The 57,423-nt window shown below is 69.5% G+C and carries 52 protein-coding genes and 1 pseudogene (1 of these 53 only partly in view); 33 read left to right on the top strand and 20 right to left on the bottom strand.

The genetic code is table 11. The features are described from left to right. The 9 genes in view from ABT004_RS17900 to ABT004_RS17860 are tightly spaced (at most 43 nt apart) and all read right to left on the bottom strand, a layout consistent with a single transcriptional unit that may run on beyond the window. Positions 1–12: the beginning of a PDR/VanB family oxidoreductase gene (locus tag ABT004_RS17900; protein WP_351337520.1), read on the bottom strand. Its footprint begins 930 nt before the window's first position; only the first 12 of its 942 coding nucleotides appear in the window; it begins with the start codon at positions 10–12; its stop codon lies off the left edge, out of view. 10 nt (positions 13–22) lie between these two features. Continuing rightward, complete coding sequence (locus tag ABT004_RS17895; protein ID WP_351337517.1) at positions 23–1,651, bottom strand: thiamine pyrophosphate-binding protein; 1,629 nt, start codon at positions 1,649–1,651, stop codon at positions 23–25. A gap of 9 nt (positions 1,652–1,660) precedes the next feature. Next, entirely contained in the window at positions 1,661–2,437 is a 777-nt protein-coding gene (locus ABT004_RS17890) for an SDR family oxidoreductase (protein ID WP_351337514.1), read from the bottom strand. A gap of 43 nt (positions 2,438–2,480) precedes the next feature. Further along, positions 2,481–3,236, bottom strand: coding sequence for an SDR family oxidoreductase (locus ABT004_RS17885; protein WP_351337511.1), 756 nt, complete (start codon positions 3,234–3,236; stop codon positions 2,481–2,483). Further along, positions 3,229–3,750: a cupin domain-containing protein gene (locus tag ABT004_RS17880; protein WP_351337508.1), complete on the bottom strand. Its 522-nt coding sequence runs from the start codon at positions 3,748–3,750 to the stop codon at positions 3,229–3,231. Before ABT004_RS17880 ends, ABT004_RS17885 begins: the two co-directional genes overlap by 8 nt. 27 nt (positions 3,751–3,777) lie before the next feature. Continuing rightward, on the bottom strand, positions 3,778–4,584 hold the full coding sequence (locus ABT004_RS17875) for an alpha/beta fold hydrolase (protein ID WP_351337505.1): 807 nt from the start codon (positions 4,582–4,584) through the stop codon (positions 3,778–3,780). Continuing rightward, positions 4,581–5,375: an aspartate dehydrogenase domain-containing protein gene (locus tag ABT004_RS17870; RefSeq protein ID WP_351337502.1), complete on the bottom strand. Its 795-nt coding sequence runs from the start codon at positions 5,373–5,375 to the stop codon at positions 4,581–4,583. The genes ABT004_RS17875 and ABT004_RS17870 overlap by 4 nt, the downstream gene beginning before the upstream one ends. Beyond that, positions 5,372–6,304, bottom strand: a complete 933-nt coding sequence (locus ABT004_RS17865) for a VOC family protein (protein WP_351337499.1) — start codon at positions 6,302–6,304, stop codon at positions 5,372–5,374. Before ABT004_RS17865 ends, ABT004_RS17870 begins: the two co-directional genes overlap by 4 nt. Before the next feature lie 23 nt (positions 6,305–6,327). Beyond that, positions 6,328–7,812: an aldehyde dehydrogenase gene (locus tag ABT004_RS17860; protein ID WP_351337498.1), complete on the bottom strand. Its 1,485-nt coding sequence runs from the start codon at positions 7,810–7,812 to the stop codon at positions 6,328–6,330. Between the two features lie 230 nt (positions 7,813–8,042). On the opposite strand from ABT004_RS17860, the gene ABT004_RS17855 reads away from it, so the two are divergent. Continuing rightward, the gene (locus ABT004_RS17855; RefSeq protein WP_351337495.1) at positions 8,043–9,425 is read left to right on the top strand and encodes an MFS transporter; all 1,383 of its coding nucleotides are present in this window, start codon (positions 8,043–8,045) and stop codon (positions 9,423–9,425) included. Positions 9,426–9,496: 71 nt separating this feature from the next. Beyond that, a complete protein-coding gene (locus tag ABT004_RS17850; RefSeq protein ID WP_351337492.1) occupies positions 9,497–10,030 on the top strand; it encodes a MarR family winged helix-turn-helix transcriptional regulator in 534 nt (177 codons plus the stop codon). A 121-nt stretch (positions 10,031–10,151) separates the two neighbouring features. On the opposite strand, the gene ABT004_RS17845 is transcribed toward ABT004_RS17850, so the two are convergent. From ABT004_RS17845 to ABT004_RS17830, 4 genes are all read right to left on the bottom strand, one after another. Then, complete coding sequence (locus tag ABT004_RS17845) at positions 10,152–11,768, bottom strand: glycerol-3-phosphate dehydrogenase/oxidase (protein ID WP_351337489.1); 1,617 nt, start codon at positions 11,766–11,768, stop codon at positions 10,152–10,154. Between the two features lie 9 nt (positions 11,769–11,777). Then, the gene (gene glpK / locus ABT004_RS17840) at positions 11,778–13,325 is read right to left on the bottom strand and encodes a glycerol kinase GlpK (protein WP_351337486.1); all 1,548 of its coding nucleotides are present in this window, start codon (positions 13,323–13,325) and stop codon (positions 11,778–11,780) included. A gap of 46 nt (positions 13,326–13,371) precedes the next feature. Further along, positions 13,372–14,166, bottom strand: a complete 795-nt coding sequence (locus tag ABT004_RS17835; protein ID WP_351337483.1) for an MIP/aquaporin family protein — start codon at positions 14,164–14,166, stop codon at positions 13,372–13,374. Positions 14,167–14,533: 367 nt separating this feature from the next. After that, entirely contained in the window at positions 14,534–15,307 is a 774-nt protein-coding gene (locus tag ABT004_RS17830; protein ID WP_351337481.1) for an IclR family transcriptional regulator, read from the bottom strand. Positions 15,308–15,579: 272 nt separating this feature from the next. Between ABT004_RS17830 and metH the strand changes: the two genes are divergently transcribed. From metH to ABT004_RS17810, 4 genes are all read left to right on the top strand, one after another. Further along, a complete protein-coding gene (gene metH, locus ABT004_RS17825) occupies positions 15,580–19,098 on the top strand; it encodes a methionine synthase (RefSeq protein ID WP_351337479.1) in 3,519 nt (1,172 codons plus the stop codon). Positions 19,099–19,196: 98 nt separating this feature from the next. After that, a complete protein-coding gene (locus ABT004_RS17820; protein WP_351337476.1) occupies positions 19,197–19,892 on the top strand; it encodes an HAD family hydrolase in 696 nt (231 codons plus the stop codon). Between the two features lie 368 nt (positions 19,893–20,260). After that, the gene (locus tag ABT004_RS17815) at positions 20,261–21,868 is read left to right on the top strand and encodes an ABC transporter substrate-binding protein (protein WP_351337474.1); all 1,608 of its coding nucleotides are present in this window, start codon (positions 20,261–20,263) and stop codon (positions 21,866–21,868) included. A gap of 71 nt (positions 21,869–21,939) precedes the next feature. Next, positions 21,940–23,517: an ABC transporter substrate-binding protein gene (locus tag ABT004_RS17810; protein ID WP_351337471.1), complete on the top strand. Its 1,578-nt coding sequence runs from the start codon at positions 21,940–21,942 to the stop codon at positions 23,515–23,517. Positions 23,518–23,580: 63 nt separating this feature from the next. Here the strand turns inward: ABT004_RS17810 and ABT004_RS17805 are convergent, their stop codons facing one another. After that, on the bottom strand, positions 23,581–24,252 hold the full coding sequence (locus ABT004_RS17805) for a response regulator (protein WP_351337468.1): 672 nt from the start codon (positions 24,250–24,252) through the stop codon (positions 23,581–23,583). Between the two features lie 64 nt (positions 24,253–24,316). Continuing rightward, positions 24,317–25,216 (bottom strand): RecB family exonuclease, encoded by a 900-nt coding sequence (locus ABT004_RS17800; RefSeq protein ID WP_351337465.1) that lies wholly within the window; start codon positions 25,214–25,216, stop codon positions 24,317–24,319. 179 nt (positions 25,217–25,395) lie between these two features. Here ABT004_RS17800 and ABT004_RS17795 point away from each other — a divergent pair, with 179 nt between their 5' ends. From ABT004_RS17795 to ABT004_RS17785, 3 genes are all read left to right on the top strand, one after another. Continuing rightward, positions 25,396–27,093: a site-2 protease family protein gene (locus tag ABT004_RS17795; RefSeq protein ID WP_351337462.1), complete on the top strand. Its 1,698-nt coding sequence runs from the start codon at positions 25,396–25,398 to the stop codon at positions 27,091–27,093. A gap of 47 nt (positions 27,094–27,140) precedes the next feature. Next, positions 27,141–28,046 carry a tRNA (adenine-N1)-methyltransferase gene (locus ABT004_RS17790; RefSeq protein ID WP_351337459.1) on the top strand — a complete coding sequence of 302 codons (906 nt, stop codon included), beginning with the start codon at positions 27,141–27,143 and terminating at the stop codon, positions 28,044–28,046. A gap of 233 nt (positions 28,047–28,279) precedes the next feature. After that, complete coding sequence (locus ABT004_RS17785; RefSeq protein ID WP_351337456.1) at positions 28,280–28,855, top strand: hypothetical protein; 576 nt, start codon at positions 28,280–28,282, stop codon at positions 28,853–28,855. Positions 28,856–28,940: 85 nt separating this feature from the next. Here ABT004_RS17785 and ABT004_RS17780 read toward each other — a convergent pair whose 3' ends face one another. After that, positions 28,941–29,255 (bottom strand): ferredoxin, encoded by a 315-nt coding sequence (locus ABT004_RS17780; RefSeq protein ID WP_351337453.1) that lies wholly within the window; start codon positions 29,253–29,255, stop codon positions 28,941–28,943. A 263-nt stretch (positions 29,256–29,518) separates the two neighbouring features. Between ABT004_RS17780 and arc the strand changes: the two genes are divergently transcribed. The 6 genes and pseudogenes from arc (at position 29,519) to prcA (ending at position 35,460) form a co-directional block, all read left to right on the top strand. Next, positions 29,519–31,285 carry a proteasome ATPase gene (gene arc, locus ABT004_RS17775; RefSeq protein ID WP_351337450.1) on the top strand — a complete coding sequence of 589 codons (1,767 nt, stop codon included), beginning with the start codon at positions 29,519–29,521 and terminating at the stop codon, positions 31,283–31,285. 280 nt (positions 31,286–31,565) lie between these two features. Further along, positions 31,566–33,077, top strand: a complete 1,512-nt coding sequence (gene dop, locus ABT004_RS17770; RefSeq protein ID WP_351337447.1) for a depupylase/deamidase Dop — start codon at positions 31,566–31,568, stop codon at positions 33,075–33,077. A gap of 202 nt (positions 33,078–33,279) precedes the next feature. Then, entirely contained in the window at positions 33,280–33,498 is a 219-nt protein-coding gene (locus ABT004_RS17765; RefSeq protein WP_306319237.1) for a ubiquitin-like protein Pup, read from the top strand. Between the two features lie 122 nt (positions 33,499–33,620). Beyond that, positions 33,621–33,818: pseudogene (locus tag ABT004_RS17760) on the top strand (endonuclease VII domain-containing protein); the annotation flags it as partial. Beyond that, on the top strand, positions 33,770–34,615 hold the full coding sequence (prcB, locus tag ABT004_RS17755) for a proteasome subunit beta (RefSeq protein WP_351337443.1): 846 nt from the start codon (positions 33,770–33,772) through the stop codon (positions 34,613–34,615). The pseudogene ABT004_RS17760 and the gene prcB, both read left to right, overlap by 49 nt. A 65-nt stretch (positions 34,616–34,680) precedes the next feature. Next, positions 34,681–35,460, top strand: a complete 780-nt coding sequence (prcA, locus tag ABT004_RS17750) for a proteasome subunit alpha (protein WP_351337440.1) — start codon at positions 34,681–34,683, stop codon at positions 35,458–35,460. Between the two features lie 56 nt (positions 35,461–35,516). Here the strand turns inward: prcA and ABT004_RS17745 are convergent, their stop codons facing one another. Further along, entirely contained in the window at positions 35,517–36,563 is a 1,047-nt protein-coding gene (locus ABT004_RS17745) for a LacI family DNA-binding transcriptional regulator (protein WP_351337437.1), read from the bottom strand. 120 nt (positions 36,564–36,683) lie between these two features. On the opposite strand from ABT004_RS17745, the gene ABT004_RS17740 reads away from it, so the two are divergent. The 17 genes from ABT004_RS17740 to ABT004_RS17660 all read left to right on the top strand — a co-directional run bounded on the left by ABT004_RS17740 (position 36,684) and on the right by ABT004_RS17660 (position 53,981). Then, entirely contained in the window at positions 36,684–37,943 is a 1,260-nt protein-coding gene (locus ABT004_RS17740; RefSeq protein ID WP_351337435.1) for an MFS transporter, read from the top strand. 9 nt (positions 37,944–37,952) lie between these two features. After that, complete coding sequence (gene pafA / locus ABT004_RS17735) at positions 37,953–39,314, top strand: Pup--protein ligase (RefSeq protein ID WP_351337432.1); 1,362 nt, start codon at positions 37,953–37,955, stop codon at positions 39,312–39,314. 144 nt (positions 39,315–39,458) lie between these two features. Continuing rightward, the gene (locus tag ABT004_RS17730) at positions 39,459–40,472 is read left to right on the top strand and encodes an FKBP-type peptidyl-prolyl cis-trans isomerase (protein ID WP_351337429.1); all 1,014 of its coding nucleotides are present in this window, start codon (positions 39,459–39,461) and stop codon (positions 40,470–40,472) included. A gap of 84 nt (positions 40,473–40,556) precedes the next feature. After that, the gene (locus ABT004_RS17725) at positions 40,557–40,931 is read left to right on the top strand and encodes an FKBP-type peptidyl-prolyl cis-trans isomerase (RefSeq protein ID WP_351337426.1); all 375 of its coding nucleotides are present in this window, start codon (positions 40,557–40,559) and stop codon (positions 40,929–40,931) included. 129 nt (positions 40,932–41,060) lie between these two features. Further along, positions 41,061–42,014, top strand: coding sequence for a helix-turn-helix transcriptional regulator (locus tag ABT004_RS17720; protein ID WP_351337423.1), 954 nt, complete (start codon positions 41,061–41,063; stop codon positions 42,012–42,014). Positions 42,015–42,028: 14 nt separating this feature from the next. Further along, positions 42,029–42,985 (top strand): helix-turn-helix transcriptional regulator, encoded by a 957-nt coding sequence (locus ABT004_RS17715; protein ID WP_351337420.1) that lies wholly within the window; start codon positions 42,029–42,031, stop codon positions 42,983–42,985. 19 nt (positions 42,986–43,004) lie between these two features. After that, a complete protein-coding gene (locus ABT004_RS17710; RefSeq protein ID WP_351337538.1) occupies positions 43,005–43,277 on the top strand; it encodes a hypothetical protein in 273 nt (90 codons plus the stop codon). 9 nt (positions 43,278–43,286) lie between these two features. Then, the gene (locus ABT004_RS17705; RefSeq protein ID WP_351337417.1) at positions 43,287–43,484 is read left to right on the top strand and encodes a G protein-coupled receptor family protein; all 198 of its coding nucleotides are present in this window, start codon (positions 43,287–43,289) and stop codon (positions 43,482–43,484) included. A 260-nt stretch (positions 43,485–43,744) separates the two neighbouring features. After that, positions 43,745–44,038: a Sec-independent protein translocase subunit TatA gene (tatA, locus tag ABT004_RS17700; protein WP_351337415.1), complete on the top strand. Its 294-nt coding sequence runs from the start codon at positions 43,745–43,747 to the stop codon at positions 44,036–44,038. A gap of 51 nt (positions 44,039–44,089) precedes the next feature. Beyond that, the gene (tatC, locus tag ABT004_RS17695) at positions 44,090–45,064 is read left to right on the top strand and encodes a twin-arginine translocase subunit TatC (RefSeq protein ID WP_351337412.1); all 975 of its coding nucleotides are present in this window, start codon (positions 44,090–44,092) and stop codon (positions 45,062–45,064) included. Positions 45,065–45,106: 42 nt separating this feature from the next. Further along, positions 45,107–45,997, top strand: coding sequence for a diacylglycerol kinase (locus ABT004_RS17690; protein WP_351337409.1), 891 nt, complete (start codon positions 45,107–45,109; stop codon positions 45,995–45,997). A gap of 76 nt (positions 45,998–46,073) precedes the next feature. Further along, positions 46,074–48,884, top strand: a complete 2,811-nt coding sequence (locus ABT004_RS17685) for a DEAD/DEAH box helicase (RefSeq protein ID WP_451193111.1) — start codon at positions 46,074–46,076, stop codon at positions 48,882–48,884. A 343-nt stretch (positions 48,885–49,227) separates the two neighbouring features. Next, positions 49,228–50,928, top strand: coding sequence for a sensor histidine kinase (locus ABT004_RS17680; RefSeq protein WP_351337403.1), 1,701 nt, complete (start codon positions 49,228–49,230; stop codon positions 50,926–50,928). Continuing rightward, positions 50,925–51,332 (top strand): roadblock/LC7 domain-containing protein, encoded by a 408-nt coding sequence (locus ABT004_RS17675; RefSeq protein WP_266721521.1) that lies wholly within the window; start codon positions 50,925–50,927, stop codon positions 51,330–51,332. The genes ABT004_RS17680 and ABT004_RS17675 overlap by 4 nt, the downstream gene beginning before the upstream one ends. Continuing rightward, positions 51,329–51,736 (top strand): DUF742 domain-containing protein, encoded by a 408-nt coding sequence (locus tag ABT004_RS17670; protein WP_351337400.1) that lies wholly within the window; start codon positions 51,329–51,331, stop codon positions 51,734–51,736. Before ABT004_RS17675 ends, ABT004_RS17670 begins: the two co-directional genes overlap by 4 nt. After that, a complete protein-coding gene (locus ABT004_RS17665; RefSeq protein WP_351337398.1) occupies positions 51,717–52,364 on the top strand; it encodes a GTP-binding protein in 648 nt (215 codons plus the stop codon). Before ABT004_RS17670 ends, ABT004_RS17665 begins: the two co-directional genes overlap by 20 nt. 75 nt (positions 52,365–52,439) lie before the next feature. After that, on the top strand, positions 52,440–53,981 hold the full coding sequence (locus ABT004_RS17660) for a cytochrome P450 family protein (RefSeq protein WP_351337395.1): 1,542 nt from the start codon (positions 52,440–52,442) through the stop codon (positions 53,979–53,981). Between the two features lie 9 nt (positions 53,982–53,990). Here the strand turns inward: ABT004_RS17660 and ABT004_RS17655 are convergent, their stop codons facing one another. From ABT004_RS17655 to ABT004_RS17645, 3 genes are read right to left on the bottom strand one after another with little or no spacing between them, the layout of a single operon-like run. Next, positions 53,991–54,950, bottom strand: coding sequence for a pseudouridine synthase (locus ABT004_RS17655; RefSeq protein ID WP_351337392.1), 960 nt, complete (start codon positions 54,948–54,950; stop codon positions 53,991–53,993). Positions 54,951–54,983: 33 nt separating this feature from the next. Next, entirely contained in the window at positions 54,984–55,817 is an 834-nt protein-coding gene (locus tag ABT004_RS17650; protein ID WP_351337389.1) for a siderophore-interacting protein, read from the bottom strand. Positions 55,818–55,866: 49 nt separating this feature from the next. After that, positions 55,867–56,775 carry a 5'-3' exonuclease gene (locus tag ABT004_RS17645; protein WP_351337537.1) on the bottom strand — a complete coding sequence of 303 codons (909 nt, stop codon included), beginning with the start codon at positions 56,773–56,775 and terminating at the stop codon, positions 55,867–55,869. A gap of 301 nt (positions 56,776–57,076) precedes the next feature. Between ABT004_RS17645 and ABT004_RS17640 the strand changes: the two genes are divergently transcribed. After that, the coding region (locus tag ABT004_RS17640) for an ATP-binding cassette domain-containing protein (protein ID WP_351337386.1) at positions 57,077–57,423 on the top strand (347 nt) is incomplete at its 3' end.

Genomic DNA, 57,423 nt, shown 5'->3' with positions numbered 1-57,423 from the left:
CTCTTCGGTCATGGTGGCCTCCTTACGTGCCGGGGATCTTCACGGGCGGGGTGAACGGGTTCTTCATCGGGCCGAGCGAGGCGAGGTCGACCTCGACGAGCGTCGGACCCTCGGACGCGACGGCCTGCTCGATCACCGGCCGGGCGTGCTCGGCGTCCGAGATCCGCAGGTACGGCAACCCGCAGGCACGGGCGAGGAGTTCGAAGTCCGGCGTGACGAGGTCGACGCCGGACCGGCGCTCGCTGTAGCGGTCCTGCATGTTGCGCAGCACGCCGTAACCGCCGTCGTTGAAGACCAGGACGGTCAGACGGGGGCGCTCCTGCGCGACGGTGAGCAGCTCGCCGAGGTGCACGGCGAGGCCGCCGTCGCCCGCGATGACGACGGTGGGCCGCCCGGGGTCGGCGAGGGCCGCGCCGATGCCCATGCCGAGGCCCTGCCCGATGCCGCCGCCGCGCGGGAACACATTGGAGCGCGGGTCGTACATCTCCAGGAGCCGGTTGCCCCAACTGCTGGACGGGATCGTGACGTCACGGGCGACGACCGCGTCGCGCGGCAGCACGGCGCGCAGCGCGTCGCAGATGGCGGCCTGCGGGCCGATGTTGTCGTGCAGCGTGGCCCGCACCTCGGCGCGTACGTCCGTGATCCGCCGCGTCCACGACGGCTCGGCGGCGCGGGCGTGGGGGAGCAGGGCGGCCAGGGCGTCGGCGGCGTCGGCGTGCAGGGGGTGTGCGGCCGGGTAGACGCGGCCGAGGGCGGCGGCGTCGACGTCGATCTGAATGTGCCGCTCGGCGTCCGGGAGTTGGAGGCCGTAGTCGGCGGTCTCGTTGGAGCGGAAGTGCGTGCCGATGGTCAGCAGTACGTCCGCGTCGGCGAGCAGCGCGCGCCCGGCGGGCGTGGTCGCGAAGTTGCCGATGACCTGCGGGTGGTCCTCGGGGACCGCGCCGCGCCCGGAGTTGGAGGTGAGCAGCCCGGCGCCGGTCGCCTCGACGAGCGCGGTGAGCTCGGCGCCTGCGCGGGTGGCGCCGCCGCCGGCCCAGATGAGGGGACGCTCGGCGGACGCCAACAGCATGGCGGCTTGCGCCAGTTGGTCTGCCAGAACCGGCGAGACGGTCGGCTCCACGGCCACGGGCGCGTCCGTCTGCGCCGCGTACTGCAGGTCGATCGGCCACTCCACGCTCGCGGGGCCGCCCGGCGACGCGAGCGCGGCACGTGCGGCGGACCGCAGCACGTCGCCCGCCTCGCCGGCCGAGCCCACCGTGGCCGCGAACGCCGAGACGGCGTCCAGCATGCCGAGCTGGTTCTTCGTCTCGTGGATGAACCCGCGTCCGCTGCCCAGGAATCCGGTCTCGACCTGGCCCGTGACGTGCAGCACGGACGTGCCGGAGGCGAGCGCCTCGATCAGCGAACCGGCCGCGTTGCCCGCGCCCGTGCCGGTCGAGGTGAGCGCGCAGCCGATGGTGCCGCGGGCCCGGCCGTAGGCGTCGGCGGCGCTGACCGCGCTCGCCTCGTGCCGCACGGGTACGAAGCGCAGCTCGCGGTCGACGGCCTCGACCAGCGGCAGGTTGTGCACGGACACGATGCCGAAGACCGTGTCGACGCCGAGTTCCTTCAGGACGGCGACGAGGAGGTCACCGCCATTGGTGTACTGCATGTGAACTCCTCAGAGAATGCCGCGGCCGACGCCGCCGCAGACGTCGACGGCGGTTCCGGTGATGTACGAGGCGCGCGGCGACAGCAGCGCGACGATCGCGTAGGCGACCTCTTCGGCGCGGCCGAGCCGGCCGAGCGAGACACCGCGGTCGGCGGCCAGCTCCGCCTGCCAGTCCTCGTAACTCAGGCCGGAGTCCGCAGCGGCGTGCCGCCGCGTCCACTGGCCGGTGTCGATGAGGCCGAGGCAGACCGAGTTGACCCGGACGCCGGCCGAAGCGAGCTCCTGGGAAAGGGACTTGGAGAGGTTGAGGATGCCCGCGCGGGCGGCGCTCGTCGTGATCAGCCGCGGCTCGGGCTGCTTGGCAAGCACTGCGTTGACGTTGACGACGGAGGCCGCGTCGGACGCCCGCAGATACTCCCGGGCCGCCTGAAGCGGGTTCAGCACGCCCGCGAACTTCAGCTCCAGCTCGTCGCGCCAGTCGTCCTCGGTCGTGTCGTCGAGGCTCTTCATGCGGGACTGGCCGGCGTTGTTGACCAGCCCGTCGAGACGCCCGTCGAAGGCCTTCGCGGACGCCGCCACGAAGCCGCGTACGGCATCGGCGTCACGCACGTCGCACGTGGCGGTGAAGAGGCGGTCGTGCGTGCCGATGCTCTTGAGGCGGTCGGCATCGCGTCCGCAGGTGGCGACGTTCGCGCCTTCGTCGAGGAGGGCGCGGACCGTGGCCAGGCCGACGCCCGAGCTGCCTCCGGTGACCACATAGGTCCGGTCGGCGAGGCCGAGATCCATAACTCAGTGCTCCAGTAAGGAAGTTGGTTCAGAGGTTCAGTGGTCAGTTCATGGTGAAGCCGCCGTTGACGGCGATCACCTGTCCGGTCAGATAGCGGGATTCCTCGGAGAGGAGGAAGGAGGCCAGACCGGTGAGGTCGTCGGGCTGCTGCGGCCGGGAGATCGCCCGGTTCGCGGCGTACAAGCCGTGCCGTTCCTCCGGCACTCCCTCGGTCGCCTCGCACTCGGTGAGGCCCGGCGCCAGCGCGTTGACGGTGATGCCGCGCTCGCCGAGTTCCCGGGCCATCGCGCGGGTGAGGGCGATGACGGCGCCCTTCGACGTGATGTAGTGCGCGAGCCGCGGGGAGCCGTAAAGGGCCGCGTCCGAGGCGATGTTGACGATGCGTCCGGTCGGGCCAAACAGCGGGTGCAGCGCCTTCGACACCAGCCAGGGGCCGCGCGCGTTCACCGTCATCAGGCGGTCCCAGGCCTCGATGTCGATGTCCTGGAACTCCTTGCCGCCGACGCCGTTGGCGAGGGCCGCGTTGTTGACGAGTCCGTAGAGCCCGCCCAAGTCCCTTACGGCCGAGGCGAGTTCCTCGACGGACGCCGGGTCCGCCACGTCGCAGCGCGCGAAGTGCGCGTCGTGCCCCTCGCCGCGCAGCTCCTCGGCGGCCCGGGCGCCGCGCTCGGGGTCGAGCTCCGCGAGGACGACCCGGAAGCCGTCCTCGGCGGCCCGGCGGGCCATGGCAAGGCCCAGGCCGCGGCCCGCCCCGGTCACGACGACCGTGCGCGCGTCCTTGGGGGACAGCTCAGTCACGGGTGACGCCGTGCATCGGCGAGTACTCGGGGTACGAGGGCACCTGCGGCTTCTGCGTGCCGATGACGACGCAGAACAGGGCGTCGGTGTCGCCCTCGTTCTTCAGCGAGCGGGTCACACCGGCGGGCACCACGATCATGTCGCGGTAGCCGAGGGTGCGGTACTCGACCTCGTCCGGGCCGCGGTGGACGCCGACGCGGACCTCGCCCTCCAGGACGAAGAAGGCCTCCTCCACGTCGTGGTGGGTGTGGGCCGGGCCCTCGGCGCCGGGCGGCAGCAGCATGTTGGAGAACGTGAAGCCGCCGGACGGGAGGATGCGGCTGTCGCCCTCGTGGTTGCCGGTGGCGCCGGAGCCGACGTAGCGGATCTGGCCGCGGCGGTACTGCTTGCCCGCCTTCTCCTGGAAGGAGAGCGTGTCGAAGTCCGCGACGCGGGACTCCTTCGAGGCGATCAGCGAGTCGGTGTACGTGCCGAGGTCGCTGCCGTTGTCGTACTCGGTGGTGGTCAGAGGCATGGTGGGTGTCCTTCGCTAGAGCTGGAACTAGAGGGTGACGATGTGCAGGTGGGACAGGACCCAGGCGTTGAACCGCTCGGGCTGTTCCTGGTTGGCCAGGTGACCGGCGTCCTTGACGATCACGTAGGCGGTTTTGTGCAGGCCCCCGGCGATGGCCTGGGAGGCCTCGGCGCCGGTGACCTTGTCGCGGTCGCCGCAGATCACGAGGGTGGGCGCGGAGACGGCGGACAGTTCGGGGCGCAGGTCGGCGCCGGCCATGGACTCGGCGGCGTACCCGTATCCGGGCAGCCGCACGGAGGCGGCCATGGTGTCGACGACCCGCTCGACGAGTGCGGCGGGCGCGAGGTCGGAGACGAGGCGGGGGCCGCGCTTCTCGGCGAAGGCGCGTGGGCCGGCCTCCGCCAGGTCGGCGACGCGGGCCCGCATGCCTTCGGCCTTGGCGGGGTCGGTGCCGGAGCCCGTACTGGAGTCGGCGACGATCAGTGACTCGACGAGCGAGGGGTGCCGGGTCGCGAGCCGCAGCGCGATGACACCGCCCCACGAGACACCGAGGACGTGTGCCGACGGACCGTACGAGCGGATGAGGTCGGCGGCGGCGTCCGCGAACCCGTCCAGGTCCAACGGGCCTTCCGGGTCGGGGGACTTGCCGTAGCCGGGGGCGTCCCAGGCCACCACGCGCGCGTGCTCGCTCAGTGCGGCGAGCTGCGGCGCGAACGCGGCCGACGAGGAGCCGATGCCGTGCAGACACACCAGCAGGGGGCCTTCGGTGCCGGCCTCCTCCACATGGACGGCAGGGTGGGCGGCTGGGTTGGTGTCCGGGTGGGCGGCCGTCACAGGATCTGCCCCGGCCGTCCGGCGAGCGCGGCCACCGACCGCAGCACCGCGTACGGCACGATCCGGCTGGTCGCGGGGTTGCCCGGGTCGGGCCGGTGCGCGACCTCGAAGCGGTACGAGCCGTGCTCCCCGGACGCCTCGATGACATGCCGGGTGAGCGTGGCCCCCGGATCGGCGACGACCTCGACCCGCACAGCGTCCAGGTCGCCGACAGCGAGGGCGACCGAGGCGGCCACGTTCGTCGACTTGGGGAACTTCACGGGCACGTCGCGCGCCGTGCCCGACATGACGACGACCGGCCCGGTCGCTGAGCGCATGCGGCCCAGCAACTCCGCGTCCATCCACGGCTGTTCGAGGGTGGCGGGCAGCTTCGTGGTCGTCAGCCGGACGTCCTCGATCGGCCCCAGGCCCCGCACGGCCTGGAGCAGATCGAGGCCGCCGACGGCCCCGCCCGTGAAGAACACCCGGCCGGGCCCGGCGGCGAGCAGCCGCTTGCTCAGCTCGTCGTCGGTGAGGGCCCCGGTCGAGGCCACGAGCAGATCGGTGCCGTGGTCGAGGACGTGCTCGCCCCATTCCCGTACGACGCCCTGACCTGCCGCCTCGACGATCAGGTCGCAAGCCTCGATGGCCTCCTCGAAGGTGACCTGCGGCGCGGGCGCCGCCTCACCGAGCGGCCGGTTGTCGACGATGCCGGTCAACTCGGCGCCCTGAACGCCCCCTTGGGCCAGCGCGGTGCCGACGACGCGGCCGATGGCGCCCCAGCCGACGAGCCCGATCTTGAGCGTGCTCATTTCTGTGCTCCTTCAGGAATGACCGGGGACTCCGGCGAACCGGCCATGTGACAGCGGATCTCCTTCGACGGCGCCCCCGCCGTGCCCCACAGGTCGGACAGCTCCGGCACCCGCCGCCACACCTTGGCGATCCACCGGTCCTCGACGATCTGCGCGACCTCGGACGTGTACTCGCAGACGAGCCCGGTCGGATCGGTGAAGTAGGAGAACGTGTTGTTGCCGGGCCCGTGCCGCCCCGGACCCCACTTCGGGACGATCCCGTGATGGCGCAGCCGCCCGAGCCCGCGCATGAAGTGGTCGACCGAACTCATCTCGTACGCCACGTGGTTGAGGGACACCCACTCGGCCTGGTTGAACGCGATGCAGTGGTGGTCGGCGTTGCAGCGCAGGAACGCCATCTGGTGCTCGGACCAGTCGGACACGCGCAGGCCGAGGACGTCGCGGTAGAAGGCGACGGCGGCGTCGATGTCCGGGGTGTTGAGGACCGCGTGCGTGACACCGACCGGCACCGCCGTGTCCTGCCCGCGCGGCGCGACCGCCCAGGTCTCGGCGGACAGTTCGACGAGCCGGCCCTCGTGGTCGTGGAACCGCAGACCGTAGCCCCCGCCCACCTGGTCGAGGAGGCCGGGCCCGGCGAGCGGCACGATGCCGCGGGCTTCGAGCCGCCGCGCCGCCTCGTCGATCTCGGCGGGCGTGGCGACGGCGAACACGAGGCGGCCGAGCCCCGTGCGGTCGGAGCGGGTCAGCTGGAGGGCGTGGTGCTGCTCGCCAGTGCCGCGCAGCCAGCTCGCGCTGTGCTCGGACTCGACGACCTCCAGCCCCCACGCGTCCTCGTAGAAGTCGGTGGCCTCGGCGAAGGAGGGGGTGAGCAGCTCGACGGAGCGCAGCGCGCGCAGCCGGGCGATGGGCGGGTGAGTGGGGTGGGACATACGGAACTCCGTTGCAGGCATGGTCAGTTGGCCCAGGGGAGCGGGGCTGCGGACGTGCCCCAGTACAGGGACTTCTGGCGTTGGTAGGCGCGGATGGCGTCACGCCCCTTCTCGGTGCCGAGGCCGCTGTCCTTCATCCCGCTGAACGGGGTGGCCGCGCTGAACTGCTTGTACGTGTTGATCCACACGGTGCCCGCGTCGATCCGGCGGGCCAGGTTCCAGGCGGCGCGGTGGTCGCGGGTCCAGATCCCGCAGGCCAGGCCGTACACGGAGGCGTTGGCCTGGCGGACCAGGTCGTCCTCGTCGTCGTAGGGGAGGACCACGAGGACCGGGCCGAAGATCTCCTCCTGGCAGGTGCGGGAGTCGTTCGGCAGCCCGGCGAGGACGGTCGGCAGGTAGTACGCGCCGTTCTCGTACGCGGGGCCCTCGGGTGCGGAGCCGCCGCACAGCACCTCGGCGCCCTCGGAGCGGGCGAGGTCGACGTACGCGGCGACCGAGTCCCGGTGCTTCGCGTGGACGAGCGGGCCCACCTGGGTGTCGGGGTCGGTGCCGGGCCCGACCCGCAACTTCCTTACACGGGAGACCAGTTCACCGATGAAGGACTCGTACAGTGACGCGTGCACGAACAGCCGCGAACCCGCGATGCAGGACTGCCCGCTGGACGAGAAGATCCCGAACATCACACCCGCCAGGGCCTGTTCGGCGTCGGCGTCGGCCCGCACGATCGTCGGCGACTTGCCGCCGAGCTCCAGAGAGGCCGGGATCAGCTTCCGTGCCGCGATCTCCGCGATGGAGCGGCCGGTCTCGGTGCCGCCGGTGAATCCGATCCGGCCGACGAGCGGGTGCCGTACGACGGCATCCCCCACCACCCGGCCACTGCCCGGGAGCACCGACAGCAGGGCGGTGGGCAGGCCGAACTCGGTGAGGGCCCGCGTGATGATCCGGCCGAGCCTCAGGGAGACCAGTGGGGTCCAGGCGGCCGGCTTGAGCAGCACCGCGTTCCCCGCGGCCAGGGCGGGCGCGAGCTTCTGTGCGTCGCTGGCGACCGGGGAGTTCCACGGGTTGATCGCCCCGACCACGCCGATCGGCTCGTGCACGCTCATCGTGACGTACGGGCCGCGCGAGGGGGTGATCGCCTCTTCGGCGGTCTCCAGGGTCGCGGCGAGGTAGCGGAAGGTGCCTGCCGCGCTGAGCGCGAGCGCCTTCGTCTCGGTGAGGGTCTTTCCGGTGTCGGCGGTCTGCGTCGCGGCCAGCTCGTCGGCGGCCTCCTCGGTCAGCTCCGCGATCCGGTACAGGAGCCGGGCCCGCTGGTGGGGGAGCAGCTCCCGCCAGGCGGGGTCAGCCGCTGCCGCTGCCGCTGCCCGCGCGGCCTCGTCGACCTCCTCGGCGGAGGCGGTGTGCAGCGTGGCGAGCAGTTGCCCGGTGGCGGGGTCGACCGTGTCGAGCGGGGCACCGGAGCCGCGTCGCCACTGGCCCGCGACGAGGATTTCGGTGGGGTGCTGAGGCACGGCGGGACCTCCAAATGGAGTGGTGCGTAGGTGCGTTGTTGAGTCGAAGCGCTAGAAATCTAAGCGCTTAAGTGTTTCTCCGCAAGGGCGTGCTTGAAGAAGAGTTGCGGAGTGCACGGCTTTCAGATCCCTAAGCGCCTAACCATTGACCGCTAAGTAGTTGCCTTCTAAGGTCGCGGCATCCCCCTTCACGTCCCTGTGTTCGCGTGCTCGCGGAAGGACACCTCCCCATGACGACAGTGGCAGGCAAACCGGGCATGCCCGATAAACAGGGCCTCGGCTCGATCGCGGCCCGACTCGAACGACTTCCGCACTCCCGCTGGCACGTCAAGGTGCGCTGCCTGATCGGCGCCGTGACGTTCTTCGAGGCCTTCGACCAGCTCCTGGCCGCCTCCGCGCTGCCCGTCCTCATCAAGGACTGGCACCTGAGCACGGGGCAGGCCACCTTCGCGGTCACCACGGGATCCGTCGGCATGCTGCTCGGCGCGCTGGTCGCCGGGTGGCTGGGGGACCGGATCGGCCGGGTGCGCACGGTGGCGCTGGGCGTCGCGATCACCGGCCTCGCGAGCCTCGCCGTCGCCACGGCGAACGGGATCGAGCTGTTCTCGGGCTTCCGGTTCGTCCAGGGGCTCGGCATCGGCGGCGTCGTCCCGGTCGCGGCCACGTACATCAACGAGATCTCCCGCTCCGACAAGCGCGGCCGCTTCGTCCTGCTCTACGAGATGATCTTCCCGGCCGGACTCGCGGCCGCCAGCCTCGTCGCGGTGTGGGTGGTGCCGAACCTGGGCTGGCGCGCGATGTTCGTGCTCGGCGCGCTGCCCGTCCTGATCGCCGTGGCGCTGCCCAAGCACGTCGCCGAGTCGCCGCGCTGGCTGCTCTCGCAGGGGCGTACGGAGGAGGCCGAGCGGGCCGTCGCCCGGATCGAGGCGGAGGTCGAGCGAGCGGTGGGCGAGCCGCTGCCGCAGCCCGGCGGCACGCCCGACGCGAAGGTGGAACGCGGGCGCCTGCGGGACCTGTTCACCGGCCGATACCGGCGCCGCACCGCCGTCCTGTCCGCCCTGTGGTTCTCCGGGTACTACGTCAATTACGGCATCGCGACCTGGCTGCCGTCCCTGTACACGAAGAACTTCGGCCTCGACCTGACGACCTCGCTCGCCTACACGATGCTCGGCAACGTCACCGGCCTGCTCGGCACGCTCGTCGTCGCCCTCCTCATCGACCGGATCGGCCGGCGTCCCGCCCTGGTCGCGGGGCTCGGCGGGGCCGCCCTCGCCCTCGGCGTGCTGGCCGTCGCGGGCGTCACCTCGGGCCTCCAGGTCGCCCTGTTCGCCTCCGTCACCACGTTCTTCGTCTACGCGATCAACGCGAGCCTCTACCTCTACTCGCCCGAGCTGTACCCCACCGCCAACCGTGCCACCGGCGCGGCCTTCGGCGGCCTGTGGAACCGGCTCGGCGTCATCCTCGGCCCGATCACGGTCGGCGCGATCATCGGCTCCGGCGGTGGACTCGGCCTGGTCTTCGCACAGTTGGCGGGCATGGCGGCCGTGGGCGCGGTGATCGCCCTGTTCGCGGTGGAGACGAAGGGGAAGACCCTGGAGGAGCTCAACGCGTAATGACTCAGGGGTAGAATTTTCAGGGGCGTACGATTTCGCGTCCGCCCGTGGGAAGCGCGCGAGGGGACGGGATGGCCGAGCGGAAGCCGAAGCGGCGCGACGCCGTGACACAGATCGTGGCGGACTGGGCGCGGGAGCGGCCCGAGCTCGACACAGGACCGCTGGAGGTGCTGGCCCGGCTGCACCGCTCGTTCCTGCGCTACAACACCAAGCTCAACGCGTCGATCGACCGGCACGGCCTGTCCGTCGCCGGGTTCGACGTGCTGACCGCGCTGCGCCGCGCCGGCAAGCCCTACCGGCTCACCGCCGGGCAGCTCGCGGACTCGGGGCTCGTCTCGTCCGCCGGGGTCACCCTGCGCATGGACCGCCTGGAGAAGGACGGCCTCATCGTGCGCGAGCGGGACGCCGAAGACCGCCGCGTCGTCTACTCCCGCCTCACCGACGAGGGCCTCGCCAAGGTCGACGAGGTCTTCACGGACCACCTGGCCAACGAGGAACGCATGCTCGCCGCCATCTCCCCGGCGGAACGCCGCCAACTGGCGCGCCTGCTGGGCAAGTTGGAGCACTCGATCCTGGACTCGGACGACGAGTCAGGCTCCATTTAGGCCCCTGCGGCGATTGAGCAGCGGGGTCCGGGGCAGAGCCCCGAGACCGCAACCCCGCCGCGGCAACAGGCAAATGGGGCGGCACCCCCGTGGGTGCCGCCCCATCCGCCTACGTACAGGCCTACTTCTTGTCGAGCAGATCCTGCACCTTGGACCGCACGTCATCCGTGTCAAGCCCACGAATCGTCAACGTCGTCCGCCGCCGCAACACATCGTCCTGCGTCTCGGCCCACTCGTGATCACGTGCATACACGACCTGCGCCCAGATCTCCGGCGCATCCGGGTGCACCCGCTCCGCCAGCTCCGGGCTCTCGTTGGCAAGCCGCGCGATGTCGAAGGACAGCGAACCGTAGTGCGTCGCCAGGTGCTTGGCCGTGTCGGCCCCCATCCGCGGCCCGGGCGCCGGACTGTCGACCAGCAGCCGGTGCGCCACGGCACGCGGGTTGGCGACACCCGGCAGCGGAAGCTTCTTCGGCAGGTTCTTGATCTGCTCGAAGTCGTCACCGAGCGGGTGCCCCGGCAGCGCCTCCAGCTTCTGCATGACCGTGCGGCCGATGTGCCGGAACGTCGTCCACTTGCCGCCGGCGACGGACAGCATGCCGCCCTTGCCCTCGTTGACGACCGTCTCGCGCTTGGCCTTCGACGTGTCGCCGGGGCCACCCGGCAGCACGCGCAGACCGGCGAAGGAGTACGTCATCAGCTCCCGCTTGAGCTGCTGGTCACGGACCGAGAAGGCGGCCTCGTCCAGGATCTGGTCGATGTCCTTCTCGGTGACCGAGACATCCGCGGGGTCACCCTCGTACTCCTCGTCGGTCGTGCCGAGCAGCAGCATGTCCTCCCAGGGGAGGGCGAAGGTGATGCGGTACTTGTCGATGGGGGTCGCGAGCGCGGCCTTCCAGGGGGCGGTCCGCTTCATCACCAGGTGTGCGCCCTTGGACAGGCGGATGGACGGCGCCGAGTTCGGGTCCTCCATCTTGCGCAGGTGGTCGACCCAGGGGCCCGTCGCGTTCAGCACCAGACGGGCGTTGACCCCGAACTCGTCACCGCTCGTACGGTCCTTGAGCTCGGCGCCGGTGACCCGGCCGTTGGTGAAGCGCAGCCCGGTGACCTCGGAGTGGTTGAGAACGACAGCGCCCGCGTCCACAGCCGCACGCACGGTCATCAACGCCATCCGCGCGTCGTTCATCTGGTCGTCGCCGTACACGGCAACGGCCTTCAGGTTGTCGGTGCGCAGCTCCGGCACATCGCGCTGGGCCTTCTCCGGGGACAGCAGGTGACCCACACCGTCACCGAACGCGGACAGCGCGCTGTACGCGAACACACCCGCGCCCAGCTTGGCCGCGCCGTGCGGGCCGCCCTTGTAGACGGGCAGGTAGAAGGTGAGCGGGTTGGCGAGGTGCGGGGCCACGTTGCGGGACACCGCACGCCGCTCGAAGTGGTTCTCCGCGACGAGCTTCACCGCGCCGGTCTGCAGGTAGCGCAGGCCGCCGTGGAGCAGCTTGGAGGACGCGGAGGACGTGGCGCCGGCGAAGTCGCCGGCGTCGACCAGGGCCACCCGCAGGCCGGACTGCGCCGCATGCCAGGCAGTGGAGATGCCCAGGATGCCGCCGCCGATGACCAGGAGGTCGTACGTCGCCTTGGAAAGCTGCTCGCGGGTCTCGGCGCGGCTCGGGTTGGAACCGGCGACCGGGTGCGTTCCGAGGGCAGGCACGGTCTGCAGGGTGGACTGGGTAGTCATGGTGGGGTGTTACTCCTCGACAGAGCTGTCTTCGAGCCAGCCCATGGACCGCTCCACGGCCTTGAGCCAGCTCTTGTACTCACGGTCGCGGGTGGCCGCGTCCATGCGGGGGGTCCACTCGGCGGCCCGGCGCCAGTTGGCGCGGAGCTCGTCGGTGCTGGACCAGAAGCCGACGGCGAGACCGGCGGCGTAGGCGGCGCCGAGGCAGGTCGTCTCGGCGACCATCGGGCGCACCACGGGCACGTCCAGGAAGTCCGAGAGGGTCTGCATCAGCAGGTTGTTGGAGGTCATGCCGCCGTCGACCTTGAGCGCGGTCAGTTCGACGCCGGAGTCCTTCGTCATGGCGTCGGTGATCTCGCGGGTCTGCCAGGCGGTGGCCTCGAGGACGGCGCGCGCGAGGTGCGCCTTGGTGACGTAGCGGGTCAGACCCGCGATGACACCGCGCGCGTCGGAGCGCCAGTAGGGGGCGAACAGGCCGGAGAAGGCCGGCACGAAGTACGCGCCGCCGTTGTCCTCGACGCTGGAGGCCAGCGTCTCGATCTCGGCGGCCGACTTGATCAGGCCCATCTGGTCGCGCATCCACTGCACCAGGGAGCCCGTGACGGCGATCGAGCCCTCGAGCGCGTAGACCGGCTTCTGGTCGCCGATCTGGTAGCCGACCGTGGTCAGCAGGCCCGAGTACGAGTTGATGGCCTTGTCCGCGGTGTTCATCAGCATGAAGGTGCCGGTGCCGTACGTGGACTTGGCCTCGCCCTCGGCGAAACAGGTCTGGCCGAACAGGGCCGCCTGCTGGTCGCCGAGCGCCGAGGCGACCGGGATGCCGCCGAGCAGGTCGCCCAGCTTGCCTCCGGTGACCTCGCCGTAGACCTCGGCGGAGGAGTGGATCTCCGGCAGCATCGACATCGGGACGCCGATGGACGAGCAGATCCGCTCGTCCCACTGCATCTCGTGCAGGCTCATCAGCATCGTGCGGGAGGCGTTGGTGACGTCGGTGTAGTGCTTGCCGCCGTTGACACCACCCGTCAGGTTCCAGATGACCCAGGTGTCCATCGTGCCGAAGAGGATGTCGCCGCGCTCCGCGCGCTCGCGCAGACCCTCGACGTTGTCGAGCAGCCAGCGGGCCTTGGGACCCGCGAAGTAGCTCGCCAGCGGGAGGCCGGTCTCGCGGCGGAAGCGGTCCTGCCCCACGTTGCGCCCGAGCTCCTTGCACAGGGCGTCGGTGCGGGTGTCCTGCCAGACGATCGCGTTGTGGACGGGCTCGCCGGTGTTCTTGTCCCAGAGCAGCGTCGTCTCGCGCTGGTTGGTGATGCCGATCGCCTTGATGTCGTCGCGCGTGATGCCGGCCTTGGTGATGGCTCCGGCGACGACCTCCTCGACGTTGGTCCAGATCTCGTTCGCGTCATGCTCGACCCAGCCCGGCTTCGGGAAGATCTGCTCGTGCTCCTTCTGGTCGACGGAGACGATCCGGCCGTCCTTGTCGAACACGATGCAGCGGCTGGACGTGGTGCCCTGGTCGATCGCCGCGATGAAGGGGCCGGTGGTGTGTGCGTCGGTCACGGTGTGCTCCTCGTCGTACGTAAGTCGGTGGTCTCGGTGGCGTCGCTCAGAACAGCTTGTAGAGGAAGCCGGCGATGGCTCCGCCGATGAGCGGACCGACCACTGGGACCCAGGCGTACGACCAGTCCGAACCGCCCTTGTTGGGCAGCGGGAGCAGCGAGTGCACGATGCGCGGACCGAGGTCACGGACCGGGTTGATGGCGTAGCCGGTGGGGCCACCGAGGGAGAGACCGATGCTGACCACGACGAGTGCGGTGATGAGGGCGCCGAGGGTGCCCAGGCCGTTGCCGTTGTCGTTCAGGCCCTGCGTGAGGATCGCCAGGACGAGCACCACCGTGGCGATGATCTCGGTCATGAGGTTCTGCGCCAGGTTCCGGATCTCCGGACCGGTGGAGAAGACGCCGAGCACGGGGCCGGCCTCGGGTGCGGCCTTCGGGTCGACGAGACCCTCTTCGCCGTCGGTGCCGTTGTGCGCGGCCAGCACCTCGCGGTCGGTGAGGTGGGCGTGGAACTGCCCGTAGTACGCGAGCCAGACCAGGACGGCGCCGATCATGGCGCCGAAGAGCTCGGAGACCAGGTAGAGCGGTACGTCGCTCCACTTGGTGCCGCCCTCGATGGCGAGGCCGATGGTGACGGCCGGGTTGAGGTGGGCGCCGGAGACGCCGCCCGCCAGATAGGCGCCGGTGAGAACCGCGAAGCCCCAGCCGAACGCGATGGCGACCCAGCCGGCCTCGTAGGCCTTCGAGCGCTTGAAAGTGACGGCGGCGCACACGCCACCGCCCAGCAGAACCAATATGGCGGTACCGATGGTCTCGCCAAGGAAGATGTCGTGGCTGGACACCCGCGACTCCTTTGTCCTTCGTCCAGGGGAAAACCCGAGTAACGAACCTCCCGGGTCCCTTTCCGGTGGTCCGAGCCCTCAGGCGAGGGTCGGGTCCGGTCTGGCCTGTTCACACTCTAACGCGTATTGCCGGTAGGTGTTCGACAATGCCGACCGATGGACGCGAGTCTCGCTCTGTGGTTCCCGGCTCGTCAAGGGATCTTTTATCGAATGCGCGATCGTTATTGATCGCCTGTGGCTATCGGCCCACCGTTGAGGGCGACGGGCCGGTGGGCGTTCAACGATGGTCACTCGGATTGGTGTGGTCTGCACCTTGAGCCACGTCCGCCGTGTGAGTCGCGGCTCGTGGGGTGCGGGCGGAGCGGCTTCAGAAGCGGCTGGCGCCCAGATCGCGGGAGACGGAGCGGGCGCAGTCGCGGACGGCCGCGATCAGCTCGGGGCGCAGCGCCGCCGGGTCGTCCTGCCTGCACACCCGCTCGACGGCGCCGGTGATGCCCACCGCGCCCACCGGCATCCGGTGCCGGTCGTGGATCGGGGCGGCGACCGAGGCCACGCCCTCCCAGGTCTCCTCGACGTCGGCGGCGTACCCGCGCGCTCGGGTGAGGTCGAACACCGCCTCCAGCTCGCCGGAGTCGCACACTGTCCGCGTGGTGAAGCCCTTGCGCTCGGCCTCGAGGGCCTCGCTGTGCGCCACCGGGTCGTACGCGGAGAGCACCTTGCCGAGGGCCGTGGAGTGCAGCGGGTGCATCGCGCCGACCTCCAGGACCTGCCGGCTGTCGTCGGGCCTGAACACGTGGTGCACGATCAGCACGCCCTGCTGGTGCAGTACGCCGAGGTAGACCGCCTCGCCGCTGGAGCGGGCCAGGTCGTCCGTCCACACCAGGGCGCGCGCCCGCAGCTCGTGCACGTCCAGGTAGCTGTTGCCCAGGCGGAGCAGCTCGGCGCCCAACTGGTAGCGCCCCGAGGCGGAGTCCTGCTCCACGAAGCCCTCGGCCTGCAGGGTGCGCAGGATGCCGTGGGCCGTGCCCTTGGCGAGGCCGAGCGCGGCGGCGATGTCCGAGAGGCCGAGCCGCCGCTCGCCGCCCGCGAGCAACCGGAGCATGGCCGCGGCCCGTTCGAGCGACTGGATGTTGCGTGCCATCGCAGTCCCTTCCTCCCTCGGATCTTGACAGCTGGCAGAGGTGGTGTCGTGCACCGTTCGGCAATGCTGAACAGTATCGGTCGTTGCCGACCTCCGGCGAGCGCGGCGTGCGCCAATATTTCCATCGGATGCTTCCGGCCACGACACGCGCACGCCGTTCCGGCTCGTGGACGTACCCACAACGGGACCATCGTCCCCGTTACCCTGACCGGGTGCGCCTCCGGGAGTGGAGCCGCAAAGCCGACAGCCGTCGCACCTCTGGGAGAACTTTCATGGCCTCGTTGCCAACGCCCGCATCCGCCGCCGCTGAGTCCCGTGCTCGTGTGGAAGCCCTCCGGAAGGCCCTCGCCTCACGCGTGGTCGTCTCCGACGGAGCCATGGGCACCATGCTGCAGGCGCAGGACCCCACCCTTGAGGACTTCGAGAACCTTGAGGGATGCAACGAAATCCTCAACGTTTCCCGGCCCGACATCGTCCGCTCGGTCCACGACGAGTACTTCTCCGTCGGCACCGACTGCGTCGGCACCAACACCTTCAACTGCAACTTCGCGGCCCTCGGCGAGTACGACATCGCCCACCGGATCGAGGAGCTGTCCGAGAAGGGTGCCCGCATCGCCCGCGAGGTGGCCGACGAGCACACCGCCCGCAGCGGACGGCAGCGCTGGGTCCTCGGCTCGATGGGCCCCGGCACCAAGCTGCCCACCCTCGGGCACGTCGAGTACGCCACCATCCGCGATGCCTACCAGCGCAACGCCGAGGGCCTCCTCGCCGGCGGCGCCGACGCGCTGCTCGTCGAGACCACCCAGGACCTGCTGCAGACCAAGGCCTCCGTGGTGGCGGCGCGCCGGGCCCGCGAGGTGGCCGGGATCGATGTGCCCATCATCGTGTCCGTCACCGTGGAGACCACCGGCACCATGCTGCTCGGCTCCGAGATCGGCGCGGCCCTCACCGCGCTCGAACCGCTCGGCATCGACATGATCGGCATGAACTGCGCGACCGGCCCCGCCGAGATGAGCGAGCACCTGCGCTACCTCGCCCGGCACGCGCGCGTGCCCCTGTCCTGCATGCCCAACGCCGGTCTGCCCGTCCTGACGAAGGACGGCGCCCACTACCCGCTGACCGCGGCCGAACTGGCCGACGCGCACGAGACGTTCGTCGGCGAGTACGGCCTCTCCCTGATCGGCGGCTGCTGCGGCACGACCCCCGAGCACCTGCGCCAGGTCGTCGAGCGCGTGCACGGCGCCGAGCCGACGTCGCGCACCCCGCAGCCCGAGCCGGGCGCCGCCTCGCTCTACCAGACGGTGCCGTTCCGCCAGGACACCGCGTACATGGCGATCGGTGAGCGCACCAACGCCAACGGTTCGAAGAAGTTCCGCGAGGCCATGCTGGAGGCCCGCTGGGACGACTGCGTGGAGATGGCCCGCGACCAGATCCGCGAGGGCGCGCACATGCTCGACCTGTGCGTCGACTACGTGGGCCGCGACGGCGTCGCCGACATGAAGGAGCTGGCGGGACGCTTCGCCACCGCCTCCACCCTCCCGATCGTCCTCGACTCCACCGAAGTCCCGGTGATCCGGGCCGGGTTGGAGAAGCTCGGCGGCCGTGCGGTCATCAACTCCGTGAACTACGAGGACGGGGACGGCCCCGAGTCCCGCTTCGCGAAGGTCACCAAGCTGGCGCAGGAGCACGGCGCCGCGCTGATCGCGCTGACCATCGACGAGGAGGGCCAGGCCCGCACCCCCGAGCACAAGGTCCAGATCGCCGAGCGGCTGATCGAGGACCTCACCGGGAACTGGGGCATCAGCGAGTCCGACATCCTCATCGACTGCCTGACGTTCACGATCTGCACCGGTCAGGAGGAGTCCCGCAAGGACGGCATCGCCACCATCGACGCGATCCGTGAACTCAAGCGCCGCCACCCCGACGTACAGACGACGCTGGGCCTGTCGAACATCTCCTTCGGCCTCAACCCGGCCGCCCGCATCGTCCTCAACTCGGTCTTCCTGGACGAGTGCACGAAGGCCGGCCTGGACTCGGCGATCGTGCACGCCTCCAAAATCCAGCCGATCGCCCGGTTCGACGAGGAGCAGGTGCAGACCGCCCTCGACCTGGTCTACGACCGGCGCTCCGAGGGCTACGACCCGCTGCAGAAGCTGATGGCGCTGTTCGAGGGCGCCACCGCGAAGTCGATGAAGGCCGGCAAGGCCGAGGAGCTGGCGGCCCTCCCGCTGGACGAGCGCCTCAAGGCACGCATCATCGACGGCGAGAAGAACGGCCTGCAGGCCGACCTCGACGAGGCCCTCGAGACCCGCCCCGCCCTGGACATCGTCAACGACACCCTCCTGGAGGGCATGAAGGTCGTCGGCGAACTGTTCGGTTCAGGCCAGATGCAGCTGCCGTTCGTGCTCCAGTCCGCCGAGGTCATGAAGAACGCGGTGGCCCACCTGGAGCCGCACATGGAGAAGTCCGACTCGGAGGGCAAGGGCACCATCGTGCTCGCCACCGTGCGCGGCGACGTCCATGACATCGGCAAGAACCTCGTCGACATCATCCTGTCCAACAACGGCTACAACGTGGTCAACCTGGGCATCAAGCAGCCCGTCTCCGCGATCCTCGACGCGGCCGCCGAGCACCGGGCCGACGTCATCGGCATGTCGGGTCTCCTGGTCAAGTCGACCGTGATCATGAAGGAGAACCTGGAGGAGCTCAACCAGCGCAAGCTGGCAGCCGAGTTCCCGGTGATCCTCGGCGGCGCCGCGCTCACCCGCGCCTACGTCGAGCAGGACCTGCACGAGATCTACGACGGCGAAGTCCGCTACGCCCGCGACGCGTTCGAGGGCCTGCGCCTGATGGACGCGCTCATCGGCGTCAAGCGCGGCGTCCCCGGCGCGGTGCTGCCGGAGCTCAAGCAGCGCCGTGTCCCCAAGCGGGACGTGGTCATCGAGGACGAGGTCGACGAGGGCCCCGTGCGCTCCGACGTCGCCGTCGACAACCCGGTCCCCGAGCCGCCCTTCTGGGGCACCCGCGTCATCAAGGGCATCCAGCTCAAGGAGTACGCGTCCTGGCTCGACGAGGGCGCCCTATTCAAGGGCCAGTGGGGCCTGCGCCAGGCGCGCACCGGCGACGGACCCTCGTACGAGGAGCTGGTGGAGTCCGAGGGCCGTCCGCGGCTGCGCGGCTGGCTCGACAAGCTGCACACGGAGAACATGCTCGAAGCGGCCGTCGTGCACGGCTACTTCCCGTGTGTCTCCAAGGGCGAGGACCTGATCATCCTCGACGACGCGGGCAACGAGCGGACCCGGTTCACCTTCCCGCGCCAGCGGCGCGGCCGCCGCCTCTGCCTCGCGGACTTCTTCCGCCCGGAGGAGTCCGGCGAGACCGATGTCGTCGGCCTCCAGGTCGTCACCGTCGGCTCGCGGATCGGCGAGGAGACGGCGAAGCTGTTCGCCTCCGACTCCTACCGCGACTACCTCGAACTGCACGGCCTGTCCGTGCAGTTGGCGGAGGCCCTCGCCGAGTACTGGCACGCCAGGACCCGCGCCGAGCTGGGTTTCGCGGGCGAGGACCCGGACGCCATGGAGGACATGTTCGCCCTGAAGTACCGGGGCGCCCGCTTCTCCCTCGGCTACGGCGCCTGCCCGAACCTGGAGGACCGCGCGAAGATCGCCGACCTCCTGGAGCCGGAGCGGATCGGCGTCCAGCTCAGCGAGGAGTTCCAGCTCCACCCCGAGCAGTCCACCGACGCGATCGTCATCCACCACCCCGAGGCGAAGTACTTCAACGCGCGGTAATCGCGACCGGTCGTACACTGGTCGGTCCAGCGCAGGCCGGTTGCCCTTGTGTTCGAAAGGGGGCAACCGGCCTCTTCGTCCCTCATGGAGGTGTACGGATGACCAGTACGGTCCCCGCACTCGGTACCCGAACGGCCGAAGGCTCCACGCTTCAGGCCGTGCTCCTCGACATGGACGGAACACTCGTCGACACCGAGGGATTCTGGTGGGACGCCGAGGCGGCCGTCTTCGCCGAACTCGGCCACACCCTCAAGGACGCCTGGCGCCACGTCGTCGTCGGCGGGCCCATGACCCGCAGCGCCGGCTTCCTCATCGAGGCCACCGGCGCCGACATCACGGTGCCCGAGGTGACCGTGCTGCTCAACGACGCCTTCGAGAAGCGCATCAGCAGCTCCCTGCCACTGATGCCGGGGGCCGCGAGACTCCTCGCCGAACTCGCCGCGCACGACGTGCCCGCGGCGCTCGTCTCCGCCTCCCACCGGCGCATCATCGACCGCGTCCTGCACTCGCTCGGACCCGCCAACTTCCGCCTCACCGTCGCCGGTGACGAGGTCTCACGGACCAAGCCGCACCCCGACCCGTACCTCCTCGCCGCCTCGGGGCTCGGCGCGGAGCCCGCCCGCTGCGCCGTCATCGAGGACACCGCCACCGGCGTCACAGCGGCCGAGGCGGCGGGCTGCCAGGTCGTCGCCGTGCCCTCCGTGTCACCGATCGAGCCGGCACCCCGGCGCACCGTCGTCCGCTCCCTGGAACACGTCAACGTGCCTTTCCTACAGGGACTCATGACGTCCTGAAGTCCCCGGGGTGGCTGAATCCGTGCGTACGACAGGCTTGTTGAGGGTGTGACCTTTCCCACTTCCCCGAGGGTCGACAGGTCATCCGACGCATGCTGCGCGAGCGCCTTCCGTGCAGTATGGGGCGCCTTTGTGTCCCGATTGGCCACCCCATGCGACGAACCTTCCTCCTGAGGTGTTTTCGGTGCGTCCACGCCTGATTCCACAGCGTGATGGAAGCCCCGATCCCGCACCCGCGAACCGCGGCGGCGCGGCGGCGGTACGCCCATTAATGTCGTCGCGAGAACATCGCCGTACTCTCCCGTCGCCCACGCGTCCCACCCCTTTCGCCGGGCCGGCGGGTTCAACAGCTCTGGAGAACTTCGAGCATGAACCGCAAGACTTTGGTGCTGCCGGCCATCATCGGTCTGCTGGCCCCCGTGCTCGCCGCGTGCGGCGGGTCCGACAGCTCGGACGCGGGCGGCGATGCGATCAAGGTGGGCACCACGGACCGGTTCATCGCCTCCGGCAAGGTGCCCGCGCCGTTCGACCCGGCGTACGCCTACGACTCCGGATCCTGGAACGTACTGCGCCAGACCGTGCAGACGCTCATGGCGATGCCCCGCAGCGGCAGCGGCGAGCCCGTGCCCGAGGCCGCCCAGAGCTGCATATTCTCCGACAGCGGCAGCGAGCGCTACGCCTGCAAGCTGCGCAAGGACCTCAAGTTCGCCGACGGCACGCCCATCACCGCGGCCGACGTGAAGTACTCCATCGACCGTGTCCTGAACATCAAGAGCGACAGCAACTCCTTCGGGCTGCTCTCCTCGATCGACACCATCGAGACCCAGGGCGACCGCGAGGTCATCTTCCACCTCAAGTCCCCGGACGCCACGTTCCCGTACAAGCTGGCCACCCCCACCGCCGGCATCGTCGACCCCGACGACTACCCGAAGAACAAGCTGCGCAACGGCTTCGAGGTCAACGGCTCGGGCCCGTACACCCTGAAGGCCACCGTCAAGAACGACGCCGTCGTCAAGACCGTCTTCACCAAGAACCCCAACTACAAGGGGCAGTTGAAGCCGAAGAACGACAAGGTTGAGTTGGACTCCTTCACCGGCGCCGACGCCATGGGCAAGGCGCTGGAGAAGGGCGACATCGACATGATGACGCGCACCATGTCGCCGGAGCAGATCAAGAAGTACTCGGACAGCGCGCCCAAGAACGTCAACCTGGTCGAGATGCCCGGCATGGAGATCCGCTACCTCGGCTTCGACACCAAGGCGAGCACCGTCCGGGACAAGGCCGTCCGGCAGGCCATGGCGCAGCTCGTCGACCGCGGCGAGATCGCGTCCGAGGTGTACGGCACCGGCGCCGAGCCGCTGTACTCGCTCGTGCCCAGCGGCATCACGGGCCACCAGAACTCGTTCTTCAACAAGTACCAGAACCCCAGCAGGTCCAAGGCCGCATCGATTCTGCAGCGGGCGGGCATCCACACGCCGATCAAACTCACCCTGCACTACACGAGCGACCACTACGGATCGGGCACCAAGAAGGAGTTCGAGCTCCTCCAGAAGCAGCTGAACACCAGCGGCCTCTTCGACGTCGACATCAAGGGCGACGTCTGGGACACCTACCGCGACGCCCAGCTCAACGGGAAGTACGACGTCTACGGGATGGGCTGGTTCCCCGACTTCCCGGACGCCGACAACTTCCTCGCGCCGTTCCTCGACAAGGACAACTTCCTGTCGTCCCCGTACTCCAACAGCAGCATCCGCGGTGACCTGATCCCGGCCGAGCGCCGCGAGGCCGACCGGCTCACCGCGTCCAAGCCCATCCAGCAGATCCAGAACATCGTCGCCGACGACGTGCCCGTTCTCCCGCTGTGGCAGGGCAAGCAGTACGTCGCCGCCCGCGACGACATCACCGGGGTGGAGTGGGCGCTGTCCGCCTCCTCGATCCTCCAGCTGTGGGAGCTGGGCCGCGGCGTCAGCGGCTGAGCCCACCCCGGGGCCGGTCCACTCGCGGGCCGGCCCCAGTCCGTCCGCTCGACCGACGACAAGGCACGTACGTGAGAATGCGCAACCAGTGGCTGGTCATGCCCCTCGGCGCGGTACTCTCCGCGGCACTCCTGGCCGGCTGTGGCTCTGACGAGAGCGACTCAGCCGGCAACGGCGACGCCGTGGTCATGGGAATGTCCGACGACATCCAGGCCACCGACCCTGCCTCCGGCTACGACCCCGGCTCGTGGCTGCTGTTCAACAACGTCTTCCAGTCGCTCCTCAGCTTCCCCAACGGTGGCACCGAACCGCAGCCGGAAGCCGCCAAGGAGTGCCACTTCAGCGACAGCGCCACCAAGGTCTACACGTGCACGCTCCGCTCCGGCCTCGAGTTCAGCAACGGGAACGCACTCACGTCGAAGGACGTCAAGTTCTCCTTCGACCGCATGATGAAGATCAACGACGCGGCCGGTCCCGCGATCATGTTCCCGATGCTGGACAAGGTCGAGACCCCGGACGCCAGGACCGTCACCTTCAAGCTGAAGTCCGCCGACGCGACCTTCCCCAGCAAGATCGCCTCGGGCGCCGGATCGATCGTCGACCACACCGCATACCCCGCGGACAAGCTGCGCACGGACGGCAAGGCCACCGGCTCCGGCCCCTACCAGCTCGACTCCTTCGGCAAGAAGCAGGCCGACTTCTCGGTCAACTCCAAGTACGAGGGCACCGCCAAGGTCAAGAACCAGGGCGTCACCATGAAGTTCTTCCACGGTGACCAGGCAGGCCTGAAGAAGTCGCTGCTCGCCGGGAACCTCGACCTCGCCTACCGCGGCCTCGCCGCCAAGGACGTCGCCGACATCCAGGAGTCCGGCACCAAGGACCTGGACGTCATCGAGGGCACGAGCGCCGAGGTCCAGCACCTCGTCTTCAACATGGACGACCCGGTCGCCGGCAAGATCGGCGTCCGCAAGGCGATGGCCCACCTCATCGACCGCGACGCCCTCATCAGCGACGTGTACGACCAGACGGCCACCTCGCTGTACTCGATCATCCCGGCGGGCATCACCGGCCACAACACCGCCTTCTTCGACAAGTACGGGGCCCGCCCCTCGAAGAGCAGGGCGGCGGCCGCGCTGCGCGCCGACGGCATCGACACGCCGGTCAAGCTCACGCTCTGGTCCACGCCCGCGCGTTACGGCCCGGCCACCGACGCCGAGTTGAAGACCATCGCCAAGCAGCTCAACGCGAGCGGCCTGTTCGACGCCGACGTGAAGTCCGTCGAATTCGCCCAGTACGAGCGGGACATCAAGTCCGGCAAGTACGGCGTCTACGTCAAGGGCTGGGTGCCCGACTACCCGGACCCGGACAACTTCACCCAGCCGTTCTTCGGCAAGGGCAACGTCCTCGACAACCGCTACGAGAACAGCACCATCACCGGCCGGATCATCCCCGAGACCGGCGCCCGCAGCGACCGCTCCGGAACGGTCCCGCGCTACGAGCAGCTTCAGGACATCGTCGCCGACGAACTGCCCATCCTGCCGGTCTGGCAGGCCAAGCAGTACGCCGTCGCCAAGTCCGACGTGTACGGCCTGGAGAACTGCCTCGACGCGTCGACCGTCTTCCGGTTCTGGGAGATCAGCAAGGGCTGAACACCGTACGCACACGAAGGCGGCGGTCACCGTGATGGTGACCGCCGCCTTCGTTTCTACTGCCTACTGCGCGCCCGGGCGGACCAGCCCGCTCTCGTACGCGTACACAGCCGCCTGCACCCGGTCGCGCAGGCCCAGCTTCGTCAGCACATGGCCGACGTGCGTCTTCACCGTCGTCTCGCTCACGAACAGGTCGGCGGCGATCTCGGCGTTCGACAGGCCGCGCGCGACCAGCTTCAACACCTCGACCTCCCGCTCCGTGAGCGTGCCCAGCGTGTCCGGCACCGGCTCGTCCCCGGACGGGAGATGGTCCGCGTACTTGTCGAGGAGACGGCGCGTGATGCTCGGCGCCAGCATCGCCTCGCCGGCCGCCACCACCCGGATCGCCTGCACCAGCTCGCCCGCGGGCGCGTCCTTGAGCAGGAAGCCGCTGGCCCCCGCCTTCAACGCCTCCACCACGTACTCGTCGAGATCGAACGTGGTGAGCACCAGGACCTTCGCCGGGCCGTCCTTGCCGGGACCCGAGATCTGCCGTGTCGCCTCCACGCCGTCCATCCGCGGCATCCGGATGTCCATGAGGACCACATCGGGCTGCAGGGCACGCACCTGGTCAAGCGCCTGCAGGCCATCCCCGGCCTCGCCGACCACCGCGATGTCCTGCTCGGCCTCCAGAATCATGCGAAAGCCCGTACGCAGCAGCGGCTGGTCGTCGACCAGCAGGACGCGGATGGCCACGAAACTCTCCTTTGATCCTTCGATGGGGGATCCTTGGACAGACCCGGCGGCCCATTCTGCCCTGCTATGCCTGCGGGAGGTCCGTCACCCCGGCCTCGGCCGCCGGGACGATCCGCAGCGGGTACGGCGGGGGAGTGCCGCCGAACTCCGGGCACACCGCCTGGTGGTCGCACCAACCGCACAGCTTCGTGGGCCTCGGCCGCCAGTCGCCCGTCTCCGTCGCCTGCTGGATCGCCTCCCACAACGCGAGCAGCTTCCGCTCCACGCGCTCCAGATCCGCGGGCACCGGGTCGTACGTCACCACGTCCCCACTGCCCAGATACACGAGCTGAAGGCGGCGCGGCACGACCCCCTTCAGGCGCCACACCACCAGCGCGTAGAACTTCATCTGGAACAGCGCGCCCTCCGCGTACTGGGGGCGGGGCGCCTTGCCCGTCTTGTAGTCGACGATGCGCACCTCGCCCGACGGCGCCACGTCCACCCGGTCGATGATCCCGCGCAGCTTCAGGCCCGACTCCAGCTCGGCCTGCACGAAGAGCTCCCGCTCGACGGGCTCGAGCCGCGTCGGATCCTCCAGCGTGAACCACCGCTCCACGAGGCGCTCCACATCGGCGAGCCAGCGCGCCATCCGCTCGCCCGCGGCCTCCTCGCCCTCGCCGGCATCGGCGAACAGCTCGGCCAGCTCCGGCTTCGACTCCCGCAGACGGTCCCACTGGCCGGGGATCAGCGCGGCGGCCCGCGGCACCGTCCGCTCGTCCGCGGGCGCGTCGAAGAGTCTCTCCAGGACGGCATGGACCAGCGTGCCCCGCGTCGCCGCCTCGCTCGGCTTCTCCGGCAGCTTGTCGATCACCCGGAACCGGTACAGCAGCGGGCACTGCATGAAATCGCTCGCGCGCGAGGGCGAGAGCGACCTCGGCGGGGCGGCCACGGCCTGCGCGGGGGCCTGATCGGTGCTGGTCTCCATGCCGTACGACGATACGGGCACCCACTGACAGTCAGGCACCTGCACGGACGGCCGCGTCTTGCGTAGCGTGGCGCGGGGGAGTCGACGGGGGCCCGCCGACACTGTCCGCATACCATCGACGCCAGAACGTCCCGCCCGGCGGCGGGAAACGCTTCGAACGAGGGGACCGAGGGATCACCGTGGACGAGAGCGGCCGGCCGCAGCCCGGCACCGGCGAGGCGACGTCGCCCGGGCCTCCGGTCGCGGCCGAGCCGGACGCGACCGAAGCCCGTGAAACCAATGGGACCCAGAACCCACACGACCCGGCAGCGCCGCAGGCGCCGCAGCGACCTGATGCGGACCAGCCGGACGCGGACCGGCCGGACGCGGACCGGCCGGACGCGGACCGGCCGGACGCGGACCGGCCGGGTGCGGACCGGCCGGGTGCGGACCGGCCGGACGTGGACCGGCCGGGTGCGGACCAGGTCGGCGTGGGCCAGCCCGCCTCGAACCAGCCCGCCGCGACACCGGACAGCGCGGCGCCACAGCGGGCCCCCGGCACACGGCAGACCGACTCCACCTCGCCGGCCGACTCCGCCCGGACGGCCGACTCCGACCCGGACACGAGCCCCGCCCCCCAGCCGCAGGACGTGCCGCCCGCGCATCCCTATGACCGGCACCCCGAGCGTGCCGCGGCCGCCTCCGGTGAACGGAAGGGCGCCACCAAGGGCCCCACCAAGCGCCCCGAACCGCGCGGCGGACTGCTCATGGGGCGGCCCTTCGGCGTCCCGGTGTACGTCGCCCCCAGCTGGTTCCTCGTGGCCGCGCTGATCACCTGGGTCTTCGGCGGCCAGCTCGACCGCGTGCTCCCCGAACTCGGCGCCGCCCGCTACCTCGTCTCCCTCTTCTTCGCCGTCGCCTTCTACGCCTCCGTACTCGTCCACGAACTCGCGCACGTCGTCGCCGCGCTGCGCTTCAAGCTCCCGGTGCGCCGCATCCGGCTGCAGTTCTTCGGCGGCGTATCGGAGATCGAGAAGGAGTCCGAGACCCCAGGACGCGAGTTCGTGCTCGCCTTCGTGGGCCCGCTGCTCTCCCTCGTCCTCTCCGGCGTCTTCTACGCGGCGATGCGAGCCGTCGAACCCGGCACCGTCCCCGGCGTACTCCTCGCGGGCCTGATGATCTCCAACCTGATCGTCGCCGCGTTCAACCTCCTGCCCGGACTGCCCCTCGACGGCGGCCGGATGCTCCGCGCCGTCGTCTGGAAGCTCACCGGCAAGCCCATGAGCGGCACCATCGCCGCCGCCTGGGTCGGCCGCGCCCTCGCCGTCACCGTCCTCATCGGCCTGCCGCTGCTCACCCAGTCCGGCGCCCTCGGCGAAGGCGCCGAAGAAGCCGGCGGCATGGACACCCTCATGGACGCGCTGCTCGCCGCCATCCTCGCCGCGATCATCTGGACCGGCGCCGGCAACAGCCTGCGGATGGCACGCCTGCGCGAACACCTCCCCGACCTGCGCGCCCGCACCCTCACCCGCCGCGCCGTCCCCGTCGAAGGCGAAACCCCGCTCTCCGAAGCCCTGCGCCGCGCCAACGACGCGGGCGCCCGCGCCCTCGTCGTCGTCGACGCCGACGGCGACCCCCACTCCCTCGTCCGCGAGGCCGCCATCGTCGGCATCCCCGAACACCGCCGCCCCTGGGTCCCCGTCAGCGGTCTCGCCCAGGACCTCACCGACGGCATGCGCGTCTCCGCCGAACTCGCCGGTGAGGAACTCCTCGACACCCTCCGCGAGACCCCCGCCACCGAATACCTCGTGGTCGAGGAGAACGGCGCCATCTACGGAGTGCTCTCCGCGGCGGACGTGGAGCGCGCCTTCGTCAAGGCCATGGCCCGCCCTTCATAAGAAGCCGCGTGGTCGGCGCCCCCCGCCGGGCCCGGTAGGCTGTTCACATGTCCGAACCGACCGGTGCCGCCCGCAGGCGCGGGCCCTTCACGGTCGGGGACCAGGTTCAGCTGACCGACCCCAAGGGCCGCCATCACACGTTCACGCTCGAAGAGGGAAAGAGCTTCCACACCCACAAGGGCTCCTTCCCGCACGACGAGCTGATCGGCGCACCCGAGGGCAGCGTTGTCCGTACCACCGGAAACGTCGCCTACCTCGCGCTGCGCCCCCTGCTCCCCGACTACGTCCTGTCCATGCCCCGCGGCGCCGCCGTGGTCTACCCCAAGGACGCGGGGCAGATCCTCGCCTTCGCCGACATCTTCCCCGGCGCGCGCGTCGTGGAAGCGGGCGTGGGCTCCGGCTCGCTCAGCAGCTTCCTGCTGCGCGCCATCGGCGACCAGGGCATGCTGCACTCCTACGAGCGCCGCGAGGACTTCGCCGACATCGCCAAGGGCAACGTCGAGCGCTACTTCGGCGGACCGCACCCCGCCTGGCAGCTCACCGTCGGCGACCTCCAGGACAACCTGTCCGACGGTGACGTCGACCGCGTCATCCTCGACATGCTGGCCCCCTGGGAGTGCCTGGACGTCGTCAAGAAGGCGCTCGTTCCCGGCGGCATCCTGTGCTGCTACGTGGCCACCACCACGCAGCTCGCCCGCACCGTCGAGTCCATCCGCGAGATCGGCTGCTTCAACGAGCCGACCTCCTGGGAGTCGATGATCCGCAACTGGCACGTGGAGGGCCTCGCCGTCCGCCCCGACCACCGGATGATCGGCCACACCGGCTTCCTGCTCACCGCCCGCCGTCTCGCGGACGGCGTCGAGCCGCCCATGCGCCGCCGCCGCCCCTCCAAGGGCGCCTACGGCGAGGACTACGACGGCCCGAATGCCGACGGCGGCAACCGCGGCCGCTGAGCCGCCGAAGCCGAGCCACCGGAAACGTACAACCGCACAACGCGAAAGCGCCGCCGCGGAGTTCCCCCGCACGCACGGGAACTCCGCGGCGGCGCTTGTTCGTTGACGAAGCGGCAGCACCAGGACCAGATATCACCGGAAGAAAGAACGGACCCCGCCGTTCCCGCGCACTGTGACGTATGGCACGATGCTGGCCACCCCCACCGGCACAGCCCTCACAGGAGACGCTCCTCGTGCAGCAATCCGCCGTCCCGGAACTGGCGCACACCACCACACGACCCATCCACTGGCTGGCCACCGCGGCCGCCCTCGCCGCCGTCGTCGCGGTCTCCGGCTTCCTGAAGCCGGGCTCCGCCACCGCGGCCCAGGCCGACCACAGGGCCCCCGCGGGCAAACCCGCGGCCGTGGCCCCGCCCGATCCCGCCGCCGTGCACTTCCCGCTCGACTGCGGGCCCGTCAAGACCGCCGTGGTCCAGAAGGCCGCTGGGGACCTGGACGGCGACGGACGCCCCGAGACGGTCGCCGTCGTCCGCTGCGACGCCGGCGTCGGCACACCACCCAGCGGCATCTACGTCGTCACCCAACCCGCCGGTGCCAAACCCCGCGTCGTCGCCACGCTCGTCACACCCAAGGACAACTACTCGGCGACCACGCTCGCCATACAGGACGGATCGGTCCTCGCCGAGCTGGACGGCTACTCCTCGGACTCCGTGCCCCGATACCGCCCGGACGTCCACGAGAAGGCCAAGTGGCAGTGGCAGGGCGGGGCGTTCGTCCGCTCCACGCCCTCCGAGGCCCGCGCCGCCTGACACCGCACACAACGGGCCCCGCCCGCCGGAAAACCGGCGAACGGGGCCCGTTCGTCTACGCAGAGTGAGCGGAGTGAGCAAAAAATTACTCGGCGTCAGGGCCGTGCACCTCGACCCTGTCCGAAACCCGCCGCACATGGATGCAGTCGCCCGGACACTCCTTCGCCGACGCCACCACATCCGTGAGAAGCGGAAGCGGCACGGGCGTTGACGCACCCACGTCCTGCAACAGCTCGTCGTCCGCGCTCTTCACATACGCCAGACCGTCGATGTCCAGCTCAAAGACCTCAGGGGCGTACTGCGCGCAGATCCCGTCCCCGGTGCACAGATCCTGGTCGATCCACACCTCCAGCGGAACGCTGCTTCCGGTGTCGGATCCGGCCTCTTGCCGCACGGTCATGTCTCCTGCGCTTTCCTGCGTCGCGGCCCCCGAAAACCTCCTTCAGAGGAGTAAGTCGGGCCAAGCCTGACGGGTGTTGAACGCTTCGACCCTACAACCGGCCGCTTTCCGATGTTGTTGGGTGGGTATTCCCCTGGCGTGAGGGAGAGCGCAAGGGTGAAGATCGGACACACCCCATCGTCTTTTTGATCTAGGGGTTTCAATCGACACCCGCCCAGGTAGGGTCTGGAAGCGTCCAGCTCCCCTTGGAGGAGGTGAGGACCGTGGCAGCCCACGACGACGACATCAACCGCGGCATCCGCCCGGGACGAGGGTCCGAAGACCCCGCCGGGCAGGTTGCCTATCTCGAGCAGGAAATCGCCGTCCTGCGGCGCAAGCTCGCCGACTCTCCGCGGCACACGAGGATTCTCGAAGAGCGGATCGTCGAGCTGCAGACAAACCTGGCCGGCGTGTCCGCTCAGAACGAGCGGCTCGCCAACACACTCCGTGAGGCCCGCGACCAAATCGTGGCCCTCAAGGAAGAAGTCGACCGGCTCGCACAACCGCCGGCAGGCTTCGGAGTCTTCCTCTCGGCCAACGAGGACGGCACTGCCGACATCTTCACCGGCGGCCGCAAACTCCGCGTGAACGTGAGCCCAAGCGTCGAACTCGAAGAGCTCCGACGCGGCCAGGAACTCATGCTCAACGAAGCGCTCAACGTGGTCGAGGCCATGGAGTTCGAGAGCGTCGGCGACATCGTCACCCTCAAGGAAATCCTCGAGGACGGCGATCGAGCCCTCGTGGTCGGGCACACCGACGAGGAACGGGTGGTACGGCTCGCCGAGCCGTTGCTGGACGTCACCATCCGCCCCGGCGACGCCCTGCTGCTCGAACCCCGATCCGGCTATGTCTACGAAGTCGTACCGAAGAGCGAAGTAGAGGAACTCGTCCTCGAAGAGGTCCCGGACATCGGCTACGAGCAGATCGGCGGCCTGGGCAACCAGATCGAACTGATCCGCGACGCGGTCGAGCTCCCCTACCTCTACCCGGACCTCTACAGGGAGCACGAACTGCGGCCGCCCAAGGGCGTCCTGCTGTACGGGCCCCCCGGATGCGGTAAGACCCTGATCGCCAAGGCAGTAGCCAACTCCCTGGCCAAGAAGGTCGCAGAAGTGACCGGAGTGGCCCAGGGCAAGAGCTACTTCCTCAACATCAAGGGTCCCGAACTTCTCAACAAGTACGTCGGCGAGACCGAGCGGCAGATCCGCCTCGTCTTCCAGCGTGCGAGGGAGAAGGCCAGCGAGGGCACCCCCGTCATCGTCTTCTTCGACGAGATGGAATCCCTCTTCCGCACCCGCGGCTCCGGCGTCAGCTCGGACGTCGAGAACACCATCGTCCCGCAGCTGCTCGCCGAGATCGACGGCGTCGAAGGCCTGCAGAACGTGGTCGTGATCGGCGCCTCCAACCGCGAGGACATGATCGACCCGGCCATCCTGCGGCCCGGACGACTCGACGTGAAGATCAAGATCGAGCGCCCGGACGCCGAAGCGGCCAAGGACATCTTCGGCAAGTACCTCACCGAACGCCTCCCGCTGCACATCGACGACGTCGAGGAGCACAGCAGCGACAAGGCAGCCACGGTCCACGCCATGATCCAGACGGCCGTGGAGCACATGTACACCGAATCCGAGGAAAACCGCTTCCTCGAGGTGACATACGCAAATGGCGACAAGGAAGTCCTCTACTTCAAGGACTTCAACTCCGGCGCAATGATCGAAAACATCGTCGGACGCGCCAAGAAGATGGCCATCAAGGCCTTCCTCGAACAGAACCAGAAGGGACTCAGGGTCTCCCACCTCCTGCAGGCTTGCATCGACGAGTTCAAGGAGAACGAGGACCTGCCCAACACCACCAACCCGGACGACTGGGCCCGAATCTCCGGCAAGAAGGGCGAGCGGATCGTCTACATCCGCACCCTCGTCACCGGAAAGCAGGGCGCGGACACCGGACGCTCCATCGACACGGTGGCGAACACCGGTCAGTACCTGTAAAAGACAGGGTGGCTGCGGGTGCCCGAACCGGGTACCCGCAGCCGACTGTTTTGCGGCAGCACTCCGCGGCGCACGACAGGAACCGACCACGCGAGCGACCGCGCGAAGCCGGAGCGAATCCAATGACGCAAATGATCTCCCCACCAGCGCAAAGGCGTTCTAGTCTCTTCCATGCCGCCGAGTCGCGCAGTGCGGGGACGGGCACCGCACACGCACCGGAGAACCAGCGGTACTTGAGCGGCGCCCCCGACCGAGGGCGCTGCCGGGCAAGGAGGGCCGCATGACCGTACGGCGAGTAATGGGCATCGAGACGGAATACGGGATCTCCGTCCCCGGCCACCCCAACGCCAATGCCATGCTCACCTCGTCCCAGATCGTCAATGCCTACGCCGCGGCGATGCACCGGGCCCGCAGGGCCCGCTGGGACTTCGAGGAAGAGAACCCGCTGCGCGACGCGCGAGGCTTCGACCTCGCACGCGAGGCCGCCGACTCGAGCCAGCTGACCGACGAGGACATCGGCCTGGCCAACGTCATCCTCACCAACGGCGCGCGCCTCTACGTGGACCACGCACACCCCGAATACAGCTCACCCGAGGTCACCAACCCCCGCGACGCCGTGCTCTGGGACAAGGCCGGCGAGCGCATCATGGCCGAGGCCGCGGACCGGGCGGCCCAGCTGCCCGGCGCCCAGCCCATCCACCTCTACAAAAACAACACCGACAACAAGGGCGCCTCCTACGGGACGCACGAGAACTACCTGATGAAGCGGGAGACCCCCTTCTCGGACATCGTGCGCCACCTGACGCCCTTCTTCGTCTCCCGCCAGGTGGTCACGGGCGCCGGCCGTGTGGGCATCGGTCAGGACGGCCACGAACACGGCTTCCAGCTCAGCCAGCGCTCCGACTACTTCGAGGTCGAGGTGGGCCTCGAGACCACCCTCAAGCGCCCGATCATCAACACCCGCGACGAGCCGCACTCCGACGCGGAGAAGTACCGCCGCCTGCACGTGATCATCGGCGACGCGAATCTGTCGGAGATCTCGACCTACCTCAAGCTCGGCACGACATCACTCGTTCTGTCCATGATCGAAGACGGTTTCATCGCGGTCGACCTGGCCGTGGACCAGCCCGTCCGCACCCTCCACCAGGTCTCCCACGACCCGTCCCTCCAACACCTGATCACTCTCCGTAGTGGCCGCACACTCACCGCGGTGCAACTCCAGATGGAGTACTTCGAGCTCGCCAGGAAGTACGTGGAGGAGCGCTTCGGCTCCGACGCGGACGACCAGACCAAGGACGTCCTGGCGCGCTGGGAGGACGTGCTGGGGCGCCTGGAGTCGGATCCCATGAGCCTGTCCGGCGAGCTCGACTGGGTCACCAAGCTCGAGCTCATGCAGGGCTACCGGCGCCGCGACAACCTCGAGTGGGACGCCGCCAAGCTGCACCTGCTCGACCTCCAGTACGCCGACGTACGGGCCGAGAAGGGCCTCTACAACCGCCTGGAGGCGCGCGGCAAGATGAAGCGCCTCCTGGACGAGACCGAGGTCGAGAACGCCCGTACGAAGCCGCCGGAGGACACCCGTGCGTACTTCCGCGGACGCTGCCTCGAGCAGTACGCGGACGACGTCGCGGCGGCCTCCTGGGACTCGGTCATCTTCGACCTCCCCGGCCGGGACTCGCTCCAGCGCGTCCCAACCCTGGAACCCCTTCGCGGAACGCGGAACCACGTGAAGGAGCTCCTGGACAGGTGCCGCACGGCCGAGGACCTGGTCCGGGTGCTGTCCGGCCAGTGACGGGCACCCGATCCACCGATGATCAATCACCGATCCAGGGCTGAAAAGTCGGTGGCAGGGGAATCACAGAGGTGGGCCCCGCACGTTGCACAAAGTGCGGGGCCGATGTCAGAGCCGACGCGTAGGGTTCTGATCACGAACGACCTGAGCGAACCACGTCGTCCCACGGCGTGGATGTCGAACCGAGCGGGGTGAGCTGGACATGGCAACCAAGGACACCGGCGGCGGACAGCAGAAGGCGACGCGCTCCACCGAGGAGGTCGAGGAGCAGGAGGTCGACGAGCAGTCGACCGAGGACCTCAAGGAGCGCCAGGAGAAGCTGAGCGATGACGTCGACTCCGTCTTGGACGAAATCGACGACGTCTTGGAGGAGAACGCAGAGGACTTCGTGAGGTCATTTGTGCAGAAGGGCGGGCAATAGCGGTCATGTCGGTCGCGGCCGACACGACCGTCTGCACGGGCTCCAGGTGTGGTGCCGGCAATGCGTGGCGGAATGCGGCGCCGCGTATTTCCGGCAAGCCGCACGCCGAGTGGTACCACAAGCTGAATGCCCCGGCAGTACATGTGGATCACTGCCACGAGACGGGTAGGGTCCGTGGCGTACTGTGCTTCAACTGCAATTCGGCCATCGGCAAGTTGGGGGATGACCTCGACACCGTCCGTCGGGCCGCTGCCTACTTGGAAGGAAACGCGTGGAAGCCAACCCTCGTAGCACCGGGCGTCTACCGGCTGCCTTCCTGACGCCGGGATCGTCGTCCTTCATGGACTTCCTGTCCGAGCACCAGCCCGAAATCCTGCCGGGCAACCGGCAGTTGCCGCCGACGCAGGGTGTCATCGAGGCCCCGCACGGCACGACCATCGTCGCGGTCGCGTTCCCCGGTGGCGTGGTACTCGCCGGTGACCGGCGGGCCACGATGGGGAACGTGATCGCGCAGCGCGACATCGAGAAGGTCTTCCCGGCGGACGAGTACTCGGCCGTGGGCATCGCCGGCACCGCCGGTCTGGCCGTCGAGATGGTGAAGCTCTTCCAGTTGGAGCTGGAGCACTTCGAGAAGGTCGAGGGTGCGCAGCTGTCGCTGGAGGGCAAGGCGAACCGGTTGTCGACCATGATTCGGTCGAACCTCGGGATGGCCATGCAGGGGCTGGCCGTTGTGCCGCTGTTCGCGGGTTACGACGTGGATCGCGAGAAGGGCCGGATCTTCTCGTACGACGTCACGGGTGGCCGGAGTGATGAGCACGGGTATGCCGCGACCGGCTCCGGTTCGGTGTTCGCGCGTGGGGCGATGAAGAAGCTCTACCGCGAGGACCTGACGGAGGAGCAGGCGACGACGTTGGTCGTGCAGGCGTTGTACGACGCGGCCGATGACGACTCGGCGACGGGTGGTCCGGACATGGCGCGGCGTATCTTCCCGATCGTCACGGTGATCACTGAGGACGGGTTCCGGCGGTTGTCGGACGATGAGTCGTCCGAGATCGCGCGGGCGGTTCTCGAGCGGCGTCTGGAGCAGCCGGACGGCCCGCGGGCCGCCCTGTTGTGAGCTGACCGCGCCTCTGCCTCTGGTTCCCCACTGACTTTTTACTGACAGAAAGGGACGGATAGCCGGTGTCGACGCCGTTCTATGTCTCACCCCAGCAGGCGATGGCCGACCGCGCGGAGTACGCGCGCAAGGGCATCGCTCGCGGTCGCAGCCTTGTCGTGCTGCAGTACGCCGATGGCATCGTGTTCGTCGGCGAGAACCCGTCCCGTGCTCTGCACAAGTTCAGCGAGATCTATGATCGGATCGGTTTCGCGGCCGCCGGTAAGTACAACGAGTACGAGAACCTTCGGATCGGTGGTGTGCGCTACGCGGATCTGCGGGGGTACACATACGACCGTGATGATGTGACGGCTCGTGGTCTGGCGAATGTGTACGCGCAGACGCTGGGCACGATCTTCTCCAGCGCGGGGGAGAAGCCGTACGAGGTGGAGTTGGTGGTCGCCGAGGTCGGGCAGTCGGCCGAGGGTGATCAGATCTACCGGCTTCCGCACGACGGGTCGATCGTCGACGAGCACGGCTCGGTGGCGGTCGGTGGCAGTGCGGAGCAGATCAGCAATTACCTGGATCAGGAGCACCGGGACGGCATGACGCTGTCCGAGGCCCTGAAGCTGGCCGTGACGGCGCTGTCGAGGGACACCAACGGGGGCGAGCGGGAGATTCCCGCGGAGCGCCTGGAGGTGGCGGTCCTGGACCGGACGCGGCCGCAGCAGCGGAAGTTCAAGCGGATCGTGGGGCGGCAGTTGTCGCGGCTGCTCACGGCCGAGGGGGCTGCCGCGACGACGGAGGCCGAGTCGGAGGCGGTGTCCGACGACGACGGACCTTCAGGTCCTTCAGAGGACAAGTAGCTCGTAGCGCGTCGTGTGCCCCGGCCGGTTGTCGAACCGGCCGGGGCACCCGTGTGTCAGGGGCGGGGTGCGGCCGGTCCCGTGGAGCCGCGCACGATCAACTCGACGGGGAGCGGGGTCGTTTCGGCCTCGCGTTCGTCGAGGACGGCGAGCAGGGCGCGCATGCCGTGGGCGCCGACCTCTTCGGCGGGCAGGCGCACGGTGGTGAGTTCGGGTTCGATCGCGGTGGCGAGGGAGAGGTCGTCGAAGCCGGTGACGGAGAGGTCGTCGGGGACGCGCAGGCCCATCCGGCGGGCGGCCTTGTAGGCGCCGGCGGCGAGCTTGTCGTCGTCGCAGACGATGGCGGTGGGCTCGACGAGGCCGGAGGTGCGCAGCGCTGTTTCGGTGGCGGCGACGGCGTCCTCGACGGTGAGGGCGGAGCGGACGGTGCGCACGGTGGTGTCGGGCAACTGTGCGGTGCGGGCAGCGAGTTCGCGGGCGCGGACGTCGAAGGTCCAGGACTGGACGGCGGAGGCGAGGTGCAGGAAGTTCCGGTGGCCGTGGGCGATGAGGTGGTCGGTGATCCGGCGGATGCCGTCGGCGAGGTCGAGGTTGACGGTGGTGGCGCCGGGGCTGCCCGCGGGGTCGCTGTCGAGCATGACGAGGGGGATGGGTGGGGTGTCGTCGCCGCGCAGGGCGGTGAGGGCGTCGGCGGCCATGGAGGAGGCGAGGATGCCGTCGAGTGCGGCGCGGGCGGAGGGGAAGGGGTCGCGCGCGGGGCCGATGCCGTCGGGTGACGGGTAGAGGATGACGCCGAAGTCGTGTTGTGCCGCGACGCGGGCCGCTCCGGTGTAGACCCCGGCGAAGAACTCGTTGGTGAGTGCGGGGACGACGAGGAGGGCGGTGCGGGTGCGGCCGGTGCGGAGGTTGCGGGCCGCGAGGTTGGGGCGGTAGCCGAGTCGCTCCGCGGCGGCGCGGACGCGTTCGGCGGTGGTCTCGGAGACTCGGCCGCGCCATTTGCCGCCCATGACGAGCGAGACGGCGGCCTGCGAGATGCCTGCCGCGCGGGCGACGTCTCTGCTGGTGGGGCGGGCGGTGGTGGTGCCGTCCGGGCCGCTGGTCACTGGTGCCTCCGTAGGGGTCGTCCGGGGTTCCCGACGTTAGCGGGTGGCTCTGTCCGCCGGGCACGTGGTACGTATAACGCCGAGACGTTATACGTAAAACTTCAAGGCGGGGGCGGGTCGATGGCAGCGGGTTATGCGGAGATCCTCAGGGCGCGGCACGCGATGCGGCTGCTCACCGGGACCCTGGTGGGCAGGTTGCCGAACGCGACGGCTCCGATCGCCGTCGTGCTCTTCATCCGGGCCGAGGGCGGCACGTACAGCCTGGCGGGCGCGCTCGCGGCGGTGTACGGGGTGGCGAACGCGATCGGGCAGCCGCTCCTGGGGCGCCTCGTCGACCTGCGGGGCCAGCCGCTGGTGCAGCTGCCGGCGGCGATCCTGTCGGGCCTCGCGATGACGGTCTTCGCGTTCGTCGGGATGGACTCGCTGCCGTTGGCGTACGCGGCGATGGCCCTGGCCGGGCTGTTCACGCCGCCGCTCGAGGGCGGTCTGCGTGCGCTGTGGCCGAGTGTGCTGGCGCGTGAGGAGCAGGTGCACACGGCGTACGCGATGGACGCGATCGCGCAGGAAGTCATGTTCACCGTAGGGCCGTTGCTGGTGACCCTGTGCGTGTCGTTGTGGTCGGCGCAGGCCGCGCTCGTGGTGCTCAACGTGATCGGCGTGTTGGGCGCGCTCTCCGTGGTGCTGTCGAAGCCTTCGCGCGCGTGGCGTTCGGCTCCGCGCGAGGCGCATTGGCTGGGCGCGTTGCGCTCGTCTGGGCTGCTGGTCCTGCTCGTTGCCTTCTTGTTCATCGGGATCGCGCTCGGTTCGATCACCGTGGCGGCGATGTCGTATGCGGAGGGGCGCGGCGGCGATGCCGTGTACGGCTGGCTGATGGCGGCGATCGGGTTGGGCGCGCTGGTGGGTGGCAGCATGTATGGGGCCCGCCAGTGGAGTGGCGCTCCGGAGGCGCGACTTCGGTGGCTGGTGGCGCTCCTTGCCTTGTTCTACGTGCCGTTGGTCCTGATGCCGGGTCCGGTGGCGATGGTGGCTCTGATGGTGGTGGCGGGGGTGTTCCTCGCGCCGTGCATCGCGTGTGCGTTCATCGTGGTGGACCGGCACGCGCCGCGGGGCACGGTGACGGAGGCGTTCTCGTGGCTCGTGACGACGTTCATGGTCGGCTCCAGTGTGGGAACGGCCGTGGCGGGCCCGGTCGTCGAGTGGGCCGGCACACGGTGGGGTTTCGCCGTTCCGGCGGTCGCCGGCGCGCTCGCGCTGGTCGTCCTGGTTTCAACGGCTCGGGTCCTGGCGGAGCCGCGCACGTCCGGGCGTGTCGCACGCTCTTCGGAAAATGATCCAAACCGTGCCGTCGAACCCCGTTTCAGCTCGGGGGATCGGGCGTAATGTTCAGTCATGGACCGCCGCATTTTCGGGCTGGAGAACGAGTACGGCGTCACGTGTACGTTTAGGGGACAGCGCCGCCTGTCTCCTGACGAGGTGGCGCGGTACCTCTTCCGCCGTGTCGTGTCATGGGGCCGCAGCAGCAATGTCTTTCTGCGGAACGGTGCCCGCCTTTACCTCGACGTCGGGTCGCATCCGGAATACGCAACTCCCGAATGTGACAACGTGACCGAGTTGGTCACGCACGACAAGGCGGGCGAGCGCATTCTGGAAGGCCTGCTCGTCGACGCCGAACGCCGCCTGCACGAGGAGGGGATCGCGGGCGACGTATACCTGTTCAAGAACAACACCGACTCGGCGGGTAACTCCTACGGCTGCCATGAGAACTACTTGGTGGCGCGGCACGGGGAGTTCTCACGGCTCGCGGACATTCTCATCCCCTTCCTGGTCACAAGGCAGTTGCTGTGCGGTGCGGGCAAGGTGCTGCAGACTCCGCGCGGTGCCGTGTACTGCGTGAGCCAGCGTGCCGAGCACATCTGGGAGGGCGTCAGCTCCGCGACGACGCGCTCCCGGCCGATCATCAACACCAGGGACGAACCGCACGCGGACGCCGAGCGCTATCGCCGTCTGCACGTCATCGTCGGCGACTCGAACATGTCGGAGACGACGATGCTGTTGAAGGTCGGCGCCACCGACCTCGTGCTGCGCATGATCGAGGCGGGCACGGTGATGCGGGACCTCACCCTGGAGAACCCGATCCGGGCGATCCGCGAGGTGAGTCACGACATCACGGGTCGCCGCAAGGTGCGGCTCGCCAGTGGCCGGGAGGCCTCGGCTCTCGAGGTGCAGCGCGAGTACTACGAGAAGGCCGTGGACTTCGTCGATCGCCGGGGGATCCGCACCGGCACCGTCGAGCAGGTCCTCGAGCTGTGGGGTCGCACGCTCGACGCCATCGAGTCCGAGGATCTGGACCGGGTGGGCACCGAGATCGACTGGGTCATGAAGTACAAGCTCATCGAGCGTTATCGCGCGAAGCACAACATGACGATGTCGCACCCGAGGGTCGCGCAGATAGACCTCGCGTATCACGACATCCACCGGCAGCGCGGTCTCTACTACCTCCTGGAGAAGAAGGGCCAGGCCAAGCGGATCTGCAACGATCTGAAGATCTTCGAAGGCAAGTCGGTGCCGCCGCAGACCACGCGCGCGAGGCTGCGCGGTGACTTCATTCGCCGTGCCCAGGAGCAGCGCCGTGACTTCACGGTCGACTGGGTGCATCTGAAACTGAACGATCAGGCGCAGCGCACGGTGCTGTGCAAGGACCCGTTCCGCAGTGTGGACGATCGGGTGGAGAAGTTGATCGCCGGTATGTGATCGCCGGTATGTGGGCGCACACGCTGAGCAATCCGGCCGGGGGCCTCGTACGAATCATTCGTACGAGGCCCCCGGCCGTCCCTTGGAATGTCAGGGACAGGGCCTAGAGTGGCCGGACCTTATTCGAGCGACCTGAGGACCACTGTGCGACGCCGACTTGCAGCTCTACTGATCGTGCCGGCACTGGCGCTGACCGCGACGGCTTGCGGCGGCGATGACGGCAACAAGGATTCGGCGGACAAGGCCGACTCGTCCTCCTCGCCGAAGGGGGCCGCGGTGCCGAAGGCGGTCGACAAGGCCGACCCGATGCCGGCGGTGTCGGGGGCGTACGGCAAGCAGGCGAAGATCTCGCTGCCGAAGGGCGACCCGAGCGACAAGTTCGTCGTGCACACGGTGTCGCAGGGTGACGGTCCGGCGGTGAAGAAGAACGACCTGGTGTCGATGAACTTCACCGGAAAGGTCTGGAAGGGCGGCAAGGACCTCGGGTCCACGTACGGCGCGCAGGGCGGTGGCGACCAGATGGTGACCGCGGGCGCCGAGGGTCAGCTTCCGGCGTTCTCGCAGGCCGTGCTCGGGCAGAAGGAGGGCAGCCGGGTCCTCGTCGTGGCGCCGCCGGCCGCGGGCTTCGGCAGCCAGGGCAACCAGCAGGTGGGCATCAAGGGCTCGGACACGCTCGTCTTCGCCCTGGACGTCGGCAAGGTCATCCCGAAGAAGGCCGCGGGCAAGCAGGCCTCGATCCCGTCGGACCTGCCGCAGATCCAGGCCGACAAGGAAGAGCCGGCGACGATCTCGATCCCGAAGAGCGACCCGCCGAAGAAGCTGGTCGACAAGGTCCTGATCCAGGGCAAGGGTGACGAGGTCAAGAAGGGCCAGACGGTCACCATGCAGTACAGCGGTGCCGCCTGGAAGATCAACGAGGGCAAGAAGAAGGCCGCGCTGTTCGACTCGTCCTGGAAGAGCGGCCAGCCGTTCACGACGCCGATCGGCGGCGGCCAGGTCATCAAGGGCTGGGACAACGGGCTCGTCGGCAAGCACGTCGGTGACCGGGTGCTCCTGGTGATCCCGCCGGAGCAGGCGTACGGCAAGAAGGCGCAGGGCAAGACGCTGCCGGCCAATTCGACGCTGGTCTTCACGGTCGACATCCTCGCCGCACACTGAGCGGCACACTGAGCGGCACACTGAGCCGCAGAAGATGGCAGACTGTCCCGTTTGCAGAGCAGTCAACAAGCAGGAGCACTTCACGTGAACATCGACAAGCCCGAGGTCGACTTCCCGATCGGTGACGCACCGGCGGACCTCCAGATCGAGGAGCTCTGGGAGGGCGACGGCGCCGAGGCCAAGGCCGGCGACTTCGTGAAGGTCCACTACGTGGGCGTGGCCTTCTCCACCGGCGAGGAGTTCGACGCCTCGTGGAACCGCGGCAACCCGCTGGAGTTCCAGCTCGGTGCCGGTCAGGTCATCGCGGGCTGGGACAAGGGCGTGCAGGGCATGAAGGTCGGCGGTCGTCGTCGGCTGACCATCCCGGCGCACCTCGCGTACGGGGACCGTGGCGCCGGCGGCGGCCGCATCGCCCCCGGCGAGACGCTGATCTTCGTGTGTGACCTGATCGCCGTCTGAGCCAGTCGCACTCCGACCGCAAGCGGTCAACCCTGGGCCCATGCCAGCTGGCATGGGCCCTCGGCTTTTGCCGCGACACTCCCGAGCGGTACGGTCGTCCGTCGGGAGTCACCTTCAGAAAGGGCGTCGATGGCGATTGCCAAGGCCGAGCGGCTGATGAATCTGGCGCTGTGTCTGCTCGGGACGCGGCGTCCGCTCAGCAAGCGCGAGCTGCGCGGCTCCATCGAGGCCTACCTCGAAGCGGGCAGCGACGATTCCTTCAACCGGATGTTCGAGCGCGACAAGGACGATCTGCGCGAACTCGGCCTGGTCATCGAGACCGTGGAGAACCTGGACGGCGAGGTCGGATATCTGGCCGGCCGTGACAGCAACCGCCTGCCGCCCGTCACGCTCGACGCGGAGGAGGCCGCCGCCCTCGGCCTCGCCGCGAAGGTCTGGCAGCAGGCCCGCCTCGCCGGAGCGGCGAGCGGCGCCCTGCAGAAGCTGCGCGCGGCCGGGATGCCCGAGGACGTGGACCCGTACGAGAGCCATGGCGCGCTCGAACCCAGGATCCCGGCGCACGAGGCGTCCTTCGAGCCGCTGATGCTGGCCTGCCGCGACCGGCGCCCTGTCGTCTTCGACTACCGCAAGGCCACGGCCGTCCGGCCCGAGCAGCGGCACGTCGAGCCGTGGGCCCTGGAGTGCTGGCGCGGCCACTGGTACCTCGCGGGCTGGGATCGGGACCGGCAGGCCGAGCGGGTCTTCCGGCTGTCCCGGATCACCGGCAAGGTGCGTTCGCGCGCAGGACAGTTCAAGGTGCCCGTGCCGGATGTGGTGACCGTGCGGGAGACCGTCGCGAGTTGGGCGGGGGAGACCGCCGACCGCTCCGCGCTGATCAGGCTGCGGACGGGCGCCGGCTACCCGCTGCGCGCCAAGGCCGCCTCCGTGCGCGAGCTCGGCGGGGGCTGGGACGAGATGGAGATCCCGTACGGGCACGGGCTCGACGCCTGGCTCGTGGAGTTCGGGCCTGACGTGGTGGTGCTGGAGCCCGCGGAACTGCGGGCCGATGTCGTGGACCGGCTGCGCGCCGTGGCCAAGGGCTGAGGGGGAGTACGCAGATGGCTTCCAACGCCATTGACCAGACCCGGCGGATGTTGTCCCTGGTGACGTATCTGCGCGAGCGCCCCGGCGCGCGCGTGGAGGATGTCGCGCGGGCCTTCGGCATCACCGAGGACGAGCTGATCTCCGACTTGGACGTGCTGCCGCTGTGCGGAACGAGCTTCCGCGGCGGCGATCTGCTGGACATCGACACCGACGGCGACCGCATCTGGTGGCACAACCCCGACGATGTCGCGGAGCCGCTGCGGATCGCCGCCGACGAGGCGACCGCGCTTCTGGTGGCGGCCCGCGCGGTCGCGACGCTGCCGGGGCTGCGGGAGAGCGACCGTCTCGCGCTGCTGCGGGCGACCGCGAAGCTGGAGACCGCGGCCGGTGAGGTGGCCGGCGCCAGCGCGCGCCTGAGCGTCACCTTCGAGTCGGAGGGCGGCGTCTTCGCGGACGTCGACCGGGCGATCTCGGAGCGGCGCCGGCTGTGGATCCGCTACTACTCACCCGCCCGCGACGAGGTCACCGAGCGGGAGATCGACCCGATCCGGCTCGTGAGCGTGGGGCACACCTACGTAGAGGCGTGGTGTCGTCGTTCGGAGGCGCGGCGGACGTTCCGGCTCGACCGGGTCGCCGAGATCAAGGTCCTGGACGAGCCGTCGGCGCCGCCGGAGGTCGAACTGCGGGATCTGTCCGAGGGGCTTGTGCAGCCCGCGGCCGAGGACCCCGAGGTGGTCGTCGAGGTCGGCCCCGGTGGCCGCTGGGTCGCCGAGTACTACCCGCACGACAGCGCCGAGGAGCTGCAGGACGGCGGGCTGCGGATCACGCTGCGCACGCCGGAGCCGTCCTCGCTGCGCAGGCTCGCGCTGCGGCTCGGCCGGGACGGGCACATCGTGGCGCCCGCCGAGCTGGCGACCAGCGCGCGGGACGCGGCGCGCGAGGCGCTCGTGGCGTACGACGGGGCGGCGTGAGGTGCGAGACATGACGGGTATGGCCGGATTCACTGATATCGCCGAAATGTCCCCCACGGCGTCGACCGTCGCGCCCGTCGTCTTCAGGGCCGCCTGCCCCGACTGTCGCGCCCGCTTCGAACTGGCCGCGACGGCGATCCGGTTGGCGATCGGGGCCAGCCGCCGCACCACGTTCTACTCGTTCACCTGCCCCGAGTGCGAGACCTCGGTGCGCAAGCCCGCCGGTGAGCGCATCATCGAACTCCTCACCGGTGGCGGGGTGCGCACGCTGCGTCTCCACCAGACCGTCTAGGCTCGGCGCATGTTCTGGGCGATGCTGGCGGTTGCTGTGGGTTTCGTGGGGCTCGCCGTGCTGGCGGTCCTCGCGGTGCGGGTCTTCGTCGAGGCGCAGCGCCTCGGGAGTCAAGTGGCCGACACCACGCAGCGGATCAACCGCGCGGCGGAGGACCTCGAGCGGGCCGCCGTGGGTGTCGCGAAGGCCGGCGGCGACGTGGTCTGACGGCCCGTCGGCGCCCTCGGCGGGAGCGTGGAAAGCGCTTTACCGTCGCGGCCTGTCCCGTTGTCGTGGTCGGCGGGTACGCTCCCTTTGGCGGTCCGGTAGTGAGGCGCGGTCCGCAATTGGGAGGACGCACGGGCATTGCCTCGTGTTTACCCCCACGGGATACGATCGCTGCCAGCACGGTGGTCGGACAACAGTCCGAGGTCCGATCGGTACCGGCAGCCCCGCCCCCTGCCGCCTCAGTGAGAAGGTAAACGGATATGTTCGGAAGGCTCGGTGCACCCGAGATCATCCTGATCCTCGTAGTGGTCATTCTGCTGTTCGGCGCGAAGAAGCTTCCCGACATGGCGCGTTCGCTGGGCAAGTCGGCCCGCATCCTCAAGAGCGAGGCCAAGGCCATGAAGGGCGAGGGCGGCGACAAGACGGCCGCTCCCTCCGACGCGCCGCAGGACGCCAAGGACACCGCGGTACCGCGCACCATCCAGGCGTCCCCCGGCGACGTGGACAGCTCGCGTCCCGTGAACGAGCAGACGAACCAGACGACCAAGAGCTGATCGAAGGCCGCGCCTGCCATGGCGGCCTGCCGCACGAGATGAGGACGTGGGTTGCTCAAGTCTGCCCGCAAACAGGAGAAGGATCCCGAGGGGCGGATGCCGCTCGCGGAGCACCTGCGTGAGCTCCGCAACCGGCTCGCGAAGGCGCTCGTGGGCATCGTCGCGATCACGATCGTCGCCGCGTTCTTCTACAACGACATCATCAATGTGATCACCAAGCCGATCCTCGACTCGGTCGGCTGCGCACAGTCGTTCTCCGAGCTGGCGAAGACGACATCGGACAAGCCCTGCGCCCAGATCACCCTCAACGGCCTGCTGACCCCCTTCACCCTCGCTCTGAAGGTGTCGCTGATGGTCGGCGTCGTCGGCGCCTCGCCGGTCTGGCTGTACCAGCTCTGGGGCTTCGTCGCGCCGGGTCTGCACCGGCACGAGAAGAAGTACGCGTACGCGTTCGTGGCCACGGGCGCCCCGCTCTTCATGATCGGCGCCTACTTCGCCTACACGGTGCTGCCGACGACGGCGAAGGTCCTCATCGACTTCACGCCGGGCAACGCCCAGAACCTGCTGCCGCTCGACGATCTGCTCGACCTCGTGCTGCGCATGGTGCTCGTCTTCGGACTCTCCTTCGAGCTGCCCCTGCTGCTGATCTTCCTCAACCTCATCGGGGCGATCACCGGCAAGCGGATGCTCGGCTGGTGGCGCGCGATGATCATGGGCATCACGGTGTTCGCGGCCGTGGCGACGCCGAGCACCGACCCGGTGACCATGCTGCTGCTCGCCGGGCCCATCTGGATCCTCTACTTCGGAGCGGTGATCTTCTCGCTGCTCAACGACCGGCGCAGGCGGCTGAGCGAGGCCGCGGGACCCGATGACGACGAGGCCTCCGAGCTCGACCTGACGCCCGATGACATCGGCGAGATCGAGCCCGTCCCGGCGAGCCGGGCGCTCCCGGAGCAGGCGACCTCCGAGCGGCCGGACACGGCGACGCGACCGGACCGGATCAACGGTTACGACGATGTGACCTGAGGTAACTCCTGTTCGGAGCTGGGCACTTGTTAGTGTCCGCACGTGAGCTGTGAGATCACCCTCTTCGTCAATCCCACCGCGGGACGCGGCCGGGGCGCACACGCTGCGCAGCCGGCCGCTTCCGCTTTGCGGGCAGCCGGTTTCCAGGTGCGCACCGTCGTCGGAACGGACGCCGACGACGCCCTGGCACGCGCGCGTGAAGCGGTGGCGGAGGGGACCGGGGCGCTGGTGGCCGTCGGCGGGGACGGCCTCGTGAACCTCGCGCTGCAGGCGGTCGCCGGGACCGACACACCGCTCGGGATCGTCGCCGTGGGGACCGGCAACGACTTCGCCCGTGCGCTCGGCCTTCCGATACGTGACCCGGCCACGGCCGGCCGGCTCGTCGCCGACGCGCTGAAGGGCTCGCGGACCCGGGAGGTCGACCTCGGCCGGATCGGCGACCACTGGTTCGGCACTGTGCTCGCCTCCGGCTTCGACTCACGCGTCAACGACCGCGGCAACCGGATGCGGCTGCCGATCGGCCGCTTCAAGTACGATCTGGCGATCGCGCTGGAACTGGCCACCTTCAAGGCGGTGCCCTTCAAGCTGACGCTCGACGACGGTTCCGTGCGCGAGGTCGCCGCGACGCTGATCGCCGTCGGCAACGGGACGTCGTACGGCGGTGGCATGAGGATCTGCGCGGAGGCCGACATGAGCGACGGTCTTTTCGACGTGACCGTGGTCGGGGACTGCTCCCGTACGACCCTGATGAAGGTGTTCCCACGCGTCTACAAGGGGACCCACATCGGCCACCCCGCGGTGAGCGTGTACCGGGCGGCGCGTGTCGAGTTGGCCGCCGGGGGCATCACGGGTTACGCGGACGGGGAGCCGGTCGGCGCGTTGCCGCTGGTCGCGCGGTGCGTGCCGGGGGCGGTGCGGATCCTCACCGGCTGATCCGCCGGACGGGCCCTAGTCCTAACCGGATAATGATCGTCCGATGTCAGTGGTCGTCGGTAGGCTGGAAAACACGATGACAGAGGACCTCTCACCGGCCGAGCGGTATGCGGCAGCCCGTAAGCGGGCCGCCGAGCAGGCCACCGCATTCGCGACCTTCCGCGAGATGTACGACTTCGGCCTCGACCCCTTCCAGATCGAGGCGTGCCAGGCGCTGGAGGCGGGCAAGGGCGTCCTGGTCGCGGCGCCCACCGGCTCCGGCAAGACGATCGTCGGCGAATTCGCCGTACACCTTGCCCTGGAGCAGGGCAAGAAGTGTTTCTACACGACCCCCATCAAGGCCCTGTCGAACCAGAAGTACCAGGACCTCTCGAAGCGCTATGGCGCGGACAAGGTCGGCCTGCTCACGGGCGACAACAGTGTGAACAGTGACGCGCCCGTGGTCGTCATGACCACCGAAGTGCTGCGCAACATGCTGTACGCGGGCTCGCGGTCGCTCCTCGGGCTCGGCTACGTCGTCATGGACGAGGTGCACTACCTCTCAGACCGCTTCCGTGGCGCCGTCTGGGAAGAGGTGATCATTCACCTCCAGGAGTCCGTGACCCTCGTCTCCCTGTCGGCGACGGTGTCGAACGCGGAGGAGTTCGGCGACTGGCTCGACACCGTGCGCGGTGACACCGAAGTGATCGTCTCCGAGCACCGGCCCGTGCCCCTGTTCCAGCACGTGCTCGCCGGGCGCCGGATGTACGACCTCTTCGAGGAGGGTGAGGGCAGCAAGAAGGCGGTCAACCCCGACCTGACGCGGATGGCGCGCATGGAGGCCAGCCGCCCCTCGTACCAGGACCGCAGACGCGGCCGGCACATGCGCGAGGCCGACAGGGAGCGGGAGCGCAGACAGCGCTCCCGGATCTGGACGCCGGGCCGCCCCGAGGTCATCGAGCGCCTCGACTCCGAGGGACTGCTGCCCGCCATCACGTTCATCTTCAGCCGGGCCGCCTGCGAGGCCTCCGTCCAGCAGTGCCTGTACGCGGGCCTCAGACTCAACGACGAGGACGCGCGGGCCGAGGTCCGCTCGATCGTCGAGGAGCGCACGGCGGCCATTCCCGACGAGGATCTGCACGTCCTCGGCTACTTCGAGTGGCTCGAAGGTCTTGAGCGCGGCATCGCCGCGCACCACGCGGGCATGCTGCCGACCTTCAAGGAGGTCGTCGAGGAGCTGTTCGTGCGCGGCCTGGTGAAGGCCGTGTTCGCGACGGAGACGCTCGCGCTCGGCATCAACATGCCTGCCAGGTCGGTGGTGTTGGAGAAGCTCGTCAAGTGGAACGGCGAGCAGCACGCGGACATCACGCCCGGTGAGTACACGCAGCTCACAGGTCGTGCCGGGCGTCGTGGCATCGATGTCGAGGGCCACGCCGTGGTGCTGTGGCAGCGCGGCTTCAGCCCCGAGTACCTGGCGGGGCTCGCGGGTACGCGCACGTACCCGCTCAAGTCGAGCTTCAGGCCGTCGTACAACATGGCGGTGAACCTGGTCGACCAGTTCGGCCGCCACCGGTCGAGGGAGCTCCTGGAGACGTCCTTCGCCCAGTTCCAGGCGGACCGCTCGGTCGTGGGCATCTCGCGGCAGGTGCAGAAGAACGAGGAGGGGCTCGAGGGCTACCAGGAGTCCATGACCTGCCACCTCGGCGATTTCGAGGAGTACGCCCGGCTGCGGCGCGAACTCAAGGACCGCGAGACCGAGTTGGCCAAGCAGGGTGCCGCACAGCGGCGCGTCCAGGCGGCGGCCGCGCTGGAGAAGCTGAAGCCCGGTGACGTCATCCATGTGCCGACGGGGAAGTTCGCGGGCCTCGCGCTCGTGCTCGACCCGGGCCTGCCGGCCGGCCGGTCCAACGGGCATCGCGGCTTCGAGCACCACGACGGCCCGAGACCGCTGGTGCTGACCGCCGAGCGCCAGGTCAAGCGGCTCGCCTCGATCGACTTCCCGGTGCCCGTGGAGGCGCTGGACCGGATGCGCATCCCGAAGTCGTTCAACCCGCGCTCGCCGCAGTCCCGGCGCGATCTGGCCTCCGCGCTGCGCACCAAGGCCGGCCACATCGTGCCGGACCGGCACAAGAAGAAGGGCCGCTCGGAGGCGGCGGACGACCGGGAGATCGCGCGGCTGCGGGCTGAGTTGCGGGCGCATCCGTGCCACGGCTGCTCCGACCGCGAGGACCACGCGCGGTGGGCCGAGCGCTATTACCGGCTCAAGCGGGACACCGGGCAGCTGGAGCGGCGGATCGAGGGGCGCACGAACACGATCGCGCGGACCTTCGACCGCATCGTCAAGCTGCTCACCGAGATGGACTATCTGCGCGGCGACGAGGTGACCGAGCACGGCAAGCGGCTCGCCCGCCTCTACGGCGAGCTGGACCTGCTCGCCAGTGAGTGCCTGCGGGACGGCGTCTGGGAGGACCTGAACCCGGCCGAACTCGCGGCGTGCGTCTCGGCGTTGGTGTTCGAGGCGCGGGTCGCGGACGACGCGCTCGCGCCCAAGCTGCCCGCGGGAAAGGCCAAGGCGGCGCTCGGCGAGATGGTGCGGATCTGGGGCCGGCTCGACGCCCTGGAGGAGGAGTTCCGGATCAACCAGGCGGAGGGCGTCGGCCAGCGCGAGCCCGACCTCGGCTTCGCCTGGATCGCCTACCAGTGGGCCTCGGGCAAGGGGCTCGACGAGGTGCTGCGGGAGGCCGAGATGCCGGCCGGCGACTTCGTGCGCTGGTGCAAGCAGGTCATCGACGTGCTGGGGCAGATCGCGGCGGCCGCCCCCACGGAGGGCTCCACGGTGGGGCGCAATGCGCGCAAGGCCGTGGACGCCGTACGCAGGGGAGTCGTCGCCTACTCCTCGGTGGGGTAGAAGCGAGGCGTACGTCGGCGGGCCCACCCGGATGCCGGGTGGGCCCGCCGCTGCGTTCGGCCACATTCGCGCGCGCGGACGCCATTGCTCCATGTGTGCGATTCGCGACCGAGCGTGCAAATGGGGCGAGTGTATTCCTGTCGTGGGGACGATTTCAGGGCCTTGCTGAATATGACCCGGCGATGATCCGGCGGGACTAAGCTCGCACGCAGCGAACCGAGTTGAGATGGATTCGGCCGCTTGTTCCCTTATGCGCCGAAGTTCCGTGATGTGGCGCACCTGAAGCGTGACGAACCATCCTGAATCTCCGACGTTCCCAGACCCGACCGTTCAGAGGGCATACATGGTGAGTGTTCAATCGCCTCCCGGTGGCCGAGAAGTCCCCTATCTGCGCGTGCTGTTGCTGCCCGCCATGGTCATGGCGGCCGCCACCGGAGCAGCCGCCGCCCTGGTCACGCAGCCCGCCCGGCCGGCCGTCGCCCTGTGCGGCGCGCTCGGCGTGCTCCTCGTGCTCGCCGTCTCCGCCGAGGCGGTCCGCCGCGGCCGCGTCAACAGGGCGCAGCGCGGCCAATACGCCCAGCATGTAGCCGAGTTGGAAGCCCATATAGCCGCCCAGGAACACCGCACGATGCGGGTGGCCAAGGAGGTCTTCCCGCACGCCCTGTACCGGATGGCCACCGGCGACAGGCCGGGCGACGCCGTCCGCAACACCTGCGACGCCGAGCCCGCCTTCCGTGATGTCACGCCGGGCGAGCGCGAGTTGATGAGCATGGCCCTCACGGAGATCGACAACGAGATCACGATGCGGGACGGCGCACAGCGTGCCTTCGTCTCCGTCGCCCGTCGCGTCCAGGCCATCGTGCACAAGCAGGCCGAGGAACTCCGCGAGATGGAGGAGGACCACGGCCGCAACCCCGAGGTCTTCGACGACCTGCTGCGCGTCGACCACGGCACGGCCCTGATCGGCCGCCTCGCCGACTCCGTCGCCGTCCTCGGCGGCGCCCGCCCCGGGCGCCAGTGGCCCCAGCCCGTCAAGCTCTACAGCGTGCTGCGCGGCGCCATGTCGCGCATCCTCGAGTACCCGCGCATCGACCTGCACGCCATCTGCGACGTGGCCGTCAGGGGAATCTCCGTCGAGCCCGTCATCCACGCCTGCGCGGAACTCCTCGACAACGCGACCCGCTACTCGCCGCCGACGACCCGCGTGCACGTCACCGCGGTCGAGGTGCAGACCGGCGTCGCCATCGAGATCGAGGACGGCGGCGTCAGCCTCAGCGAGGAGCAGCGCCGCAAGACCGAGGGGATGCTGGAGAAGGCCCAGGCCGGCTACGACCTCAACGACCTCGGCGGGAACCCGCGGCTCGGGCTCGCGATCGTGGGTCGGCTGTGCGCGATGTACGACATGCAGATCTCGCTGCGCCAGTCCGCGTACGGCGGCGTGCGCGCGGTGCTCGTCGTGCCGCGCGCCATGCTGAGCACCCAGCACGCCCCCGGCCTCGCCCACGGCATCGGCGCCTCCGCCGTGCCCCGCGTCGACCACGAGGGCCTGCCGGTCAAGGAGGAGCCGCGACTGAAGAAGACGCGCCGCCCCACCACAGGACCGCGCCCCGTCACGGGCCCGCGCCCCTCCGCCCCACTCGTCGCCGCGATGGAGGACGACGTTCCCGTGGTCACGGAATGGCGGGCCAACGGCCTGCCGCAGCGGCGCAGGAAGTACGACACGAAGGTCATCGAGGACCAGATCATCGTGACGCCCCGCAACCCGGACCTCTCGACGCCGCCGCCCGCGGCGGAGCCCGCCCCGGCGGCGTACGGGACCTCGGCACCGGCCTCCGCCGCACCCGGCGAGCAGGACCGGCACGGCGGGGCCGAGCAGCCCGAACCCGGCCTGTGGGTCGAGGCGTTCATGAGCGGGCTGCGGCCCGAGGCGGGCCGGGCCGAGGGGACCGACGCGGTGGGGCACACCGCCGAGGACCCGGACGGCGCGGCCAAGCCGCAGGGCGACGCGTACAACCAGCAGGTCGACGAGGGAGACCGCCAGTGATCCAGCAACGGGCCAATTTCGACTGGATGCTCAAGGAGCTCGCCGAGTGCGTGCCCAATGTGAAGCAGGTGGTCGTGCTCTCCTCGGACGGGCTGCGCATCGCCCGCTACGGCGGTGACCCCGACGCCGCCGACCGGATCGCCGCCGCCTGCGCGGGACTTCAGTCGCTGGCCTCCGCCGTCGCCACGGAGATCCCGGAGAGCAGCGGCAAGATGAACATGGTCATCATCGAGGTCGACGGCGGCTTCTTCTATCTGATGGCCGCTGGCAAGGGCGCGTACCTCGCCGTGCTCGCCGACCAGTTCGTCGACGCCGGCCTCGTCAGCCACCAGATGCGCGATCTCGTCATCCGGATCGGGGCGCATCTGACGAGCCCGCCACGGCGCAACGGCCAGACCGTATGACGCACCGTCCCCCCGAACCCCCTTTCAGGGAACCGCCGCCCAGGCGTGAGCGCCGGGCGCAGCAGGTCGACGGTAAGCCCGACCCCGAGCGTCTCTACGTCATCACGGGCGGCACCGACGGAAGCGACCGCGCGCCGCTCGACCTGGTGACCCTGATAGTGGCGCGCGGAGATCCGCCGCCGTCGTCGCCGCCCGAGCAGGCCGCCGTCATGCGCCTGTGCAAGACGCCCCTGTCGACGGCCGAGATCTCGGCCTACCTCGCTCTGCCGTTCAGCGTGGTCACCGTGCTGCTCGGCGAACTCCTCGCGGCCGAGCTGGTGCAGGCCCGCGCGCCGGTGATCCGCGGCGCGGTCGCGGACCGTTCCCTTCTCGAAGCGGTGATGCATGGACTACAGAAGCTCTGACAGCACGGCCGGGACCGACACCGCGATGAGCGTGAACATCCCGGGACCCCGGGCCGAGGAACGACTGCCCGACACCGTCACGTCGGCCGTAAAGATCGTCATCGTGGGCGGATTCGGGGTCGGCAAGACCACCATGGTCGGCTCCGTCAGCGAGATCCGGCCGCTCACCACCGAAGAGACCATGACGCAGGCGGGCATCGGCGTCGACGACGACTACGGCTCGGAGACCAAGACCGCCACGACCGTGGCCATGGACTTCGGCCGGATCGGCATCACCGAGGAACTCGTCCTGTACCTCTTCGGGACGCCGGGGCAGGAGCGGTTCTGGTTCCTGTGGAACGGTCTGTTCGAGGGCGCGCTCGGCGCCGTCGTGCTCGCCGACACCCGCCGCCTCGAAGTCAGCTTCGACGTGATCGGGCGGCTCGAGGAGCGCGGAGTGCCGTTCGTGATCGCCAACAACACCTTCCCCGACGGACCGCGCTACCCCAGCGAAGAGCTGCGCTCGGCCCTCGACCTGGGTCCGTACGTCCCCATCGTCGACTGCGACGTGCGCCGCAGGGCGTCCAGCCGCGAGGTGCTGCTCACGCTGATGCGGTATCTGCACGAGATGGCGCTGCACCGCACCTGACGTGCCATCAATCACCGTGTTCCTTCACGTAGTTCGCTTCTTCTTTCGTCGAACCAAACCGACCGGAGCATTCCCGTGACGTCACCCTCCCAGCCTTCACAGCCGCCCACCGCGTTCGACGCACTCGGAGACTCCCCGCTCGCGCCGCCGCCGGGCTGCCCCGCCCACGACGCCCTCGGCCCCGACGGCCTGCGCCGGCTCTACGGCCCCGAGGCGGACGAGGACATCGCCGGTGTCTACGAGAAACTCCGTGCCGAGTACGGCCCGGTCGCCCCGGCGCTCATCCACGAGGACGTTCCCATGTGGGCGGTGCTCGGGCACAGCGAGAACCTCCAGATGGTGAGCACCACGGCCCTGTTCAACCGGGACTCCCGGAACTGGAGCGCCGTCAGGGACGGCACCGCCGGGCCCACGCACCCGCTCGCCCCGGTCTTCACCTGGCAGCCCATGTGCGCGATGGAGGAGGGCGCCGAGCACTTGCGGCTGCGCAGCCCGGTCACCGCCGCCGTCGAGACCGTCGAGCACCGTGAGCTGCGTCGCTCCATCAACAAGGCCACGCAGGAGATCATCAACCGGTTCTCCGAGCGCGGCACGTGCGAGGTCGTCAGGGAGTTCGCCGAGCACCTCCCGATGATGGTGATGCTGGAGGTGCTCGGCGCCCCCGAGGCCTACAGCGAGCGCATCGTGCAGGCCACCCGTGATCTGCTCAAGGGTGGCGAGTCGGCCATCGCGTGCAACGAGTACCTGATGGGCATCCTGACGGACCTCGTCGTGCGGCGCCGCGCCGCGCCCCTCGAGCACGACTTCACCAGCACGCTCATCACCTCGCCCTCCGGACTCACCGACGACGAGGTCGCGCAGAACCTGCGGGTCATCCTCATCGCCACCCATGAGGGTTCGGCCAACCTCATCGCGAACGTGCTGCGTGTGGTGCTCACCGACCCCCGGTTCCGCGCGCGGCTCAACGGCGGGCAGATGACGGTGCCGGAGGCGGTCGAGCAGTCGCTGTGGGACGAGCCGCCGTTCAGCGCCAACGTCGGCTACTTCGCCAAGGCGGACACGGAGTTGGGTGGGCAGCCGATCCGGGCGGGCGACGGCCTGATCTTCGGCATCCAGCCGGGCAACGCGGACCCGAGGGTACGGCCCGAACCCGGCGCCCACATGATGGGCAACCGCTCGCACCTCGCGTTCGGCGGCGGCCCGCACGAGTGCCCCGGACAGGACATCGGGCGTGCGGTGGCGGAGATCGGGGTCGACGCGTTCCTGATGCGGCTGCCCGACGCCGAACTCGAAGTCCCCGAGAGCGAGTTGAGGTGGACTTCGACGATCATGGGGCGGCATCTGGTGGAGCTGCCGGTGGACTTCACGCCGCGTCCGCCGCAGGACGTGAGGTCCCAGCCGGGCCAGCTGCCTTCGCAGCGGCCGGACTGGAAGATCACGTCGGGCCTGCCGACGCCGCCGCCGGCCACGACGCCCCCGGCAGTGCCTGCCGCGCCGGTGGCCCCCGATCCGGCAGCGCGGCCGCCGCGCCCGTACGCGCACCCGGACCCGCAGGGGTCGGCCTCGGCCGAGCTCAGCGTGTGGCAGCGCTTCCTGCGCTGGTGGCGCGGTGAGTGAGCCGGTGTCCTAGACCGGTCCCTGGTCCCACCGCTCGTACGAGGTCCAGGCCGTGAGGTCCCTCCGGCTCACGAAGCGGTGCTCGCGGCCGGTCACCGGGTCCGTGAACTCCAGGGACCGGGACAGGAGTTGGAGGGGGCGCCGGAAGTCGTCGTCCGCCGCGCGGTCGGCGACTTCCGGGAAGAGCGGGTCGCCGAGGATCGGCAGGCCGACCCGGTTCATGTGGACGCGCAGTTGGTGCGTGCGGCCGGTGTGCGGGGTGAGGCGGTACAGCGCCAGGTCCCCCTTGCGCTCGGCGAGTTCGATGCGGCTCTCGGCGTTCGGCTCCCCGCCCGGCACCTCGAACGCGGCGAGCTTCCCCGGCTCCTTCTCGATCCGGCCCCGCAGGGTGACGGGGAGCTCCACCCCGGAGTCGTACGCGGCCACCGCCTCGTACCGCTTGGTGACCAGGCGGTCGCGGAACAGGGTCTGGTAGCGGCCGCGCTCCTCGGGCCGCACCACGAACAGGACGAGCCCGGCCGTGAGGTGGTCGAGGCGGTGGGCCGGGCTCAGCCGCTCGATGCCGAGGTCGCGGCGGAGCCGGGCGAGCGCGGTCTCGGTGACATGACTGCCGCGCGGCGTCGTGGCGAGGAAGTGCGGCTTGTCGGCGATCACGATGTGCTCGTCGCGGTACACGACCTCGACGGCGAACGGCACGGGGACCTCGGGCGCGAGGTCCCGGTGGAACCACACGGTGCCACCCACCTCGTAGGGGCTGTCGGCGGTGACCGGGTGCCCGTCCGCCGTCACGAACGCGCCCTGCGCGATCATCCGGTCGATCACCGCGTCCTCCGCGGGAAGCCGCTGTACGAGGTGGTCCCGGACGGTGCGCCCCGGCCCGCCCTCCGGCATCCGTACGCGAACGGCGTCGATGCCTGCACGCTGCGCGAGCGGGGAGGGCGGCGGGGCGGGGCGCTTGCGTCTTCTCACAGGGAGAAAGGGTACGGCGGCCGGGGCGCGGGATCAGGCCTCCTGCTCGGCCTCCACCTGCGCGTTCCAGTCGCGCTTCGAGGCCTGCCAGCCGTCCTCGTTGTGCCCGAGGCGCCAGTAGCCGGAGATGGACAGGTCCTCACGCGGGATCGCGCGGTCGACGCGCAGATGGCGGCGCAGCTCCTTCACGAAGCCCGCCTCGCCGTGCACGAACGCGTGCGGGCGGCCCTCGGGGAAGTCGAGCCCGGTCACCGCGGAGATGAGCGCCTGCCCGACCGGGCGGCCCGCGCGGTGCAGCCAGGTGATCTCCAAGGGGGAGTCGATCTTCTGCTCCTCCTCGGGGCCCTCGACCTCGACGAAGGCGTGTGCCCGCGTGCCCTCGGGCAGCGCTTCGAGGGCGGCGGCGACCGCCGGCAGGGCGCTCTCGTCACCGGCGATCAGGTGCCAGTCCGCCGTGGTGTCGGGGTGGTAGGCGCCGCCGGGGCCCATGAAATGAATGGTCTCGCCGGGCGTGACGTTCGCGGCCCACGGCCCTGCCAGGCCCTGGTCGCCGTGCACCACGAAGTCGAGGGTGAGCTCCAGTGCCTGCGGGTCCCAGGTGCGCACCGTGTACGTACGCGTCACGGGCCACTGGTCGCGGGGCAGCTCCTCGCGGATCCTGGCCACGTCGAAGGGCTCCTCGTAGGTCACCCCGGCCGGTGCGAAGAGCAACTTCACGTAGTGGTCGGTGTGTTCGAGCTCCTGCGGGAAGTCAGCGAGCCCCTCACCGCCGAGCACCACTCGTCGCATGTGGGGCGTGAGGCTCTCGGCGCGCACGACCTGTGCGGAGCGGGCCTTGCGGGGCGGGCGTGCGGGGCGCTCGGCCATGGGCGGTCTCCCTCGATCACAATTAGTTAGGTATACCTAAGCTAACACCTCATTCTGAGAGGGTGCTGAGGAGGCGCTGCAAAGATCCTCCCAAGCCCCAGCGGACCGCCAACTCCTCGAGGGTCGCGGCATCGTGCGGTTCGCGCGGCAGTGCCGTCTCCACCTCCGGCAGCGGTACGTCCCCGGCGACCAGCACCACCTTCGGCGCCACCGCCAGATACGGGCGCGCCTCGTCGAGCCGCCTGCGCTGCGTCGGCGTCAGCTTCGACTTCGGGTCGTCGACGGCCGCCATGATCCCGGCCAGGTCCCCGTAACTCGCGAGCAGCTTCGCCGCCGTCTTCTCGCCGACGCCGGGCACGCCCGGCAGTCCGTCGCTCGGGTCGCCGCGCAGCAGCGCCATGTCCGCGTACCCGGATCCGTCCACCCCGTACTTCTCGCGGAGCAGGTCCTCGTCCGTCACCTGTAGCGTGCCGACACCCTTGAGCGGGTACAGCACGCGCCGCTCCAGCTTGTCGTCGACCAGTTGGAAGAGGTCACGGTCGCCGGTGACGATGTCGACCGGCCCCTCGGCCCGCCCCGTGAACGTACCGATCACGTCGTCCGCCTCGTACCCCTCCACGCCCACGCGCGCGATGCCCACCGCGTCGAGCACCGCCTCGATGACCGGGACCTGGGGGGAGAGGGTGTCGGGGATCTCCTCCGCGTCCGGCGAGCCGGCGGGAGTCTCCTCGGCGACGCGGTGCGCCTTGTACGAGGGGATGAGGTCGACGCGCCACTGGGGGCGCCAGTCCGCGTCCATGCACGCCACCAGGTGCGTGGGCCGGTGGTCGTGCACGAGGCGGGTGATGAATTCGAGGAGCCCGCGCACCGCGTTCACCGGGGTGCCGTCCGGGGCCTTCACCGAGTCCGGGACCCCGAAGTAGGCCCGGAAGTACAGAGATGCGGTGTCGAGCAGCATCAGACGGCGATCCGCCCGGGCCGCCGATCCTGTCGTGGATGTCGTCTGGGTCACGTTCGCATCATGCCGCACGCCACTGACAGTCACCGAACGTAAGGGGTCTGATCGATATGAGTGAACACACTGTGAACTGGGTAACTCCCCCGTTTGTTTCAGATAAACGGGGGCAGGCGCGGCCACGGAGCGGTGCCGGTTCGTACTTCAACTATTGAGGTCGACCGGTCAAGCGGACAGATCCGTATCGCTCTACGGCCCGCCGGCGGGGGAGGCGGGCCGTGTTGTTTCGACCCGAGAGGTGTATGTGTCCAGGCTTGAAGCCGAAGACCTGTACAAGGTATTCGGCAGACAACCCGATGAGGGTGTGGAGAAGCTCCGTAACGGTGTGGACCGTGAGGAGCTGCGCTCCGAGGGAACCACCGCCGCCGTGATCGACGCGTCGTTCACCGTGGAGTCCGGCCAGATCTTCGTCGTCATGGGTCTGTCGGGATCCGGTAAGTCCACGCTCCTGCGGATGCTGAACGGACTCCTGGAGCCCACCGCGGGACACGTGCGCTTCGACGGGCAGGACCTGACGACGCTGGCTCCCAAGGAGCTGCGCGAGGTCCGCTCCCACAAGATCAGCATGGTCTTCCAGCACTTCGCGCTGTT

The sequence above is a fragment of the Streptomyces sp. NPDC002790 genome (assembly GCF_040295505.1).
In the GTDB taxonomy this organism is placed as follows: Bacteria; Actinomycetota; Actinomycetes; order Streptomycetales; family Streptomycetaceae; genus Streptomyces.
Note: the sequence above shows the minus strand (reverse complement) of the source record. Positions and strands in the feature narration are given on the sequence as shown.

What these genes read in the sequence shown, in the direction of transcription:
- ABT004_RS17680 (WP_351337403.1), top strand. Translation starts at nt 49,228, where the DNA reads ATGGTGAGTGTTCAATCGCCTCCCGGTGGCCGAGAAGTCCCCTATCTG.
- ABT004_RS17670 (WP_351337400.1), top strand. Translation starts at nt 51,329, where the DNA reads ATGACGCACCGTCCCCCCGAACCCCCTTTCAGGGAACCGCCGCCCAGG.
- ABT004_RS17765 (WP_306319237.1), top strand. Translation starts at nt 33,280, where the DNA reads ATGGCAACCAAGGACACCGGCGGCGGACAGCAGAAGGCGACGCGCTCC.
- ABT004_RS17800 (WP_351337465.1), bottom strand. Translation starts at nt 25,216, where the DNA reads ATGGAGACCAGCACCGATCAGGCCCCCGCGCAGGCCGTGGCCGCCCCG.
- metH (WP_351337479.1), top strand. Translation starts at nt 15,580, where the DNA reads ATGGCCTCGTTGCCAACGCCCGCATCCGCCGCCGCTGAGTCCCGTGCT.
- ABT004_RS17850 (WP_351337492.1), top strand. Translation starts at nt 9,497, where the DNA reads ATGGCCGAGCGGAAGCCGAAGCGGCGCGACGCCGTGACACAGATCGTG.
- ABT004_RS17815 (WP_351337474.1), top strand. Translation starts at nt 20,261, where the DNA reads ATGAACCGCAAGACTTTGGTGCTGCCGGCCATCATCGGTCTGCTGGCC.
- ABT004_RS17665 (WP_351337398.1), top strand. Translation starts at nt 51,717, where the DNA reads ATGGACTACAGAAGCTCTGACAGCACGGCCGGGACCGACACCGCGATG.
- ABT004_RS17870 (WP_351337502.1), bottom strand. Translation starts at nt 5,375, where the DNA reads ATGAGCACGCTCAAGATCGGGCTCGTCGGCTGGGGCGCCATCGGCCGC.
- ABT004_RS17830 (WP_351337481.1), bottom strand. Translation starts at nt 15,307, where the DNA reads ATGGCACGCAACATCCAGTCGCTCGAACGGGCCGCGGCCATGCTCCGG.
- dop (WP_351337447.1), top strand. Translation starts at nt 31,566, where the DNA reads ATGACCGTACGGCGAGTAATGGGCATCGAGACGGAATACGGGATCTCC.
- ABT004_RS17780 (WP_351337453.1), bottom strand. Translation starts at nt 29,255, where the DNA reads ATGACCGTGCGGCAAGAGGCCGGATCCGACACCGGAAGCAGCGTTCCG.
- ABT004_RS17845 (WP_351337489.1), bottom strand. Translation starts at nt 11,768, where the DNA reads ATGACTACCCAGTCCACCCTGCAGACCGTGCCTGCCCTCGGAACGCAC.
- ABT004_RS17645 (WP_351337537.1), bottom strand. Translation starts at nt 56,775, where the DNA reads ATGCTGCTCGACACCGCATCTCTGTACTTCCGGGCCTACTTCGGGGTC.
- ABT004_RS17715 (WP_351337420.1), top strand. Translation starts at nt 42,029, where the DNA reads ATGGCTTCCAACGCCATTGACCAGACCCGGCGGATGTTGTCCCTGGTG.
- ABT004_RS17705 (WP_351337417.1), top strand. Translation starts at nt 43,287, where the DNA reads ATGTTCTGGGCGATGCTGGCGGTTGCTGTGGGTTTCGTGGGGCTCGCC.
- ABT004_RS17895 (WP_351337517.1), bottom strand. Translation starts at nt 1,651, where the DNA reads ATGCAGTACACCAATGGCGGTGACCTCCTCGTCGCCGTCCTGAAGGAA.
- ABT004_RS17880 (WP_351337508.1), bottom strand. Translation starts at nt 3,750, where the DNA reads ATGCCTCTGACCACCACCGAGTACGACAACGGCAGCGACCTCGGCACG.
- ABT004_RS17740 (WP_351337435.1), top strand. Translation starts at nt 36,684, where the DNA reads ATGGCAGCGGGTTATGCGGAGATCCTCAGGGCGCGGCACGCGATGCGG.
- ABT004_RS17710 (WP_351337538.1), top strand. Translation starts at nt 43,005, where the DNA reads ATGGCCGGATTCACTGATATCGCCGAAATGTCCCCCACGGCGTCGACC.
- pafA (WP_351337432.1), top strand. Translation starts at nt 37,953, where the DNA reads ATGGACCGCCGCATTTTCGGGCTGGAGAACGAGTACGGCGTCACGTGT.
- ABT004_RS17820 (WP_351337476.1), top strand. Translation starts at nt 19,197, where the DNA reads ATGACCAGTACGGTCCCCGCACTCGGTACCCGAACGGCCGAAGGCTCC.
- ABT004_RS17890 (WP_351337514.1), bottom strand. Translation starts at nt 2,437, where the DNA reads ATGGATCTCGGCCTCGCCGACCGGACCTATGTGGTCACCGGAGGCAGC.
- ABT004_RS17685 (WP_451193111.1), top strand. Translation starts at nt 46,074, where the DNA reads ATGACAGAGGACCTCTCACCGGCCGAGCGGTATGCGGCAGCCCGTAAG.
- ABT004_RS17790 (WP_351337459.1), top strand. Translation starts at nt 27,141, where the DNA reads ATGTCCGAACCGACCGGTGCCGCCCGCAGGCGCGGGCCCTTCACGGTC.
- ABT004_RS17855 (WP_351337495.1), top strand. Translation starts at nt 8,043, where the DNA reads ATGACGACAGTGGCAGGCAAACCGGGCATGCCCGATAAACAGGGCCTC.
- tatA (WP_351337415.1), top strand. Translation starts at nt 43,745, where the DNA reads ATGTTCGGAAGGCTCGGTGCACCCGAGATCATCCTGATCCTCGTAGTG.
- ABT004_RS17865 (WP_351337499.1), bottom strand. Translation starts at nt 6,304, where the DNA reads ATGTCCCACCCCACTCACCCGCCCATCGCCCGGCTGCGCGCGCTGCGC.
- ABT004_RS17720 (WP_351337423.1), top strand. Translation starts at nt 41,061, where the DNA reads ATGGCGATTGCCAAGGCCGAGCGGCTGATGAATCTGGCGCTGTGTCTG.
- ABT004_RS17650 (WP_351337389.1), bottom strand. Translation starts at nt 55,817, where the DNA reads ATGGCCGAGCGCCCCGCACGCCCGCCCCGCAAGGCCCGCTCCGCACAG.